Source organism: Candidatus Poriferisodalis sp. (assembly GCF_965198245.1).
Classification (GTDB): Bacteria; Actinomycetota; Acidimicrobiia; order Acidimicrobiales; family Poriferisodalaceae; genus Poriferisodalis.
The window spans coordinates 688635-743651 of the sequence record NZ_OZ240249.1 but is presented as its reverse complement, the minus strand read 5'-3'; the positions used below and the strand labels follow the sequence as shown (position 1 = coordinate 743651).

The window sequence follows — 55017 nt, the reverse complement described above, 5'->3', positions numbered from 1 at the left end:
CCGATGCGACCTTCCTCGCAAGCGGCGGGCGGGCCAGCGCCGGGGTGGAGCGGATGGCCGAGACCGGGGGAACGGGAACGCTCCGCGACGAGGTCCGGGCAGCCGTCGATGCCGCTGTGCCGACCGCGCTCGGTGTGCTGAGGCGCTCGGGCAATATCGGCGCGACGGGCGCGGGCACGCTGAGCGGCGTCATGGCGACCGCCGAGTTTCCGCGGGTCACGCTGACGACGATGATCGCGCCGAGCCCGGACTGGTTCGTCGGCGTCTCCGGGCTGCCGCTGCTCGACGCCGCCGGCCGCTGGTTCCGTGCGCACGAGGTGGACCTTTTTCCCTGGGACGCGGGAACCGAAGACGGTACCGGGTTCTCGCTGTCGAACCCGGCAACCTCCCCGCGGGGAGTCATCACGAGCATCCGCGGCACGGGGAAGTTCACGACCGAGCGAATAGCGAGTCTGACGTTCACGCTCCAGTCGATCACGACGCAGCGCGGCCTGGTCGAGAACGCACCGGGGGGCGTGGACATCGGGCTCCCAGTAGCGCCCACGGCGAGCCGCGGCAGCGTCAGCTACACCCTCGGCGGAACCGACGCCGGGTCGTTCGACCTTGTCGGCTCTACGGGGCAGCTGCGGACCAAGCCGGGCGCGACCTACGACCACGACACGAAGGACAGCTACACGGTGACCGTCACCGCGACGGATTCCGACGGCGCCATCGTCACCACCGTGGACATCGCCGTCGCCGACATCGACGAGGCGCCGCAGATCACCGGACCGACCAGCATCGATTTCGTCGAGAACGGCACCGGAGCGGTCGCCGCCTACGGCGCGAGCGACCCCGAGGGCGAGGCAGTGACCTGGCAGCTCGCGGGACCCCACGGTGGCGCCTTCGAGCTCAGCGCGAGCGGCGTGCTCACGTTCAAGGCACCTCCGAACTACGAAGACCAGAACGAATACGAGGTAACCCTGCGTGCTTCCGCCGATGGCGAGCTGGGACCCCAGACGGCCACGCGGGACGTGACCGTCACCGTGACCGACTTCGACGAGCCGGCGGACATCTCGTTCGCTGCGACCCGCGGCGTCACCGTGACCGACAACGCGCTCAGCGTGGACGAGAACTACCTGGGCGCGCTCGCCACGTTCAGCGCGAGTGACCCCGAGAGCAAGCCCGGTCTCACGCACGAGTGGTCAGTGGGCGGGACGGACCAGGCCGACTTCGCCATCACCTCGGCAGGTGTCCTGTCGTTCGCGAACAGCCCCGACCATGAGCGCCCCGCGGACTCCGGTCGAGACAACGTCTACGACATCACGGTGAACGCCCTCGACAGCGACGCCAAGACGGGCAGCGTCGCCGTCGCCGTCACCGTCGACCCCGTCAATGAGCTGCCCATGATCACCGGCGACCCAGCGCCCAGCATCGAGGAGGGGAGCACGCTCCTCGTCGGGACGTACCGGGCCACGGACCCCGAGGATGCCACCATCGCCCCGCAGCCCCTCGCCGGCAACGACAGCGACAAGTTCGAGTTCAACTTCAACACGTCGAACGGCTTGCTGAGCTTCAAGGTGGCGCCTGACTACGAGGCCGCCGCCGACTCCGGCGGTGACAACGTCTACAGCGTGACGCTGGGCGTCTCGGCTGGCGGCCACAGCGCGACTCTCGATGTCGCGGTGACCGTCACCAACACCGACGAACCCGGAGTGGTGGTGTTCTCGTCGCCGCGGCCGCAAGCCGACGCGGACTACACCGCCACGCTCAGCGACCCCGACGACGTGTTGTCGACAGTGTGGGCCTGGGAGCGCTCGACGAGCCGCAGCGGCCCTTGGACGGCAATATCGGGCGCCACTGGCGGCGCCACGGCGAGCACTTACAGGCCCACCGCGGGCGATGTCGGCTACTACCTGAAGATGACCGCCGACTACACCGACGCGCACGGGCCGAACAAGCGCCACGCCGCGGTGTCAGCTCACTCGGTGAACGCGGCCCCTGACGCCAACGTCGCCCCGTCGTTCGACGAGCGGACGCCGACGCGCAGCATTCCCGAGAATGCGCGGGCGCGTGCAGCCGCAGGGACGCCGGTGAGGGCCGCCGACACCGACAGCGGCGACGTGGTGGCCTACGAGCTGTCAGGGTCGGACCTGTTCACGGTCGACAGCGACAGCGGCCAGATCCGCGTCGCCGCCGGCGAGTCGCTCGATTTCGAGGCGGCGCCCTCGCACAGCGTGGCCCTCAAGGCCAGCGACTCCTCAAATGCGAGCGACACCGTGACCGTGACCATCGCGGTCACCGACGTCAACGAGCGTCCCGACGCCGTCGCCGACACAGCCACGGTCAGCGAGGACGCCGCTGTCACGATCGATGTGCTCGCCAACGACGACGACCCCGAAGACGACCGCAGCGCCTTGACGATCACAGTGGCCCGCAGCCCGCGCAGGGGCCGCGCCGTCGTGAACCAGCCCGCGAACGCCGGCCAGAACCCCACCATCACCTACACGCCCAACGCCGACTATCACGGGGCCGACACCTTCACCTACGAGGTCCGCGACACAGCCAGCCCCTCCCTGTCGAACACCGCGGCTGTCTCGGTCGAGATCAACCCAGTGAACGACCCGCCGTCGTTCACGTCACCGACCACGACTCGCAGCGTTTCTGAGAGCGCCGGCCCCGGCGACAACGTCGGCGCGCCCGTCACCGCGACCGATCCCGACGAGAACGACACGCTCGCCTACAGCCTCTCCGGTGCCGACGCGGGCTTGTTCGACATCGGGCCTCACAGCGGCCAGATCACCGTCGGCGATGGGGTCGTCTTCGACATCGCGACCAACGACACCTACACCGTCACCGTCGACGCCGATGATGCGAACGGCGGCAGGGCGACCGTCGTCATGACCATCGCCGTCACGGCCGACACGACCGCCACGACCGTCACGACCGGCCCCACGGGACCCGGCAGACTGGGCAGCGGCGGTAGCAGTGGCGGCGGCGGCAGCGGGCTGAGTGCGAGTACGGCGGTGGTGATCGTCGCGAACGGATGGAGTCCGCCCGACATCGGCGTCGCCGCGGCGCTGTCGGCACGCACGCCGGATTCTGCGGTGATCTACACTACGGCCGACCGGCTGTCGGTCGCCGCACGCAAGTTGCTGGTTGACTACCAGCCCGCGGGAGTGATCGTCGTGGGCGGCGAGGCCGCTGTGAGCGCCTCGGTGCTGACCTCGATGCGCAGCGCGTCGGAGTCCGATTCGCTCGAGCGGATCATCGGGGCGACGCGCTCTGACACAGCCGCCGCAGTCGCGCGCCGGATACTGGACGCATCCGGGGGGGGGGGGGGGGTCTGATCATCGCGAACGGGTGGAGTCCTGCCGACATCGGCGTGGCCTCAGCGCTGTCCGCGCGCACACCCGGCTCGGCGGTCGCCTACACCGAGTCGGGCGCTCTGCCGGACGCGACACGGCGGCTGTTGCACGACTACCGCCCGGCCCAGGTGCTGGTCGTGGGAGGCGAGGCGGCGATCGAACCCGCAGTGGTGTCTGGGATTCGTGCTGCGGTGCCAGCCGCGACGGTGGAACGCGTCAGCGGCGCCACAAGGACAGCAACAGCGGCACAAGTGGCCCAACGCTTCCTGGGCCCCCACCAAGCAGCAGCCACCGATGAGCTGACCGTCATCGTGGCTAACGGCTGGAGCCCGCCCGACATCGGCGTGGCTGCTGCGGTGTCAGCACGCACCGCGGGTTCCGTGGTGCTCTACACCGAGGCGGGACAGCTTTCCGCCGAAGCTGCCGAAGCGCTGCGCGACTACCAGCCCGCAAGAATCGTGTTCATCGGCGGAACCACCGCGATCACCGCCGAAGTCAAAGATCAGGCCAGCGCGATCGTGCCCGCCGCAACCACTCCCCGTTACAGCGGATCCACCCGAACCCATACCGCTGCCACCGTCGCACGCCGAACCCTCGGACCCCGATAACAGGCCACACGGATAGGCGACCATCCACCAGTCGTCGTTTGGCCCGTCACAGCGCAGGCAACCAGCCCACCTTTACAACCTGACCGATCAACAAGGGGAGGCACCAGGGTGGCAGTACCCCGTCGCCCCTGCTGCTCGTGCCGCTCCTCCCGAGAGTGCGGCTCAGGTTCCCCACAGTCGCAGCAGGTCGGCGGCGGCATACCAGCGGCGGGCACGGCCGACATGACCGGTGTCGGCTTGGATGGGTTGGAGCACGCCGCGTTCGGCGAGCGACTCGAGGGCAGTCCTACCCGTGCGTTCGCTGACCCCGAGCAGCTCTGCGACGTCGGCTGAGTTGATGACCGGGTGTCCCGGCAGGCACTGCAGCAGCGCCCGGGCGGCGCTGTCGTGTCGGAGTGTGCTGGTCGCCTCGGTCCACTGTTCGATGAGCTGCTGCGACTGCTCAACGATGCTGTCTGTGTGCCCCGCGGCGCGCTCGACGATCTGGGCGAACCACTGCACCCACCGGGCTGTCTGGCCCGTCTCGAAGAGTCGCAGCCCTGACAGGTACCCGCCAGGATCGCGGGCGGCGGCCATGCTGATCGGCGCGACCGAGCGCTGCGTCGCATCTGCTCGTCTGAGTATGCGGCTGACCAGTACCCTGCCCAGGCGGCCGTTGCCGTCGCCGTAGGGATGGATCGCCTCGAACTGGGCGTGAGCGATCGCGGCGCGCGAGACCGCGTCGAGATCGTCCGAAGCGTCCGCGAATCGCAGCAGATCGTCCATGAGTCGATTGATCTCATCGGGAGGCGGCGGAACATACGCGGCATCCAACGGCGAGGTGCCGCCCACCCACCCCAGCGAGGGTCGGAATGCGCCCACCATTTCTGCGGCCAGTCCGCTGTAGCGCATCAGCCTTGCGTGCCAGGAGTGCAGCACTTCGACGTTCAGCGGCTGCTTTGCGCTGAGCAGCGCCATGTCGATGACCGCGAGGTTGTCCGCGATCCATCCAGCAGCACCACCGGAGCCAGTGCGTTCGGCAACCAGCACAGACGAGGCGGGTTCGCGCAGCCCCTCGATACCGGACGAGGCAATGCCTTCATGGCGCAGCAGCAGCCGTGCGAGTGCTTCCCACGACGCAGGCAAACGCTGGTCCGCGAGGCGCAACGCTGCGACGGCCCGTTCTGCGCTGCGAACCACCGTGGCTGGCAGCGCGAGGTCTCGGCGACGAAGCTCCTGCGGAACCCACGCCTTCGTGGTGCGTCCGCGCCACTCGACTTCAGTTGTCCGGCCAGCGGTTCCTTCCGCAACATCCTCCATTACGGAAGGATAGTATCCAAATATTCCGAAATCGCTGCGGTTGCGGAGGCGTCCGAGGGGCGAAGCCGACAGCGATACGTGGCGACGGAGATGTCGGGGAGGCCGGCACCAGCACCCCGGATTCCTGATCGACACCATGCACCTCGTCGAGGTGTCCGGTGAGGGTCTTGCGATGGTTGGTGGGGAACCTCCAGCCAGTCGACCCGGCTGGGTTTCGGACACCCTGTTCCCGTTCGAGAGCAGGTTTCACCTCACCTCGTCGGGTCACCAAGTGCATTACGTCGACGAGGGTTCGGGCGAGCCGATCGGTTTGGACTTCGCCCGCAAGCATCCCGAACGCGTCAAGAACCTGGTCATCGCGAATACCTGGTGCTGGCCTGTGGGCAGTGATCGCCACTTCCGTTTCTTCAGCTCGATGATGTCGAGCCGTCTTGGGCAGTACCTGATCACCCGGCGCAACTATTTCGTCAAGGGTGTGATGCCCCGGGCGGTCGCGAACCGCAAGACGCTGACCCCCGAAGTCATGGCGCACTATCTCAATGCGGCCACTTCGTCGCCGAGGAGGTCCCGCACAAGGCACTGCCGCTGGTCCGGGACCTGCTGAGGAAGTAGACCCTCTGGCGGGTCAGGCTTGCTGTGTGCTCAACGTGACGCCGAGCGCCGCTGCGATTCGTTGAAGATCGCGCTCGTCGCTGGTGATCACGAGATCGCCTCGAGCTGAGGCCCCGACCACCACTGCGGCATCGACCACATCACTGGTGCCAGCCAAGGCACAGGCAGTGCCCGCAGAGCGAGCCCGTGCCTCATTGGGCGATTCGATCCGGCAACCAGACAGCAGCCTCGACATCTGCGGCTGCGGACCGCCACGCCAGCCTTGGGCCAGCACGGCAGCGGGAACCGTTGGCGCTAGGCCTTGCCCCAGCACGTCCTGATGCAGGGCCCAGAGCAGCCGGTCGCTGCGTTCGGCAGCAATCAGCGCACCTGTGTCATAGATAAATCCGGGCACGTTGGTAGCTCATGAACTCTTGACCGAATCAACCACCTTGTCAGCCCACATCAATTCCTCAGGACTCAGCTCGCCGTGCTCTTTCTCCCATTCGCGCACGGCAGCAAGCCCGTCCTCGACGCGGATTGCCCGCTCCGCAGCTGCGTTCAGCCACGCCGACAGGCTGACTCCATGCGACGCAGCGGCATTGGCGGCGCGTTCAGCGACTGATTGCTCGAGGGTGATTGAAAGCCTCTTCATCGCCACAAACTAACGGTAGCCCTGCATTGCTACCAAGCCGATTTCTGGCAGGCCCGGACCTGGCGATGTCGGGAAACGCCGAGCGACGGTCACATGGTCGCTCCGCGGTTCTGACGGCTGGAGAGCAGTCGGGCGGCGTGGTGGGACCCGCTCCACTAAATCCGCTCGACAGGACCAACCGACACACGAGTGCCGACGAGCTTCGGACCTACCCTTGGAGGAATGCCGATCCTGAAGTGGTCCGATCCACTGCCCGGGCGGCCGAAGCGAGTCTTGGTGGCGGGTGCCACCGGCGCCGGCAAGTCGACGCTTGCACGCCAGGTAGCGGCTCGTGTCGCGCTGCCATATGTGGAACTCGACGCCCTCCACCACGGTCCGCAGTGGCAACCGAGACCGACGTTTCGCGACGACATAGTTGCGCTGGCTGGGTGGTCACCCGAATCGGCCGGACGATTCGCCGAGCGGGGGTTCGTTGCGTTCGCGCTCGACTACCACGGGCCGCATGCGCCATTCGCGACCCAGGACGCGATGGTCGAATGCCGCAACGCACTGCTCGCCGATCCCGTGGCCGTGCGATCGCTGGTTCACGCCGGCCACGACATCCTCCGCGGCCATGACCGAGTCGATGTCGGCCGCGGGCGTGCGGTGGGAGATGCATGTGTACGGGGGCGTTCGGCACAGCTACACGAACGAGTCGATTGCGGATCGGCCCAGCGCAGCTCTCGCCTACGACGAACGCGCTGCTCGCCACACCTGGAACGCCATGCTCGCGTTCCTCGACCGCGTGACGGACCGCTCGGCGTCATGTCACGGTGACCGCTCCGTCGATCGATGAGGCGGCGCTCCAAGGACGGGGTCGAAACAAGGTGGCCGACCGGCCGAGCCGGATCGCCGACGGGCGGCTTGATCCTCGTCACTGCAGGAAGCTCCTCTCCGAAAACGACGGCATCGGGATGTCGAGGCGCCGTCAGGGTTCACGCTGCCTTGGACGCAGGCGCGCACCCTTCAACAACGTCCGGAGCGTTACGTCTCGTCGTCTGAATCTGTTCGTCGCAGCCAGAGATCGAGCGTTGCTGTGGTCCACGTCGGCACGCCGGTGCCCAGGAAGTCGTTGTCGTTGGTCCACACCCCGGCGCCGAGCGACAACGCGCACGCCACGACTGGCCAATCATCTGGGTCGCGCACCGAACGAGCCCGCGCCTCGTCTTCTCGTGCCATGTAGATCGGCTCGGAGACGACCTCGACGTTTCCCATGACCGCTTCCAAGCAGGCCGTTACGAGGTCATGCTGGGTCGCCGGCGAGAGGCCGTGCTGCTGGGAGAATTGCTCTATCCGGACAGGAAGCATCCACTGGGTTTCCTGCCACATTTGCTCGGGCAGGAACAGGTTCAGGCGGGTGTCGCGCAGGCGCTCCCGTCCGGCCTTCCGCAAGAGTTCGCCGACGAGAACGCTGGTGTCAACGACGAGCCTCATCGGGCTCGCGTGCCCACGGCGTGGCGGTATAGACGAGACCCTCGGACGGGTTGCGGCTCACTCGAGCCGACTGCAGCTGGATTCTCCAGTTGCGATCGCCGTCGGTGTCCGCGATCTCAGACACCAATTCGTCCTCGGTCCGACCGGTCTCTTCGAGCACTTCGGTGACGAGAACGTTCAGCCGCTCAAGCGCTTGTGCCCCAGCACGCCGGTCCTTGGCAACAATCGGCACGAAAAAACCGACCGGCCGGCCGTGCTTCTCGATGACGAGCGTCTCGCCGGAGCCGATCAGCTTCGTCGCATGGTCACGGAACTCCCGCACCCCTACTGACCTCATCTGATCTGCCTCCCGCACTGGTGCGCCGTTTTGTGACCACAAGCGTAGCCACAACGGCACGTGCGTGGCAATGCGCCAGCGTGAACGTCGACGCGATGAGAAGAAGCCAACAGCGCTGTCATGGCAGTTGCTTAGCCCGTGAGGTCGCCTGCCCGGGTCTGAATTTCTGGCTAGCCCGCAAGCACCGCCGTTCGCGACGGCAAACTGCGGCGGTGCGCGTGCTGTGGCGCGGATTGACGTTGGCCTGCCCGTCCTGTGGCGGTCACGGCACCTGTCGGCGTAGGGGTGCCGGTGCTCTTCGACCCGGTGTCGCGCACGCTGTGGACAGCGATCGACGCGCTGATGAGGCCTCCGAGTCCGAGCGACTTCGACTGACCGACACCGCCATCGGGGAGGCTGCACGCGTCCTGCGTCCTGGTGGACGGTACGTCGTTGTTGACAGCATGTCGCCCGACGATCCCGAGCTTGATGCCTTCCTCGACATGGTCGAGCGACGCCGTGACCCGACTCACGTCCGTAGCTACCGTCGAGACGAGTGGATGTGCATCATCGAGCGGGCTGGTCTACAGGTGGAGCGGGTTACGTCCGTTCGAAAGGGTCGGTCGTTCGAATTCTGGCTTGAGCGCGGTGGCGTTGAAGGTGAAGATGCCAACCAGCTGCGTGACATGTTCAGCGACGCATCCAATGCAGCCAAAGAGTTCTTCGAGATCCAAATTGATGGAGACGTCGTGTCGTTCACGACGAGGCTCCCGTCGACGCCGCAGAAAGCAAGAGCTCTCGATCGAGGACCAGAGCCGCGACACCGAGAAGCGCATCGTTGCCCAAGAAGGAAGTGGCCGACTTGCCGACACTGTGTCGCGTCTTCGGCCCGAGCTCTTCAGCGAGGCCTGCAGCCAAGACCACCGAAGATGTCGTCGCAGGGGCGCAAGACCCATGCACGGTGATGATCGAACAGGACACTTCGAGTCAATTTATTTGTGTTACAAAAAATGTGGCACAGAACCGCGCGATTGACTCAACGCGGTTGGCGTCCCGCCGGCTAGATGTCGATTCGCCAATCCCAATGCCGCGACTGCACGCACTTGTTCCCGGCCGCCAATTCGTGGGCGATGCACTCTGCTTCCGCGCCTCTCGGCGAGAAGTCCGGCGGCACTGTCCCGTTGTCGAGCGCCGCGGCGTCCCCCTAGACCGTCAACGATGACCCGAGCAGCGTGCACGTGTAGGAATGCTGAGGAGCTTCGAAGAGTGCACGAGTCGCCTGTTTCTCCACTATCTCTCCGAAGCGCATGACTGCGATTCGGTCCGCAAGGTGGCGAGCGACGCCGAGGTCGTGCGTGATGAACAGATACGTGAGGCTGCGATCTGCTTTGAGCTGCTGCAGGAGGTTCAGCACGCCTGCCTGCACAGAGACGTCGAGCGAAGATGTCGGTTCGTCGAAGATCATCATCGAGGGCTCGAGGACCAGTGCCCGAGCGAGCACAACCCGTTGGGCCTGACCGCCGCTGAGTTCGTGCGGGAGCCGGTCACGCATGGCAGGACTCAGATCGAGTGCGGCCATCATCTCGTCCGCACGCAGTCGGCGCTGGACCCGTTTGAGCCGCGTGTGAACGAGCAGCGGCTCTTCGACCTGGTTTCCGATGGGTCGGCGTGGATTGAGTGCGAGCAGCGGGTTCTGCGCCACCATTTGCATTCGGCTCCGAATCCGGCGCCGGTTCCGCCCCCGCAATCCGACGAGCTCTGTGCCATCGAAGCGGATGCTGCCGTCAGTGGGTTGGATCAGACCGATTATGGCTTCGGCGAGAGTGGACTTTCCCGCTCCTGACTCACCGACAACCGCAAGCGTCTCGCCCTCGAACACCTCGAGGTCCATATCGTCGATCACCAAGTTCGACCGCGTATGTCTCGATGCTCGGTTCGCGTAACCCACACGCAAGCCCTGAATGGAGAGCAGTGGACTCACTTCGAGGCCTCCACCAAGACACACGCAGCGTCGTGGCCCGTCTGAACTCGGTGCAGCGGCGGCTGTCTGACACGGCAGGGCTCGCTGGCGTGGCGGCAGCGAGGCGCAAAGGCACAGCCCGTGATCTCGTCACGACCATCGGGCACGCTCCCAGGAATCGAAAGCAGGTCTCCGCCCACCGCCTCAGGTCGAGGAACCGATTCGAGCAAAGCTCGCGTGTAGGGGTGAGTCGGCCTGTCGAGGACTTGATCGGTAGAGCCGGTCTCAGCGACACGACCGGCGTAGAGCACTACGACTCGGTCGCACACGCGCCGGATCGCAGCCAGGTCGTGACTGATGAGCACGACAGCGAGCTGACTCGATTGGCGCAGGTCGGCGATGAGATCCAAGACCTGTGTCTGGGTTGTGACATCGAGCGCAGTGGTCGGCTCGTCAGCAATGAGGAGACGAGGGTTCTGAGCGAGTGCAAGAGCGATCACTGCCCGTTGTCTCATCCCGCCCGAGAACTCATGCGGATAGGAATCCAGCAGGCGCTCCGGTTCCGCAAGACCTGCCTGGGCCAGCAAGCTGCACAGAACTTCGGAATCTCGAGTACCGGCGACGATTTGCAGTTGCCGACCGATGGTGAACACTGGGTTCAGGGCAGCGCCCGGATTCTGATAGACGAGCGCCGCTGCGCCCTGAAGGGCGCCGTCGATAGGCATCATCTCACCGCGAAAGCGCATCGCGCCGCTCACGGTCGCGGTGGCGGGCAACAATCCGAGCAGGGCTCGAAACAGCACTGTCTTGCCGCAGCCCGACTCGCCGACCACCCCCAATATCTCTCCCTGGCCGACTCGTAGCGACACGCCGCGTACAGCGCGCACGGACCCCGTGGGGGGATTGAATGACACATGCAGGTCCTGGACTTCAAGAAGAGGTGTCATTGCTGGTCACCTCGGGTGCGGGGATCGGTGACATCTCGGATGACGTCGCCGGCGAGGTTGAAGGCCATTGCCACAATCACGATGGCAGCTCCGGCGAAGCCGGCGATCCACCACTGTCCCGAGAGGACGTATTGGCGGCCTTGGGCGATCATGGTTCCCCAATCCGCGGTTGGCGGTCGCGGTCCGAGCCCTACAAAGCTCAGTCCCGCAGCCGTGAGCACTGCCGCGCCGAGATCGGCGGTTGCCTGAACCCAAACTGGCGCCATCGCATTGGGCACGATGTGCACAGTGATGACGCGTCGGTCGGGGACGCCGATGGCCCTGACCGCCTTGACGAAGGAGCGTTCTCGCAGACTCAGCACTTGGGAACGCACCAGACGCGCGTACCAAGGCCACCACGAGATCGCGATGGCGATGACCGTGTTCCGCAAGCTCGCACCCAGAGCGGCAGCAACCAGCACTGCCAGCAACAGCGGAGGAAACGCGAGGAACGTGTCGGTGATGCGCATCAGGATTTCGTCCACCCAACGACCGAAGTACCCGGCAATGGCACCTACCGCGACACCGATCACGACGGACAGCACCACGACCCCGACAGCGACATACATCGCGGTGCGAGCACCGAACAGGATCCGAGCAAGCACATCGCGCCCTAGGTCGTCGGTGCCCAACCAATGTGACCAGCTGGGTGCTTGGAGCCGGATAGGCAAGTCAGGCACGCCGCGGCCGGCATCGGCATACGGCGTCAGCCACGGAGCCAACACCGCTGCCAGCGTGAACAGCACCACAATCACCGTCGCAGCGACTCCCAGCCGGCTTCGGACGAAATGCCACAGCGCTCCGCCCGGCGCCACGAACCTGCGACGGTCCCGTCCCGCAGCGCCGAGGCCGAACCGGCGCGCACGCGGCTGCGGGTCTGTGTGCATCAGCCCAGCACCACTCGGGGATCCAACCGCGCCTGAATTAGATCCAACGCGAGGTTGACCAGCACATACACGATCGTGACGGCCATCGCTGCCGCCGCAATCACCGGGTAGTCGACACGCACCACCGCGTCGGTCAGATACTTGCCGATGCCTGGCCATGCGAACACGGTCTCCACCAAGAACGCGCTCGACACCGAATAGGCGAACGTCAGCCCCAGCACCGTCAGTGCAGGTAGGACAGCATTCTTCAGCGCGAGTCGGCTGAGCACGGTGCGCCGGGGAACCTGTGCTACCTGTGCGGCTTCGATGTAGTCGCTGCCCAGCACTTCGAGCATCGAGCCCCGTATCAGTCGGATCGTGAGCCCGAGGGGGTACGCGGCCATCACCGCCACCGGCATCGCGAGGTGAACGATCACGTCTGCGAAGTTCGACGGGCTTCCTGACAGCAACGAGTCGATGGCGAAGAAACCGGTGATCTCATCGAAGGTCACCCGGGAGTCGGTTCGACCAGCGAGCGGCAGCCATCCCAAGCGGGATGCGAACAGCAATTGCAGCAGCAGGGCACCCCAGAACACTGGCATCGACACTCCCGTCACCGCGAACAAGCGAATGAAGGTGTCGCTCAGACGGCTTCGGCGAGCCGCTGCCAAGACACCGGCTGGTATGCCGATGATCATTGACAGCAGCGTTGCCGCGAGCGCCAGCTCCAGGGTTGCCGGCAGGAATCGACGCAGGTCCTGTGCGATTGGACGTCGCGTAGCGAACGACACTCCGAGATCGCCCCGCGCCAAGTCCCCGAGGTAGGACACATATTGGGAAAGCACCGGTGCATCGAGGTTGAGATCCTGCCGAACCTGCTCCACCTGCTCAGGACGGGCTCGCGCCCCTGCATACAGCTGAGCTGGGTCCGACGGAACGAGGCGCGAGACCACAAACGTGATCGTGACGACGCCCAGGATCACGAGGAGACTCGTTGCCGCCCGCCGCGTCAGGTACTTGAACCCGATACCTCTGCCGCTCTTGGATCTTGTCTCGCGAGTGTGATCCCCGATGGGTGAGATCGACGGAACCGGGATCGGGGCCATCGTCACGCGCTCTTGTCGATCAAGTCCCACACAGCGTCGATATGAGCCTCGGTAGTCCAGGTCGAACCAACAACGATTCGAGCGTAACGACGGCCGTCGACCTCGGAGGCGGTGATGTAGAAGCGCCCGTCCCGGTTGATCCTCTCCACGAGGTCATCGGTAGCCGTATTGCCGTCCCGATGAGCGAATGCGACCAACGCGAACGAAACCTCTGCGATGCGCTCGAGTCTGGGATGACGGTCGATGTGCTTTGCGATCCGGCGCGTCCACGCCACATGGTTCCGAATCATCTTGCGCAGCCCGTCCGCCCCGAAACTGCGCAACACGAACCAGAGCTTCAGCGCCCTAAAGGGTCGGTCCAGTGGCAGATGCCAATCCCGGTAGTCGATGACGTGACCTGACGCTGTGGCTGCGTTTTGCAGGTAGGGCGGCAGGATGCTCAGGGTTTCGATGAGCGGCCGCCGGTCTGCGACCCACATGACGGAGCAGTCGAGATTGGTGGCGAGCCACTTGTGAGGGTTGAAGGTGTAGCTGTCGACGAGTTCCAGGCCGTCCTGATAGGGCCGGAACTCGTCGCAGATCATGGCTGATCCTGAGTATGCGGCGTCAACGTGATGCCAGAGGTGCTCGGAGCGGGCGATTGCTGCAATCTCACGAACCGGATCGACTGCTGTGGTTCCGGTCGTCCCGACCGTCGAGCACACGAACGCGGGCATCAAGCCGCCTGCCCGATCCGATTCGACCGCGGCAGCAAGCGCATCGGGTTGCATGGCGAATTCGGCGTCGGTTCCGACGAAACGGATGTGTCGGTACCCGGCGACGCGGGCGCCCTTCTCGACCGAGGAATGGGCTTCGCGCGACGTGTAGACCACCATGTCATCGATGGCTGCCCCCGTTCGCTTGCGGCAGACCTCGCGGGCGACGACAAGCATCGTGTGGGTGGACGCCGACGCGCCCGATTGGAGGACGCCTCCGCCGATGTCGGTCGTCTTCCAATGCTGCGGCACACCCAACAGGTCGACGAGCCAGTCCAAGACATGCGATTCGATCTCGGTCGCCGCTGGCGAGGAGGACCACAGCATGCCCACGACGCCGAAGCCGGCGCAGGCCAATTCGCCGAGCACCGATGCCGGCGAGGAACCGGCCGGGAAGTAGCCCAGCCATCCCGGATGCTGCCAGTGCGCAAGTCCGGGCACCACAACACGGTCAAGGTCGCTCAGCAGAGCCTCGAAGGGTTCGGGCTGCTCCGGAGCTCGCTGGGGGAGCTTCGCACGGACATCACCTGGGTTGACAGTCGAGCACACGGAGAGGTTGTCGAGCCCGGCGAGATAATCGGCCACCCAGTCGACGAGCGAATGGGCGTGACGTCGAAAGGCCTCAAGGTCGAGCGGATCAAGCGGTGCGGTGTGCGCCGAAGTCATGCAAGCAGATCTCGATGCCCAACGGCCGGGTCAGACTCGACGAACAGCGAACCCGTCGGAGTCAACGTGAACGACGCGAACGGCACTGCCTCCTGCTTGAGGAACCCCTTCGCAGGAAGTTCGCCGCGCCTCACGAGTTCGATGACCCCCACGGCAGACGCTGCTGTTGTCCAGGCAATGGCCGTTCTTGAGCGTCCGCAGAGTCGTATCGGCAAGAACGACCGGACGTACTCCAACCGGAGTGGGTTGCCTCCCTCTTCTCCTTCTGCTGCGATGTGGACATAGACAATGTCGTCTTTGACGGGCGGTTTGGCGCGTCGCAGGATCTCGCTCGACAGCGTTCGCCGCTCTCTCATCAGCAGCTCGTGGAACAGGAAGTTCATGAGGTCGACATGACCCGGGTACCGCAGGGTCTTGTAGTCCACGTTGTCGACGTAACCGAGGTAGCTGGAACACATCGTTCCGATGCCGCCGGAGGTCGTGAAGGCTTCGAGCTTCGTGCCGCCCACGTAGACGGTCTCGTGCCATTCCATGGGCGATACGAACTTGTGCACCCCGTCTTCGATGACTTCGCAGTCGTTCAAGTACTCGTTGACGACTCCCATGGGCGACCAATTGAACGCATAGCCGAGACGGCCCGAGGGATGCTGCGGAAGTGCTCCGGCTCGCAGCTTCAGCGAGCGGCACGTGTCGAGTCGTGCCGCGAGGTCTGCGGTCACTATCCCCACGAATCCGGGCGCAAGTCCGCATTGGGGGGCCATGACGGCCGTCGAGGTCTCTGCCAGCCCCAGGATTCGCTGAGTAGTCGAGACATCCTCGGTGAGGTCGAAGTAGTGAATCCCCAGTTGATGAGCGACGGTTGCCACCGCGGCGTTGAGGTCGTACGGAAGGCATGACAACACTGCTTCCCTGCCGGACAATGCATAAGAAAGTTGCGCTTCGTCGCTCGCATCTATGGGAGCACAGGGGAAGCTGAGGCTCTCGGGCACCCGTTCATCGAGACCAGTGACATCGAATCCGGTTTCCTGAAGCAGCTCGGCCGCCAGTCGGCCGACGCTTCCCAAGCCGAGCACGGCTATCTCGCGGAACGTCACCGATCCGCCTTCGAGCCGAACGAGATGCCCTGTGCCAGCAGAAGGCTTTGCGAGTAGTTGACGGTGCTCGTCTGTCGCCGCATATAGCCCTTCCAGGCGTCACTGCCGGATTCCCTGCCTCCGCCTGTGTGCTTTTCCCCTCCGAACGCACCGCCTATCTCCGCCCCCGACGGACCGACGTTGATGTTGGCCAAGCCGCAGTCTGAGCCAGTCGCCGATACGAAGAGTTCGGCTTCGTTGACGTCTGTGGTCATCAGCGACGATGACAGCCCGTGATCGACGGCGTTGTTGAGCGTCAGCGCATCTGCGAAGTCGCCGTACTTGAGGACATAGAGAATGGGAGCGAAAGTCTCCTGGCGGACGATCTCGGTCTGTGCTCCCATCTCGACCAAGGCGGGCTGCACATAGAAGCCGCCAGAAAGGCCTTCGACGTGCACACGCTGCCCTCCGAGGACTCTGCCCGAGTCACCACCGCTTGCGATCTCCAGCGCGCGCTGCATGTTGACGAAGGCGTCAACGTCGATGAGAGGGCCTACCAGAGTGCCGGCGTCAAGCGGATTGCCGACCGGCAGTCGAGAGTATGTGTCATGCAGACGGTCGAGAACCTCGTCGTACACGGCCTGATGCACAATGAGGCGACGCAACGATGTGCACCGTTGCCCAGCAGTGCCGACTGCCGCGAACACGGCGGCTTCGATCGACAAGTCGATGTCGGCACTTCGGGCGATGACCATCGCGTTGTTGCCACCCAACTCGAGAATCACACGTGCGAATCGAGCGGATGCGGCGCTGCCGACGGACCTTCCCATCACGGTGGATCCAGTGGCCGAGACCAATGCGACGTCCTGATGTGCTGCCAACCCGGCACCGATGTCAGCACTCCCGACCGCCAGTTGGCTGAGGTGGCTCGGCGCGTCGCTTCCGAATTGATCGAGGACTGCCGACAGGATGCGATGAACGGCGACCGCAGTGAGGGGAGCCTTGTCGGACGGTTTCCAGATGATGGAGTTTCCGCAGACGAGAGCCAGTGCCGCGTTCCAGCTCCACACAGCGACCGGAAAATTGAACGCGGTGATGATCGCCGAGGGGCCATAGGGATGCCAGATCTCCCGCAGGGCATGCTGCGAGCGCTCGGATGCGATCGTGGAGCCGTGGAGCTGGCGGGACAGCCCGACCGCCAGGTCACAGATGTCGATCATTTCTTGGACTTCGCCGAGTCCTTCTTGCAGGATCTTGCCCGTCTCGAGGGTCACCAGCCGGCCCAGCGGTTCCTTCAGTCGTCGTAGCTCATTGCCCAGCAGGCGAATCAGCTCGCCACGTCTCGGAGCTGGCACGCAACGCCACTGCAGGAAAGCTGAGCGCGATCGGGCAATCAGTTCGTCTATCTCGTCTTTCTGGACGCTCGCGACTCGCCCTATGGCATTGCCATCGATGGGACTCGTGGCGACTAAGTCCGTGGATCCAGCGAGAGTCGGTTCTATGCCCAGAGCGGCAAGAGTCTCAGCCGCATCGATCATGCTGAGTCGTGTCGCCCCAGCCGGGGGGCATATTGCATGAGCCGCTCGATCGGTACATAGGGCACGTCGAAGCCGTAATAGGCCGGACCGGTGCCATTCCTGAGAGTGTCCGGCTGACGGAGCAGCTCAAGGCCAGCCATGCCGACCGCGCTCACCTCGTCGCCCTCCCCGATGTCGGTGTTGGTGAAGCCGCGTGCACTGCGGGGATCGACGAGCGTGACCAGATCGGGGCTGCAGACCCACGGCTGGCCGTCGAGCCAGGTGACGTGTGTCTCGTTCTTGAACCACGTGCGCAGGACGTGTCCCTCCCACGCGCCCGTTCCCCGAATCTTGAGCGTTCCGATCATGAAGCCGCCCGAGTCCTCCCATTCCTTGCTGACCACAACACCGTCGAACAGCCGCCAGCCGGCAACCACCTCGAGGGCGACTGCGACCGGATCGTGTCCGGCCTCAGTCGCAACACGGCAAGCCCGGCCGATCTCGAGGCACAGAGACAGCGTCCCCGGGACAAGAACGCCCTTCATGTCACGGCCAGCCAGCGGCGTCGACGCGATGGCCGCCTCGTCGAAGCTCGCGATCGCGATGTGACGGGCGATTCGCTCAAGCATGTACGGATTGACCGTCTTCTTGACGATGACGGTGTTGCCCCATCGATCCACGGCAGCTAACGGGTCGCTCGATATGCCGTGTGCAAACGGAGTGCTTTGCATTTCCTCGGGGATCGCTCGGCCCGAGTAGTCACCGTCAACGATCGGGATGCCCAACTGGGCGGCCGCAACGATGGGACCGGGCGCGTTGGCGGCGCCAAGCTCCGCTGCCACCAGGCACCCGATCTGTCGCCCGAGATGATCGGACAATTCCCGTACGGCCAGACAGATGGCGTCGTCACCCACAACGTCGCCCACACCAAGACGCACCTCGCGCAGCGAATCGGCATGGTCATCGGATCGAGGGGCGATGGACCCGATCCCGTACACCATCGCCGTGAGAGCGTTGTCGTCAATGCGATCCGCGTGGTGCCATCGGAGGGTCAGCCCGTCGTCGAGCGCAGCTGTCAAGGTCTCGAGGCCCTCGACAGGGTCGCCTCCGCCGCCTGTGCCCATGAACAGGCAGCCGACGATGAAGTCCTCACAGTCCGTGACGGACTCCAGTGAATGCATCACCCTTCTGGATTCTGAATCGCTCTGAGTGCTGACTCAGCGAACTGCCCGCAGCTCGTAGAAGCGCACGACAGTGTTGTATGCCGGATTCGGGATGTGTCCGGTGAACTCGGCACGCAAGACTTCCACTGAGGGCACGTCGAGCATGAAGACGGCCGCATGGTCGTCGATCAGGATCTCCTGTGCCTGGCGGAAGAGCTCGCTTGCCGCTTCTCGATCGGTGCCGCTGATCGCGTCGGCTTCGTCGATCAAGGCGTCGAACGTCTCATTGGAGTAGTAGCCGAGATTGAAGAACGGCGCCTCTTCTGAATGGAACGTTGAGAACAGGAAGTCATAGGGCGTCACATAGGTCGGGAACCAGAACATCGTGAACACGTCCTGCGCTGCATCGGGGTCGGACTTGGCCTTCTCCCAGCGTGCGTCCCAGGTGAGCGGCTCCAGCTCGAGGTTGACGCCGATGGTGCTCAGGTTCGCCTTCCAGACTTCGCCGATCTGCTGCTGCTCCGTGGTGCCGGCGTCAAAGCTGTAGGTGACAGTGAGGCCATCTGCCCCGGCGGCCTCGATCAACTGCCGCGCCCTGTCGAGATCGGTCGCGGGAATGTCCAGATCGGGGCTGGAGCCCCAAACCGTCAGCGGCACCATGCCGCGAGCTCGAACCGCTTCTCCGCCGTACAGCGATGCGGTGACGTCGTCATAGGGGAACGACAGCACGAGGGCTTCCCGGATCTCGGGGGAAAGCCGCCGCACGTTCAACATGCCGAAGAGGTTGGTCATGGAGAGGCTTCTAAGAACGTCGATGTCGCTGTCCTGTTCGAGCGAGGTGTAGACGTCGAATGGCAGGTTGTAGGTGAAGTGGGCATCCCCATTGCGGATGAGCTGTTCTGCCAGCACGGGGTCTTCGATCAGCCGCATCTCGACGGTCTCGACCTGGTCTTCGGACCAGCCGCCCCAGTAGTCATCGAATCGGGCAAGCCATGTGCTGCCCGCCGGATCATGGGAGTCGATGGTGTACGGACCGGTGCCGCAAGCGTTCCCTTCGTTGAACCAGGCAGCGTCATTTCCGACAGCAGAGGGGCACACGACATAGACCGAGTACTGCGACGACATGACGAGGTCAAGCGGCGTCGGCCACGCGAGCTTGAACGTCAGGGTGTGGTCGTCGGGAACTTCCATCGACTCGACGGACGACAGGATGAATGCCGCTCCGAGGCCCAGGTCGATGGTGCGCTGCAACGAGTCGCGCACTGCCCCGGCGGTCAGCGGAGTGCCGTCGTGGAAGGTCACACTCTCGCGAATCTTGAAGCTCCACTCAGTGGCATCTGCGTTCGAACTCCACGATTCGGCGAGCACACCGCTCACCTCGTCGGAAGCTTCGGGGTCGGCCAGCTGCGTCAGCGTCTCGTAGAGATTCTGCAAGATCGTGTTCTCATTCGAGAACGCACTCGAAGGATCTAAGTCGCCGAATCCGTACGGGTTTGCGTAGACGAATTCGACCCCAGAGGCGTCGGAGGGGGCAGCGCTAGCCTCGGTTGCAGCCGCCTCATCCGTGGGAGTCGCCGTGTCGGTCGTGCCGGCAGTGTCCGCAACGTCGGCGTCATCTGTGCCGCTTGTGCAACCCGCAGCGAGCAGGACTGCCGCGACTGCAACGCAGAGATAGGTCCTGATCTTCATTCCTATGTCCTCTCAGTTCCTCACCCCCGCTTGGCCACGCCCCCGCGGGTCACGACCTGCACACATGGATAGTATATACATGTCTGAATTACAGAAATTCTAGCATAAGCGGCGAATCTATGCAAATCTTGTATTTTCAGAAGCGATATCTGATAATTATGTCACTGCGCTGGCCGCCCAGGCTGGACCAGGCTCGACTTGGTACTAACAACGAGGGAGGCGCATCGTCGTGCAACTTGACGACCTAGACCTCGAAATCGTCGGGATGCTCAGCGTTGACGGAAGAGCCACCTACAGCGAGATCTCCAAAGAGGTCGGCGTCAGCGTCGGGACCGTGCGGAACCGGATCACGCTGATGCGTGAAGCCGGCGTGCTCCACCTCAATGTCTGGCTGGACCCGTACCGATCCGGCCTCGCCCTCTACGCCACGCTGCTGCTGCGAGTCAGTGCAGGGAAGCTCGAGGCCGTGACCTCGAGGCTGGCCGAACTGGACGAAGTCGGCTACGTCGCCACGCTCACAGGCGGACACGACGTGCTCGCAGACGTCTTCTGTCGAGATGTGCCTCACCTCAGCGATCTGATCCATAGCCAAGTTCAAGCGATTGACGGTGTGGAATCGGTGACCTCCTACCTCGTCACTGACGTGAAGTACGAGTCGAATCTCAACATCCGCAGAGTCATCGACAGGTTGGGCTCCGCCGACGATGAGCACGGCGGCTGAAGCCATGACGGCAGAGCTTCGTCATGCGGCTCGTGTCCTGTTCACGGAGATCCGGCCGGTCGCACCAGGCGACCAAGTTCTGATCACCGCCGACAGCGAGGCGGATCAACATGTCGCCCGCGCTGCCGAGGCGGCCGCGCGGGCAGTCGGCGCCGAGCCCACCGTCCTGACCTATCCGATGTGCACGCCTGTCGGTCCCGTGCCCGAGCCCGTGGCCGCTGCTGCATTGAAGGCCCGGCACTGGATCAACTTCTCGGTCGGCTACCACCTCTACAGCGACGCGTTTCACGCTGCGATCAGCAGCGGCTGCGTCTACCTGGAACTCACCGGCATGGACGCGGACATGATGATTCGCACCATCGGCAGGGTGAACAACGCCCTCCTCGACGAGGTCAAGGCCTTGCTGTATCGCAAGTCGCAGGCGGTCAGCACGCTGCGGCTGACCAGTCCGGCCGGCTGCGACGTGACGATGACCGTCGATCCCGCAGGCGATCCCTACTGGGAAGATCCGCCTGAGAACGGAGGCTGGCCCCAGATGCTCGGTGGTCAGTCCGGCTGCATGGTCATTCGTGAATCCGCGAATGGCACCCTCGTGTTCGACGGAGCGGCGTGGCCTCCGGACAGCCTCGGACTGCTCCGCCAGCCGATCGTCATGACCCTGGTGGACGGGTACGCAACTGAATTTTCAGGAGGACCCGAGGCTGAGCTGTACGAGCAGTGGCTTCGGTCGTTCGACAACACCGAGGCCCTGATGTTCGACCACTTCTGCTACGGCTTCAATCCAGGCGTGCGCAAGCCATCAGGACGAATCCTGGAGGACGAGCGAGTCTTCGGGTGTGTGCAGATCGGCATCGGCGCTACTGAGTTCGGTTCGCCGGCGCACTCCGATGGCGTGGTGCTCGCTCCGTCTGTGTGGCTCGACGACCAGCAGATCCAGGCTGACGGCGCCTACGTCGATCCGGAGATCGCGGCGTTGACCGATCGTCTGAGCGCTTGAGAAGGCATGGTTCAGCTTCCAGACCGTCTGGCCTCAGCGTCGAGAATGTCGGCGATGCAACCGGTGAGCTTCTCGGCGTAGGCGACGTGAAGGAACTCATTGGGGCCGTGAGCGTTCGACTCCGGGCCGAGAACCCCGGTCACCACGAACTGCGCCTCGGGGAACATACCGCCGAGCATGGCAATGAACGGGATGCTGCCCCCTTCGCCGAAGAGCTGCATCGGCTGCCCGAAGCGACGCAAGGCGCTCTCGTTGAGCGCCGCCGCCAGCCACGGTGCCAAGTCGGGGGCATCCCATCCGTCTGCGCAGTCGACCTCGTCCACGCTCACCGACGCCTGCAGCGGCGCATCGGAACGCAGCAGGTCCGCGAGCTCCGACGCGACCGCTTGGGAGTCGGCAGTCGGCGGCAGGCGCAGACTGAGCTTCAGGGCTGTGTACGGTCGCAACACGTTGCCCGCCGACGCGGTGGGCGGCATGCCATCGGCACCAACGACGCTGAGTGCGGGGCGCCAAGTACGCGCGAGCAGACCGTCAGCCGGGTCGTCCTCCATCAGTTGCAGATCGCCGATCAAGCCGAAGTCCTCGCCCGTGCCGCCCAGGAAATCTGCCATCGCCCGAGCTTCGGCAACCCGGTGGGAGGGAATGTCGGCGTTTGCTGCTTCAACCTTCACCTGGCCGGTCGCGGCATCCTCGATGCGATCCAGCAGGATGCGCAGCAGCCGGAACGACGAGGGCACCAATCCGCTGGCCATGCCGCTGTGCCAGCCCTCGGCGATGACATCGACCCGCAGGGTCGCCTCCACCAGGCCGCGCAGCGACGTCGTCAGCCACACCGTGTCGTAGGTGGCGCAGCCCGAGTCCAGGCACACCAGCAGGCCCACGTCGCCGAGTCGCTCGCCCAGCGCGTCGAGATGGTGCAGCAGGTCCGGGCTGCCGGATTCCTCACACGCCTCGATCAGCATCAGGCAACGGCTGTGGCTGCCGCCGCTCGCCTGCACCGCCTCGATCGCGGCCATGCTTGCGAACGCGGCATAACCATCGTCGGCTCCGCCGCGGCCGTACAGACGGTCGCCATCGCGCACCGGCGTCCACGGCCCCAGACCGTCCCTCCACCCGGTCATCTCGGGCTGTTTGTCCACGTGTCCGTAGAGCACCACCGTGGACTCGTCGCCGTCGTCAGTCGCGGCGGCGCCGAAGGGCTCCACCTCCACAACGATCAAGGGGGTTCGCCCCGGCAGCCGTTGGATCTCCACCGTGGCGCCGGTCACTGGCCGAGACTCCAACCACGCCGCTACCTGCTGAACCGCTGCCTCGATATGACCCGAGGCCTCCCAGTCGGCGTCGAAGCTCGGCGACAACGCCGGAATCGCGATGTAGCGCTCGAGCTCGGGAATGATCTCGCTGCCCCAGCACTCCGCAATCACGTTCTGGGCGTTTTCTGTATCCATGCTCGGATTTCTCCTGGCAGTTCACGGAGGGGTGGGCTTCGAACAGTAGAGCCTGTGGCTGGCTGGACAGATCGGTGGCTCGCTGGGTGTTCCCATTCGGCCAAGATCGAGATGCAGCGGGATCGGCATTGTGAAGGCAGATGGGGTGTGATGCTGGGACTCCGAACGAGCGGGTGAGCCGTGGTCGAACGCACCACTGACGCGGAGCTGCTGGCTGAGGGAGCCATCGAGCGGGTCGAGCGCTGGCTGGGGACGCCTGCCGCTCCCGATACCAAGTCGGGTCGGGCTGCCAGCAGGCGTCTGGCAGGAGTAGTGAGCGACCGGTGGGGCACAGCGTTTGCGATGAGGTTCGTGGACCGGGTGATCCGTCCTGAGGATCCCGCAGTGTCGACCCGCCAGCTGGCATCGCTGGTCGGCGAGGCGGAGCTGCCGTCATTCCTGTCGCCGGTTGACAAGCTGCTGGTCCGTCTCGGTGCTCGTATTGGGCCGAGATTCCCACGACTCGTTATGCCCCTTGCGAGGAAACGGATGAGGTCGTTGGTCGGTCATCTCGTCGTGGACTCCGAACCCGACCGGCTGAGCGCTCATCTGCGGACGCGCGTCGCTGCTGGTTTCTCGCTCAACGTCAACGTGCTCGGCGAAGCAGTCCTCGGTGACCTTGAAGCCCGCCGTCGTCAACAGGAAGTGCTCGAGACCCTTCGCTTGCCCGACGTGGACTACGTCTCCGTGAAGCTCTCGTCGGTGGTGTCCCAGCTCAACCCTTGGGACTTCAACGGCTCGCTGCACCGGGTCGTCGAGGCGCTCCGCCCACTGGTTCGAGCAGCCGCGGCCACGACACCCGCGACGTTCATCAACCTCGACATGGAGGAGTACCACGACCTTGAGCTCACCGTCGAGGCGTTCCGGACAGTGCTCGACGAGCCCCCCTTCGCTGACGTCGACGCCGGAATCGTGCTGCAGGCCTACTTGCCTGACTCATTCGACGCGCTCCGCTCGCTGGTCGACTGGCACAACTCCCGCGTCGAGACGGGTCGCCGCTGCGGCTTCATCAAGATTCGGCTGGTGAAGGGCGCGAACCTGGCGATGGAACGGGTCGATGCGGCTACGCACGGATGGCCTCAGGCGCCCTATGCCAACAAGGCCGACACCGACGCCAACTACAAGCGCTGCCTCGACTGGGTGCTTACCGGGGCCCGCACGGCGTCGGTGCGCATCGGCGTCGCGAGTCACAACCTGTTCGACGTGGCATGGGCAGATCTGCTCGCCACCGAGCGCGGCGTTCAGCATCGCATGGAGTTCGAGATGCTCGAGGGCATGGCACCGGCGCAAGCCGCTCGCCTGCGTGACGACGAGCGGGATGTGCTGCTGTACACGCCGGCAGTGGCGGAACGGGACTTCGACGTGGCCATCAGCTACCTGTTCCGCCGCTTGGAAGAGAACGCGTCTGAAGAGAATTTCATCCACCACCTATTCGGATTGCAGCCCGGCAGTCAAGGCTTCGTCGCCGAGGCAGAGAAATTCCGCGCAGCGGTCGCCGACCGCTGGACGGTGAGCGATGCACCACGCCGCACCCAAGACCGGCGCCGCGCCGAAGAGTCCGCCGACCCGAACCAGGCGTTCTTCAACGAGCCCGACACCGACCCTGCGTTGGCAGCCAACCGTGCCTGGGTCCGCGAGATCGTCTCGCGTGGCTGGAGCGGTCCCACCACTGGCATCACCCGAGACATCGACACGGTGGATCGCATGGTGCAGGCCTGCGCCATGGCGCAACGCGAGTGGGTTGCCCGATCGCCTGCGGATCGGCGCAAGATGTTGTGGAGCGTGGCTGACGAGCTAAGTCGCAGGCGCAGCGACTTGGTGTCGGCCATGGTTCATGAAGGGCACAAGACCGTCGCCGAAGCAGACCCGGAGGTCTCCGAGGCCATCGACTTCGCCCGCTGGTACGGCGATCGGACGCTGGATCTGGACGGTCTGGGTCTTGCCCGGTTTGAGCCATTCGGAACCGTGCTGGTGGCGTCTCCGTGGAACTTCCCCGTAGCCATACCGTCGGGTGGGGTGTTCGCTGCCCTGGCTGCGGGCAACGCCGTCATCCTCAAGCCCGCGCCCGAGACGCCTGGCTGTGCAGAGAGCGTGGCCGAGTGCTGCTGGGAGGCGGGTCTGCCTCGGGATCTGGTTGGCTTCGTCCGCACTCGGGACGACGATGTTGGCCGTCACTTGGTGACCCACCGAGGCGTGGGAGCGGTGATTCTCACCGGGGCCTACGACACCGCCCAGATGTTCCGCACATGGAATCCGGCGATGCGCCTGTTCGCCGAGACGTCCGGCAAGAACGCCATGGTGATCACACCGAGCGCCGACATCGATCTGGCGGTCGCAGACCTGGTGAAATCGGCATTCGGGCACTCGGGTCAAAAGTGTTCGGCGGCCAGCCTGGCCATCTGCGTCGGCGACACGTACACGTCGCCTCGGCTGCGGCGCCAGCTTGCCGACGCAGTGTCGAGCCTGCAGGTCGGACCCACTACTGATCTGGCCACGAACATGGGCCCCACGATCATCCCGCCCGAAGGCAAGCTGCTGCGGGCACTCACCGAACTCGACGACGGCGAAGAATGGCTGGTCGAGCCGCGTCGGCTCGACTCCCAAACCTGGACACCGGGCATACGCCTCGGAGTGCTGCCCGGCTCATGGTTCCACCAGACCGAGTGCTTCGGTCCAGTCCTCGGCGTCATGCAGGCGGAGACCCTCCGCGACGCGATCAGCATGCAGAACTCGACCGCTTACGGGCTCACCGGCGGCATTCACACCCTCGACCCGGGCGAGATCCGGGAGTGGACCGATGCCGTAGGAGTGGGCAATGCGTACATCAACCGCCCGACGACCGGCGCGATTGTCCGACGCCAGCCCTTCGGCGGCTGGAAACGATCCTCGATCGGACCAGGCGCCAAAGCAGGCGGTCCCAACTACGTGGCTCAGCTCGGCACATGGCACCGCGTCGATACACGTCTCAGCGACAAGGAATGGCTGGACGCGGCCCGGGCCAGCGACGACGAGGCTTGGCGGACGGAGTTCGCTGAGTCGCATGATCCGACCGGGCTGTACTGCGAGTCCAATGTCCTCCGGTATCGGCCCTTGCCACGCGTTGGGATGCGGGCTGAGGCTGACGCGGCGCCCCGAGACATCGCTCGAGTCCGAGCCGCCGCGCAGCGATGCGGTGCTGAATTAGTCACGTCGCACGCGCTGCTCGAAAGCAGCACCGAATTCGCTACCCGGCTGGCGACGCTGGATGTTGAGCGAGTGCGGGTCGTGGGAAGGTGCCCCAGGAACCTGCGAGCGGCGGCCAGTGAGGCGGGCGTTCACATCGCGGACGAGCCGGTCACCGCCGAGGGCCGCATCGAACTGCTGCACTACCTGCGCGAGCAAGCCGTCAGCCATACGACGCACCGTTACGGCAACGTCCTCTAGCGCGGTGGGGGTCTCTGAGTTCAGTGGAGGCGTGATGTTCTCTCTCGCGGTGGTGGTCATCGACCACTCACGCACCAACCAGTAACCGTCGCCGAGGCAACCCGTTACCGCGCACTTGGCCTGCGCCCTTGACTGCGACGTCCGGAAATCGGCAGAACTGCCGATGGGCAGCCTTTGAGCCATTTGGTTAGCTCGGCGGATGGCTGGCGACGACTTCGCTCCCGACTTGGTTCTGCGAAATGGCCAGATCGTGACCGCATGCAATGGGCTCGTCGCCGAGGCGCTGGCGGTGCGGGCCAACCGGGTCTGTGCGGTGGGCACTGACTTCGAAATCGGCTCGCTCGCCGGTCCTCGAACCCGTGTCGTCGACCTCGACGGTCGAAGCGTCGTGCCCGGGATCAATGACTCACACGTGCATCTCGGCTACTTCGGGGCGGTCCGCCCGCCGCTGGCTGTCGACGTGAGCTTTCCGACAGTGCAGTCGATCGACGACATCGCTCAAGCCATCCGGCATGCACGGCCAGCGGGCGGCTGGATTCGGGGCATCGGCTGGGACATCGGCTATCTCGACGACCTGAACGCACAGCGTCTGCCACACCGGCGAGACCTGGACGAAGTGACGGATCAGATTCCCGTCGCGCTTCGAGACTTCTCCGGGCACCAGCTGTGGGTCAACAGCCGCGCACTCCAGATAGCCGGCATCGGACGGAACACTCCAGATCCGAGCGACGGGGTGATCGTCAGAGACAGTGATGGCGAACCGACAGGGATACTGCAAGAGTCCGCGACCTCACTCGTCGCCGAGCACATGCCGTCGCTCAGCGATCACGAATTGAATCAAGCGCTGGACACAGCACGCGATCTGATGCATGCCGAAGGCATCACCTCTGTGACCGACGCGGCGCTTGGTCCGGGCGGCAATACGTTCGAAGGGGGCGCCGCCGGCGAGCGCCTTCTTCAGATATTGGCGGAACGCGCAGGCCGTGACGACTTCTCGCTGCGCACAACAGTGCTGATGGCATTCAGCCCGCTCACAACCTCCTGTGTAAGTGATGTGGAAGAGCACCTGCACACTTTTGTGCCACCTCCGAACAAGCCGGGGTGGTTCCAAGTCGCCGGCATCAAGCTTTTCGCCGACGGAGTGCCGCCCAACAAGACTGCTTGGGTCAGTCAGGAGTACTGCGGAGGTGGCTTCGGCTGTCTCACAATCGCCGGCGAGTGCGACGAGCAACGACTCGCCGACTTGGACGCGATGGTCGGCTTAGCTCATGATGCTGGCCACCAGATCGGCGTCCACGTCACGGGCGACCTTGCCATTGAGGCCACTGTCAAGTGTCTAGTTGAGGCACAGCTACGCAATCCGCGCCCGGATCCTCGTCACTACCTCATACATGCTGACCTTGCGAGCCCGGAGATGCTGAGGCTTCTTGCGCTGCACGGCTATGGCGCGAGCATGCAACCCGCCATCAAGTGGACCATCGCCACTCTGATGCGCGATCTCCTGGGCAAGGAACGCGCCGACTACCAGTGGCCGATGCGCACTGGGCTCAATGCAGGCGTGCGAGTCACGTCCAGTTCCGATGCACCCATCACCTATCCGAGTTGGCGCCAAGGAGTTGCCGCGGCAGTCCTGCGCGAGTCGAAGGCCACCGGAGAGACGTACGGGCCTGAAGAGCGAATTTCGCTTCTCGACGCTCTCGAGACGTACACGGTAAACGGTGCCTGGCAGGACCGGGCAGAGGCGTGGAAGGGCGACTTGGCGCCCGGGAAGGTCGCCGATTTCTGCGTTCTCGACGACCGAGTACTCGACATCGATCCGCACAAGATTCCGAGCGCTCAGATCGCGACGACCGTCGTGGACGGCCGAGCTGTCTTTGGCGATTTCGCCGACCTCTGAGGCAGCCGAGTCATGACGCGTTCGCCTACAAGCCACAAGAGAGGAAAATCATGGTCAACTCAACCAAGCCGATAGCGCGAATAGCGCTAGCCATAGCGGCCGCCGTATTGATTTCGGCCGCCTGCAGCAGCGAGAGCTCAACTGCCGATGGCGAGGATCAAGGCGGACCAGCGCCGACGGCCGCCGCTTCGACCACAGCTTCAGATGGCTCGGACGATTCAAGCGCAGCTGAGGAGGCTGCGCCCATCACCACCACCCAGGAAACAAGCGCAACGACGGCCGCAGACGCCGACGACGCAACGGAGGACGGTGACGCTGTGAGCACCGAGCCCATCAAACTCGGCGCAATCTCGACGTTGACGGGGCCCGCTTCCTTTCCCGAATCGCATTCAGCGGCACAAGCGGTATTTGACCGGGTCAATGCCGCCGGTGGCATCAACGGCCGAATGATCGAGTACATCGTGGAGGATGACGGATTCGACCCGGCGCTTGCCGCACAGGGAGCCCGCCGGCTCGGCGACGAGATCGGCGTGGTTGCAATGGTGGGCTCGGCCAGCGTCCTCGAGTGTGCCGTCAACGCTCAGTACTACGCAGAAGTCGGGCTCTTCGCCATCCAGGGAACGGGAATCGATCCCGTGTGCTTCGCTAGCTCCAACATATCTCCGGTGAATACGGGACCGTTCTTCTCGGATGCCGTTGCGTTGTTCTATGCAAGCCAGGAACTCGGCGCTGAGAATGTGTGTTTTGGGGCGTTCGACGTCCCCGGTTTCGGGCCTGCCTACGACGCCGCGGTAGCGGAGTGGACTGCTGCCACCGGCAAGGAACTCACCTACAGCGATACAGCCCTCATCTTCGATGGGGATCTGACCCCGTTCATGCTGGACCTCGAGAGCCACGGTTGTGACGCGGCCGTAGTTCAAGCGAATGACTTCCACTACGTGGCCATGATGCAGATCCGCGAGGCTCAGGGCCTCGATGTGCAAATCATTGGACTCACTTCCGGCTATACCACGGCCGTCGCGGAACAGCTTGGATCAGTCGGGAATGGGCTGATCCTGGCTTCGGAATTCGAGCCGTTCACTGACACCGACAGCGCGGTGCTGAGCGACTGGCGACAGCTCATGGATGAAGCCGGAGTGCCTCAGACATCGTTCGCTGAGGGCGGCTACTTGGCGGCCACGATCATGGTCGGCGTCCTCGAAGGCATCGACGGCGAGATCACCCGCGAGTCGGTGGCACAGGCCCTGCTGAACTTCGAGCCCATTGAGACCGGCATGACGGGCACCCCGTACGCCTTCGGCGAAGGCGCAGCTCATGGTTCGAACCGGGCGGCGAAATTCGTCGAACTCGTGAACGGCCAATGGGTCGTCAGAACTCCTCAGTGGATCGTCGTTCCCTGAGAAAGCCTCCCTGCTGTGAGTGGCCTCCCGGGTTGCCCTCCTTCTGTGACCGTGTCGTTTGACGCGGTCACAGAAGGGGGTGCTTGTCCCCGTCGACGATGATCCGAGCGTTCGTCGCTTCGCTCACAGCAGGCGCGTCGTACGCCATCTTTGGCATCTGCATCGTGCTGATCTACCGAATGGCGGGCACGCTCAATTTCGCCACGACGGCTGTCGGAGCAATGGGCGCGTTCTCCATGCTTGCGCTCCTCGACAACGGTGTCCCCATTTTCCAAGCCGCAACCGCTGCCTTGATTGTGGGCGTCTTGCTCGGCGCAGCGTTGGGCACCACATTCGCAGTCCTATTTCGCGACCACCAGCCGCTGACGCGCAGCACGGTCACCATTGCGGTCCTGCTCGGCATGCTCGCGGCTGGCTTCCGCATCTTCGGCGACAGCCCGCGCGCCTCTCAGCCTTTCCTGCCGGGAAGATTTGTCGAGGTCGCCGGAGTGCGCATCACCTTCGACACGATGATCGCAGTGACCGTTGCCTTGGTCGTCACGACGGTGGCGAGTGTCGTGCTGGTGCGCACGCGGGTAGGAATCCGCCTTCGAGCCATGTCCCAAGATGCCATCACCGCGGAACTCGACGGTGTGCCGGTCGCCGCCCTGACAGCTGCCGTATGGGGTGTGGCCGGGCTTCTCGCGGCACTCGGCGCGATCTTGGTCGGACCCAGCAGGCCGCCTGCTTTTGCTCCCATGGTCTTCTTGCTGCTGCCCGGCTTGGCGGCCGCCCTCGCCGGACGCTTCGAGCGTGTATGGCCGACTCTCGGGGCCGGATTCGCGATCGCCTTCTTGGAGGCGTACTCGGCGCGGCTCCCCGGCATCAGCCGCTACCGCGCTGCGGTCCCATTTTTTCTGATCCTGGCGCTCCTCCTTTGGCAGCGTCGCGACGAGGTGTGGGATGACGCGCGCTGACATTCGGCTCGGCGCCGCCGCCATCGCTGTGGGCGTGATCATGTCCGTTCAGAGCGAATTCCGGCTCTTTCTCACGACCAGTGCGGTCATTACGGCAATCTTGGCCCGCTCTGTCGGTTTCCTGTACTCGGATGCCCGCATGGTGTCGTTGTGCCAAGTCAGCCTCGCCGGGATCGGCGGCTGGACCGTCGGATGGTTCGCACTGCACACTCGGGTGCCGGTGGAGGTCGCCTTGGTTCTCGGCGGGATAGCCGCCGTTCCGATCGGCGTTCTCGTCGGTCTTCCGGCTCTCCGCCTGCGCGGAGTGGATCTCGCAGTCGTAACTCTCGGACTCGCGGCGGCGATCCAGATCACAGTCTTCAACCGGGGCTTTCCAGGCGAGCGCGACAACTTCCTTGCTCCGAGGCCATCCATCGCCGCTTCTGAACTGCGCTTCCTTTGGTTCACGCTCTTGGTGGCGCTCGTGTTGGAGCTTGGCCTGCGGGCGCTTCGCCGTCAGGCAGTCGGAACATCGTGGGCGATGGTGGGCCAATCCGAACGGACTACCGCCGCAGCCGGGCGATCCATCATCTTGACCAAACTCACGGCGTTCGCCGTCAGCGCTCTTGTCGCCGGCATCGCTGGAGGACTCCTCGCGTTGCAAGTGGGGCGGGTATCTGCGCGGCAGCTGGAGCCGATCGACTCATTGGTGATCTTTGCGCTCATCGTGATGGCCGGAGCTGCGGGAGCTCTCGGAGCCGCAATTGCCGGCACCTTCTCGGCATGGATTCCCGAGCTGTTGCGGATGCTGGGATGGTCCCAGGACATCGGACCTTTGGTATTCGCAGTTGGCGCAGCACATGTGCTCAGCCAAGACAGCGACGGCATCGCAGGCCAGTGGATTGCGCTGGCTTCAAAGTTCCGGAGACGACGGCACGCGCCGTCTTCAAACCGGCGAGAGACGCACAAGTGCCAACGGCCAAGTTCGAGGAACAGCTCACTTGTCGTTCGAGATCTCACTGTGGACTACGGATCAGTACGCGCTGTCGGCGGCGTGTCGATCGACATTGCACCAGGTCAAGTCGTCGGACTCATCGGAGCCAACGGCGCCGGAAAATCAAGTCTCGTGGACGCCGTGACCGGATACCTGTCGGCGACCGAAGGCACCGTCCATTTGGGGTCCCGACCGCTGCATTCGCTCACCGCCCATCAACGCGCCCGAGCGGGTCTCGCACGCACCTTTCAGCGAGAGCGAACACCGACTCGCCTCTCGGTGGACAGTTACCTTGCCGTCGCTGCAAGGCGACGCACCACCATGGAACAGAGAGACTGGCTGCTTGCACAATTCGACCTGCCAGATTCCCGTACGCGCATTGCGCAACTCGACTCGGCCGCGCGTCGGAAGCTCGAACTCGTCGCCGCGCTCTGCTCGGTGCCTGCAGTTGCTCTCTTGGACGAGCCCGCGGCCGGCCTGACCGACACCGAGTCAAAACGGCTCGGATCAGCTCTGACCTGCGTAGCTGGCGAATGGGGCATCGGCCTGTTGATCATCGAGCACGATCTGCGGCTGATTCGCGACGTCTGTGAGACGGTTGTCGTCTTGGATCAAGGACAGTCGATCGCCGCAGGCCCGACCGCTCCGACATTGGCGAGCGAGCAAGTGGTTGCGAGTTACCTCGGCATAGAGCCGAAAGTCACATGAACTCAGCGCGACGCCCTGCGCTCACAGTCCTCGATCTCGACGTGCGGCGCAATGGTGTGCCTGTCGTTCGCCACACGAGCTTCAACATCTGGCCATCAGAAGTCGTCGCCCTGGTGGGTGCCAACGGCTCAGGCAAGACGACGTTGCTCGAAGCGGTATCGGGGGTCGTCAAACCGTTCGAAGGCGCAATTCAGCTCCACGGCAACGACGTCACGAACAAATCGCGCCGCCATCGCAACCGGTGTGGCCTCCGCCACGTGCGACAGGGTCGACGGATCTTCGCTGATCTCTCAGTCGAGGAGAACCTGCGTGTCGCCTCGAACGATGTCGCACTTGCCTATGAGGTCTTTCCGGAGCTTCGGCCCAAGGCTCGCATGCGCTCAAGCGAGCTGTCGGGTGGGGAACAACAGATGCTCGTCCTTGCCCGCGCCCTCATCGCGGACCCTTCGGTCCTGCTGATCGATGAGATTTCGCTTGGTCTTGCACCCCGCGTGATTCAGAGGCTGATCGGCGTCGTGAAGTCCGCGGCTGAGGCGGGTGTCGCCGTACTGCTCGTCGAGCAGTTCGCCACTATCGCCCTCGAGGTTGCGGAGACTGTCTTGGTGCTCGCACGTGGGCAAGTCGTCCTGGAGGAACGGGCAGATGTCCTGTTGAAAGATCCCAGTCCGCTTCACCGCGCATACTTCGGCCCAACCGCGGTCCCCAGTCGAGAAGAAAGTTTGCGACACGACTGACCTCGTGGCCGATGCGACTCAGGATGCTTGTCGACCTGGTCGAGGGGAATCAATCCCAGCCCGAGTCCAATGACCGCCGCGTGAGCACGATTAGCCGCGCCCAGCTTGGACAGGATGTGCTCTACATGGGTCGCGACGGTGCGCTGGGCGATGTACAGCGTCGCAGCGATTTGCGCGTTCGAATCGCCTCTTGCGACAAGTCCGAGAACTTCTCGCTCTCTCTCGCTGAGCAGGGCGCGCACGCTCGTTCTGGGGACGCAGGCCACGACGTTGTCCAGCGCCGGGGCAATAATGCACAGGCTCAAGTGCGCCAGGTCTGTGATGTCATCTTCCGTCTCGGTAGAGAAGTGCATGCTGCCGAATGCGTCGTCGTGGGTTGACAAAGGAACCGACACGCCGCCGCCGAAGCCCGCAGGTATGACGTAGTCCACCACTGTCTCCGGGAGTGGTTCAAGGCTCAGCGCCTCGTTCAATCGGGTTCCGCGTTGTGGCGGCTGCATTTCTCGCCACTCGTCGAAGAACGACTTGCTGCTCAGGTGCGTGACGAGGTCGTGAGAGTACCCCCGGCTGGACACGATCTCGCTCCGTCCGAGAGAGTCGGGCGGTGCCGTAATGCATGCCCCCACGAACGGCAGGACGTCGCTGACCTCGTCGAGAATGTCTTCGACTCGGTCCTCAGGCGGCGCGGAAGAAGAAGCGACAGCAGCCACAGAACCGACGAATCTCGCGACATCGGATTGCGACTTCACGGATGGACGCTACCACGCTGCTCTCATTCGCCAAGTCAGAGAAATACGTTTGTTCGATCATTTCTCGCACCTGACGCGAGCGGTCAAGAACGCTCGCGCGCAACTACGAAACCATTCAGCAGGGATCCATGCGAGTGTGATCTCGCAGTGACATCGACGGCGGTCAGCGGCTCCTAGGCGGTGATCGCGAGCACCGCCCTGATCGAAGGCGACCTCGCCACCCTCACCACCCGCACTTGACATCTATAGGAACGTCCCAGGGTGAATCAACGGGCAAACTGCGGGAGTGCGCGTGCTGTGGCGCGGATTGACGTTGGCCTGCCCGTCCTGCGGCGGCCGCGGCTTGTTTCGACGTTGGGCCATGTTCGCTATACGAGAGCGGTGTCCAAGTTGCGGCTTGAGATTCGAACGCATGGAGGGTCATTGGCTGGGCGCAGTGGCCGTGAACACGGTCGTGTCCGCAGCCGCCGTGCTGGCGACCGTCGTTGCGGCGATGCTGGTCTGGGGCACTGATATCAGCCGCAGTTTGCTGCTGGCGCTCGCCGCTCCTGTCGGTGTGCTTGTGCCGGTGCTGTTCGACCCGGTGTCGCGCACCCTGTGGACGGCGATCGACGCGCTGATGAGGCCTCCGAGTCCGAGCGACTTCGACTGACCGACCCTCCACAATTCGGGGGGAAGCCCAGCACTAGTTCAAGCCGGCGACCACGGCTCGCGCAATGATCGTGCACCGCTGTGCACGTTCGACTGCCTTGGCGGCGACTCCGTGCGCTATGCCTTCGGGTTCGTATTCGGCCTGGGTCTTGAGCGGAAGAAGTCGGCGCAGGTCCTTGGCGACAGCATTGGCGTCGGCGAACTCTTGAGCTTTGCGGGCGTATGCACGCACTTGAGCAGCTGACACCGGTCTTGTCCGAGGCGACCTAGGCATCGGCTATGTCCCGGAGCTCGTCGAGGGAGGCACCGAAGATGGCTACGCCATCGCGGGCGATTTCTTCCCACACATGCCCGCCGTGCGACAGCTTCTCGACGGCTGTGGTCAGCCCGATCTCGATGACCTCGATGTCGTTCCCCGTGATTGCTCGGGCGTTGTGGCGCCATCGGTCAATCCCTTCGATCCATGCGTCATCGTCGGGGTCCACCTCGTCGGGGCGCACGACGACGACATCGATGTCGCTTGTCCGGTCAGCTTCGCGGCGGGCGAACGACCCGAAGACGATCACGCTCGCAGGCGGCTGGGGCAGATCCCCTGCAGCGGTGCCGATTCGGTTGAGCACGTTGTCTCGCAATCGAGCCAGTTCGACGACGATTCGAGCGGCCTCGTTCTCGCGATTGAGGCGGAACAACGACGACGGCGGCACCTCTCGTCGCTCCACCAAGCCGAGTTCCACGAGGCCGGGAATCACACGCGACGCTTGTGATGCGCTCACGCCAGCCAGCCGAGCCACGGTGCGCAGGTTGAGCTCAGCGGAAGTTTCGGCGAGCACAGCAAGCACTTGTCCTTGCGCTCCTGGGATCACGGCACTGACCGGGTGCACGAAATCCATGCCGGCACCCTAGCTCTATAGCGAGCATAAATACAACAATCGTTGCATATTTGACCTATTCAGGCGTTTCGGCCGGGATCTGGTACTGCGAGTCCAAGCCGGCGGCGCTTCAGCGGTAGGTGGACACAGAGACGCCGCTGAGGCCCTCAAACCGCTTCGGGTCGGCGGTGACGACAGTCCGATTCGTTGCTCGTGCGGTGGCGGCGATGATGAGGTCGTGGGCGCCGCGTGCCCGGCCGGCTCGTTGGGCCTCGGCCAGCAGTTCGGCGTGGACGACGGCGACTTCGGCGTCGATGAGGACAGTCGTGTCGAGCAGCAGCGCTGTCATGCGCGATCGTCGACCTCAAGCAGCCTGCGCAGCTCCGCGAGCTCGTCGGCCCATGCGGGGTCCGGACGTGCGGCGGAAAGCAGTTCCTTGACTTCACGGCCGTCGCCGCGGCCGAGCGGCTCGATGCGGGCGACCGCCTTGCCGCGCCGGACAACAGTGAATTGCTCGCCGCGGTGCTCGACGGCATCGAGGACGGAAGCGAAACCCCGTGCCGCATCGGTTGCGCTGATCTCCGCCATGGAATCAGATTATCCGATATGCACATCCACTTCACCCGAATTTCCGGCCGGCCGGAGCAACGACCTCGCGATCAATGCTGGTGCCTGTGCCGGGCTGGCTCTCCCACTCCGATTCCTCGTGGTACTCCAAACGCGTCTCTGCTCCCACGTCGCCCGCAGGATCGTTGGCGGCACCGACGAAAACTCGTCCGTCGAGGCTGGGTGCTGCACCCATCAGCGCAAGCTAACCATCGGAGATCCCCGGTATGCCGCTGCGCAGAGAGTTCGAGACCGACTATCCGCTTGCGACCGCTCGCCCGTTTCTCAGCGAAGACGGCCGGGATCTGGTGCTGCGCGTCCAAGACGAGACGGTGCTGAGCCCGTCGCTGCGGTTCGTGGTGCGCACCAACCAAAGCGTCATGCTCTCGATGGAAGTGCAGCGCTTCCAGCAGGACGCCGAGTACGAGCAGACCGACGAAGTGCGCCGCTTCCGCCTGTTCGGCACTCCGAACGTGGTGCTGGACCCCGAATTCGGCTTCGGCGAGCCGACGATTCGGGGCCGGCGACTGCGGGTCTCCGCGATTGCCGAGGCGATTGCCGCTGGCGACGCGCGTGACGACATCAAGGCGACATGGGACATCAGCGACGACGTCGTCGACGACGCCCTGAGATGCTCACGGGTTGCATGAGCTTGACAGCCTGTCACCCTGGTTACTGACCCAGCGGGAACGGCTCGAGCCGGTCCGCGAGGGCCGCCACGGTCAAGCGCTGCGCTCAGGGCAACACCTGCTGGATGAGAGCTTGGATCCTTGTCTCCAGGCGGGTGGTTTCGAGGTCGGAGAGATTCCGCGCTTGGCTGATCTCAGCAATCGCATCACCGCCTCGGGCGAACTGCGTCCCGAGGACCTGTCTGACCCGTTCCTTGTCGGGACCAAAATCGATGTCACGCTTGCCGGCGGCGGCGCAAACCTCAAGAGCGCGCCAAACGTCGATGGCGTCGCTGTCTTTGCGACGCACGGTGCGGGCCATGATCTTGAGGTTCAGCGCAGCGGTTTCGTCGGGCATTCGCACCGGGAAACTCTGCTTGGATCCGTCCAGGAATGTGACCTCCAACTGAAGATCGACAGGTTGGCGCTGAAAGGCCAGCGCTAGTCCAGGTACTTCGGTCGTGACGAGGTGTTGCCCGAACTTGCGGTTGCGTCGTGGACGGCTTTGGTACGCCGGGATGAGAACATCGATGATGGCATTTCGGTCGGCGGCCGTGGACGGGAGACCGGTAGCGGGCTTCTCGAAGCGGTTTCCTGCCGTCTTCGAGTACCCCAAGCGTTCAAGCCCATCGGTGAGTTCAGGGGTCTGTACGACCTGAGGCCTCACACCGAGGTCGACGTCTTGGGTAAGGCGCGTCAGATCCAATCCCCACCGGAACACGTGTAAAGCGATCATGTGTCCACCGATGATTCGGCTGTCGCCATTGACCGTCGCTGCAGCGACATCTGCCAGCGCTACGAATCCGAGGTGTTCAGCAGTCGATGCGCATGTCAAGTCGAGATGGTCTAGCGGGTCAGCAGCCATTCGCGAATCTTCTCTGCGGCTTCTGGTCGATCGGTCCCGCCAAGTCGCTGGAGGTCCAAGAACACCTGCGTCGGATGAGCGAGAGTCGGGTCGCCTTCGTGACGCACTCGCAGTACCGAGGCATCTGCGGGCACGATCAACTCCACGTTGGCATCGTCGGGGCCTTGAGCTGGGGTCAGATCAAGATGGGCTGACAGCCGATGATCGCCCGTGTACACGGTTGTGTGGGTAGGCACTCGCCACGGGACGAGGCGGTCAGCGGCTACGTCACCGGAGATGACGGTGTCAGAGTGAAGAGACTCCCCGGTGGCCACGATCCGTTCGCATGTCTGCTGCGGTGGATCAAGCGAGTAGAACCAACTGGTGAACCTGCGTGTGTCCGCATAGTTATTCCAGAGAGAATCGAGCAGCGCTGGTCGGTCCACGGTCCATGTCGATCGACCGTGACGTTCGACGAGCCCAGCGGCCGACAGCGCCGACAACACCTGTGAGACCCGAGGCTGGCTGACACCAGCACGTTCTGCAAGCTCGGTCTCGCCTCCGACGTCGCCGTCTGAGATGAGCGAGCGGATGATCGACCACGATCCGGACCCTGAAGGAAAGCTGCGACGCGGCTTTCTCACCGGACGGCTCGGAACGCGGCGACTGATGCGGATGCCGCGCGTACGGACATCCGCGTTGCCTTGGGTGTCGGCCCACGACCACTGCGCCTCCGTAAGTGCTCGTCCGGTGGACTCGGAAATGAGCGGTGCCACGAGCAGCGGGACACCCACGGTCGCGAGGCGGTTTCGCAATGGCTCCAGGCGCGATATCTCACCGGGATACGGGGCACGACTCTTCACTTGGACAGCAAGTCGAATGTGATTGTCGTCAACCTCGGCGTCGAGCAACGCATCTGCAAAATCGGCGGCAGGCTCGTCTGAACTCACCATCGCCTCGATGGCAACGCTGTCAAAGAGCTGTGTCACGTTCATAAGCATGCACGTATTATAAGCAATGTGCTTATCACTACAAAATCCTTATTCGACAGCACAGCTCGCTCTTCGAGCGCAGCGGTCGGAGCGGGTCGGGGCGGCAACTGTCACCGCCTTGTATTCAGCGATCGATTCGGGACTGCGTCGTAGCGGTTGGGTTGGCGGCGGCTTGGGCGATGAGCGGGATGCGGAGTTGACTGGCACGGTTTTTGGACTTGGCAATCACCCTCGACTTGGAGGGGATTCGGAGCTGGTGGTGCCGGCGGCCTGGGCGACAAGCGGGCGGAGCTGCGTGGCGGCGCGGTGCTGGCTGTCGAGCGTGGCGAGGATCCCTTTGCGTTCCATCAGCACGAACGAGGGGACCTCCGCAGCGATCTTGCGCACGACGGCTCGTGTGCAGCCGGCGATGACCTCCACCACCATGGCGGCGACCTCGCGCAATGCGGCGGTCAGCCCTTCTCGATCATGGCTTTGAGGAGTCTGAGCTATTTGCCGTCGGACACTCCGATGGCGATGCGCAGCAGGGGCGACATCAGCCGCCACAACACGCCCCTACCCTGGCCTTCTGCGGTCTCTCCATCGGCGGTGATCTTGTCGATCCCGGGCATCCATCGGTGAGCGTTCGGCCAGTCGGTGAGGGCGGTCCACACGTGCGGAACCGGGTGACGAATGATCTCTTCGACAGAGAATGCGTGCGACATGACGTGGCTTCTTGACAGTCCGTTGTGCCCCTGAGCACCTGGATGCCCTCAATCTGGTGACCGGTCGGGGTGCGGTGCACCAACTGGGAGTTCCATTATTCGTTTGGCGGGAGTTGTCGCCAGACATAGCGTCGCCGGGGTGTCGGGCAACTGCGCAACCGACGAGTGTGACGAACTCAAGCGCGAGACGGTGGCTGCGGCTCGCCAGGCGGGCGCTACATGGGAAGCCATCGGCAAGGCCCTGGGCATCACTCGACAGTCGGCTTGGGCGCTCTACTCAGCCGACGCTGCTGCTGTCAGCGCTGACCTCGCTGCGAACGCCGCGAATAACCCATACCTTTCCGAAGACGAGGCGCTCGACATTGCCGTCGAGGAAGTACGGCAGGTCCGCAGAGCTCGCCGCACGCGCTGACTCACGCCGATGCGAGTCGTGGTGTCCACAGGTCGGTTTCTCCGTGAGCCATTTGCCTGCACGATTGAGGTCTTGGCGAAGCGGTCAGCGCTAGAAGTGGGCTCTCGTTACGCTTCGGGCATGGAGCAGCTCAAGCTGGTGCTCGACGCCGAACAGGCTCGCTACCTGAACGAACGCGCGGCGGAGCTGCACCGCACCCCTGACGAGCTGGTCTCTTCGCTGCTCACCTACTGGCTGCACCATGCTCACAAGCCACAGCCACTCGGCGAGAACGAGTCGGTCCCGGACAGATTCGCCCTGATTGCCGAGCAGTACGTCGATACGAGCCGAGAACTGCTCAAAGACGACCCTGACCTTCGCCTCGACATCGATGTCCCATCGGGAGACGACGACAGCCCTCCTGCCGCCAAGCGTCGCAGTGACGTCGATGTCGTCCCCACAGAAGGAATGACCGAGGAGGATGTTCAGCGTGCATTCGCCGAAATCGCTGAGCACTACACGGAGATCTGCCGCGAGGTCTCCGGCGAAGACCCGGTGCTTTCGGGCGGCGTCGTCTCAGAACGCCACCTGTACGCCTATGGCCTCCCGATTCGTGAGGAGTCCCGCAGCGCGGGCTGGCTGTCGGCGCTGGCTACCCGCATCGAACAACTGCTGTCGATGCGCCCGAAGTCATAGAGTACGCAGCGGATCCACCATCAAACGTGCTCTTGGTGGCCGACCCACGGCCGTACACGGCACTCATGGTTGACCTGCTGCTACGCCGACATCGAGGGATCAACAAGACCGCCGCAGACTTCTTGGCCGCAGCGATCCACTACGAGACCGCTCTTCACGTCATCGAAGGGAACGTGAGCACGAACTGGGAGGTGCTCTGCGACATGGAGGGCGTGGAATTGCGCATCATTCCCGCCAGCGGATAACTCGCATGCGCGCCCGTCGCCGCGAACAACTCTGACCTTCCCGAAGACGAGGCACTCGACATTGCCGTTGAGGAAGCACGGGCAGTCCGCAGAACTCGCCGTGCACGCTGATCCAGCCCGATGCGGGGACCGGCACGGCAGTACGGTGGCTGCGAACACCCCGGAACCGTCCCTGCTTCGGCAAACGGCCGGGGTTACGTCTTTCCAGGATCCGACACGTCGGGCACCGTCAAGCGGGGCGCAATCGGCACCGTCAGACCGTCGGGGAGTACCCCCTGATGCAACGCCCACACCCGTCGGTCATTGCGTTCAGCAGCAATCAGCGCGCCGGTGTCGTACGTGTAGCCGGGCACGCCGCTGACTCATGCCCTCATGTCGGAAGCGATCACCTTGTCAGCCCAGGCCAGCTCCTCGGCGCTGAGTTCGCCGTGCTCCTCTTCCCACTCACGCACGGCCGCAAGCCCGTCCTCGATGCGGATCGCCCGCTCTGCAGCCGCGTTGAGCCACGCAGACAGGCTCACCCCGTGCGACGCAGCGGCGCTGGCCGCACGTTCGGCGACCGACTCGTCCAAAGAGATCGACAGCTTCTTCACCGCCACGAACGTAACGGTAGCCCTGCACTTCGATCCAACCGATTTCGGCCTGAGGCCAGCGCGGCGACGACGTGGAGGTCGATCTCGTCGACGAGACTCAGGTCTGCGTGCCGGCGCCAGTGGTGGCGTGGGCGACGGGCAGGCGGAGCTGTTCGGCGGTGCGGTGCTGGCTATGCGTCGTCGCTCTGTGTCGAGTCGGCTGGTTCGGGAGTATCTGAGCTGTCGTTCACCGGGCCGTAGACATCCTCGATCGGGATGTCCTCAGGCCAGTCTCGTGTGGGCGCATAACCGCCGCGCTTCCCTATCAGCCCGACGCGTCCGGGGACTGCTCGGTTCGTCATTGCGCTGCCTCCTGTCATCCGCTGTCGGTAGTGGTGAATTCGAGTGTTTCGATATCGTCCCATTTGACGAGCAGGCTCGTGCGTAGCCCGGGGCCGCCGGAATCCTCTGTGCCGCTGTGAGGTGCGACCGGAGCGCCGTTCTCGCCAAAGGGAACGGCCCATGAGATGAGCAGATCGCGCTTGGGGCCTTGGGCGGACGCGTAGGAACCTATGCCGTAGTAGCCGCCAACCCAGCGTCCGCTCTTGAGTTTGCAGCGCACTACGCCCTCAGACTCGCTTCGGAACAGATACGCCCAAGCGTTCGGTGCTCCCCTGCCGCTTCGTGTCCAGCCTACAAGCCACTGTTCGACTCGATTGAGCCACCCAAATCGCGCCAGCCATCGACCCCACGCTGCCAGCAGACGTACGAGGCCACCCAGGGCGAAACCCATCGCGACAGCACCGACGACGTACGCGAATGGTACGAACGCGAGCAACTTCGGAACCGGTTCGAGCTTCGCCAGATCAGCCCAGTAGTTGGAAGCCAGCCAGTAGATCGTGCCTGACGCGACGGCGAGATAGACAGCGGAGATTGCCGCCAAACGAAACGGCCAGTCCCGCGCGCGTCGGGCGTAGACCTCATTCCATCGCTCGTAACCCCAGATGAAAGCGACTCCGGGAATCAACAGTGCGGCGATGGTGAGCGCCGCTGAAGCGAGTGTCACCGCGACTGCCTAGGACAGACGCACGAAGGCTGTCAACTGGATTGTTCAGTACGCGTTGCCTTGCGGCATGAGGCCTACACCGCTCCCACCGTGCGGAGCATCGATCGCGACGTCTCTACGGTGCTCGATGCAAGCTCCGGTCGCACCGGAGAGCCGGACTTCGGGTGGACAGGCACGGCGTTTCGGTGACGTGGCAATCACCCTCCGCCCGGAGGCGACTCGGCACTGGCGGCAGCGGCGGCGTGGGCGACGAGCGGGCGGAGCTGTTCGGCGGCGCGGTGCTGGCTGTCGAGCGTGGCGAAAATTCCTTCACGTTCCATCTGCACGAATGCGGGGATCCCCGCAGCGATCTTGCGCACACGGCCCGTGTGCAGCCGGCGATGACCTCCACCACCATGGCGGCGAGCTCATCGCCCCGGCCGGCGCCTGGCCGGCGCCCGCCTGTCCCCGAACACGGCGCTACGCGGCGCTACGTCCCCGTGCCGCTTCGAAGAGTTGCTCGGACAGCCTGAGTTCGCGGCACCGGTACGGTGACGTCATGGTGTTGGCGCGGCTTACTGTCGGCGGTCGGGTGACGCTGCCGAAGGAACTTCGGCTTGCCGCGGGCCTGCACGACGGTGACGAACTCGAGGCTGAAGTCGTCAGCGACGGGATTCTGCTTCGACCTTGCGCCGAGCGCGACCCCGAGCAAGGGTGGTACTGGACGCCGGAGTGGCAAGAAGGCGAAAAACAAATCGAACTTGACCGAGCGACGTCATGGATACATCCCGAAGGGCATCGCGAGACCGTCCGATTTTCCGCGTGAACGTCTGCCCGAGCCGCCACCCCGCGACAGCAAGCCCAGCGACTGAGCTTCCGACGGCGGATTGGGTCAACTGATCCGTCAGCGCTGACCTCGCCGCGAACAACTCAGACCCTTCCGAAGACGAGGCACTCGACGTTGCCGTAGAGGACATACGGCAGTTCCGCAGAGTTCGCCGCGCACGCTGGCCCACGCCGATGCGCTTTGTGATGGACGCGAACACTCAGACGCGTTCGTGCCCCGCCGAAGCGGGGCACGTTCTGCGAGTCAGCAGAGGAGCAAGCTCACGGCACCGAATACTCGGGTCCTCTCCGCTGGGAACTCGATTCGAGTTCCCGTGGCAGCGTACTTCCCGATCCCGATTGGACGGTCGTCGTTTCTTGAGGCTTGGAGATCATCCTGAGCAGCGAGCCGAACTAGGGCGAGCAGCGGCGGCGGCTCGGGCGACGAGCGGGCGGAGCTGCTCGGCGGCGCGGTGCTGGCTGTCGAGCGTGTCGAGGATGGCTTCGCGTTCCATCTGGGTGAACGCCGGGATCCCCGCAGCGATCTTGCGGACCACGCTGCGCCCGCAGCCGGTGCTAGAGCAGGTTGGCGAGTGCGTGAACTCGCTTGCAGCACTCCTCAAATGTCGACGTTTCGGCGTTGGGCCAAACCAGGAGCCGGAGGGCGTCGTTGTAGGACTGCTCAACTTCGTCCTGGCCGGATGCCCACGCGGGGCCTTGGGCAAAGCCGCCTGCGGGTCGCTCAGCACTCGGCAGGCCAGCCGCCGTGGAGTGCCGGGCGACCTCGCGCGCCAAGATGTCGGCGCCTTGCAGCTTGAGTTGGTTCAGCACTGCCCTGCTGCGCAAGAGCACATCGACGTCGTAGTAGTGCCGCGCGGTATCGCGAGAGGCGTTCGCGACTCCTCGCAGTGCCTCAGTGATCCAGAAGTCCTTCTCGACGTGGTGCTGAGGAATCCCCGCAACTCGTGCCACGGCACTGGCGTAACCCTCCATCTCGCTTGGGTCGTCGAGCATGCGAAAGGTCATGCTTGCAACAGCTCTTCAAGGCGCTGCCAGCGGGCACGAGCGTCGGCATGGTGTTCATCGTGAATCTGCTCAGCAATCGTGGGAAGCCGAATCTCGCCCTTTGCCGCGAGTTGCGCCAGAGCGGCCACGGCGCTCTCCCAGTCCGCCTCGGCGAATCGGAGACCGTCACGCAGCACTTCGATAACGGCGACTTCGAGGAAGCGCAGCTTCCGGATCCGGCGCTCGACTGATCGCGACACGAACTGCACGCCTTGAGGCGGCGTTGGGGGCCGTCCGGCAACCGCGACGACGTCCACAGACGGAACCTGGCTGGTCAATCCCAACGCCGCTGCGGCTGAGAACTCCGCTGGTCCGGCGCCGTCGCCTGCCACTTCCAGCCCCACTTGCATCGGCCGTGGCGCCGGAATTCCGGCTCGTGTACGCGGCCCTTTCCAGTACAGCCCCTTGCGCACTCGCAGCAGTTCGTTCCTGTCGACGAGGCGCGCGAATTCGCAGTCGACCGCATGCGGAGGTGCTTGCAGCTCGCTGCTGAAAACAAACGAACGCTCTGGCATCCGTGCGACATGATCACGGACAAGCCGGGCGGTGCTCATGAGAGATCATTGTAGCGAAAATCTCTCAAACCCGTTGCGGCCGCAGCGGCTTGGGCGACGAGCGGGCGGAGGTGCGGTATCGCACATGGGTGCTCGCGGTGTATCTGATGACCACCGGCATCAAAGGCACCAGCAGCACTAAGCCGCATCGAGACTTGGGCGCGACACAGACGACCGCGAGGTTCTTGGCGCACCGCATCCGCGAGGCAAGAGCTGACCACGACGAAGCCCTGCTCGCGGGCCCGGTCGAAGTCGATGAGACCTACATCGGTGGCCGTGCGCGAGCGATGCACGCAGCCAAGCGTCGAGTCATCGGACGCAGCGGTTCGAACAAGACACCGGTGGTCGGAGCGCTGGGCTGAGCGACCGGCAAGATCAACGCCGAAGTGATCGAAGAGGCTGACGCGCTGCCCGGCACTGTCGCTGAACCAGGCCGCTCAAAGCCCTGGTAAGTTGCCCTCGGCAAGGCACGGCAGTCATGGCAAGTCGCGGCGAGTTCTGGTCTCGCAAGGCGTGGCAAGGCAGGCACGGAACTACACGGGTGGCATTTCGTGTACGTGGCCCGCGCGTGTCGATCACCGGGCTAGTGCCCTGACCAGCACGTTTAGGTGGTCAGTTGGAACCACAGGTACGCATGTGGTCGCGTGTAGATCGGGATAGAGGTCCGCACCCCCGGGGGTTGGGATAGAAGCCGCCCCCGGGGGCACGGTGCGGGACTGGCAGGTTTGCTGCGACGGAGTTTCTAGGCCAGCGCACCGAGTTCAATTCTCGGCAGTTCCACTACACGAATACTCTCATGGGCTACGCGACCTGCCAACTCTCGCGGCAAACACGCTGGTCACGCGCGTGCAACAGGTGACTCGCATCGCGCGAATTTGGTCGCCGGGTTTTGCGGTCTTAGGCTCGGAGCAGATGGCTACAGCGTTCGTCCCTAACCACCTAGGCGACATCTCACCCGACGAAGCGATGCTGGTGGCGATCCGGTGGCTGCGCCAGCAAGGCAAGCCCCACTGCGTCTTGGCAGCGGGGGTGCGGATTATCGAGTATTCCGAGCCGTTGCGGCGACTGGTGCGACGCGACGAGATCACAACGCTTCGGTCAGCTTCGCGTTCCATGCTCAGCCGTGCTGCGGCAGTGCTTGGATGCTGGCCGAGTGCCGACGATTTGGCTGAACTGCACCGAGTGGCGACAGCGGGTACGGCCGTCTGCGTGGTGCGTTGGGTCGATACGGTTGAAGAACGCGTGTGGATCAATTCGACCGGTGCCATGAACCTCTTGACTGGGCAAGTCGGCGATGATCGGTACCCGGTCGCCGTTGACCCGGTGGTTCAAGTGGCGATGCGCAGTCTCTCGGCGTCCGTGAACCTCAGTGGTTGGCACCCTATGGACGAGAACCGGATCAAGTGGGTGCTACTCAACGCGCCGCGGGAAGGGCATCCCTACGACCCGGATCATCTCTTTGAGTGGGTTCTGACGGAGCAGTTGTTCCCTTGGTATCAAGCTGCGAAGCTGCGAAAACTAGCTGCTCAAGTCTGCGAGGGGCGCAGTCTCCGCATTCGGTACGGCACGCACTATGTAGATGACATCTTTGACAAGTGGCGCAGGGAGGCTGACGGCATCTAGTTGCCGGGCAAACCTGTTCTGCCCTCCACACCTGTGCGTAACCGCGCATATAAGTCCCATTGCCGCAGCCGAGGATCGCTCGATGTCATCCCGGGTTCGACGCGCAGTGAGCGACGCTCTGCCCACCCCGTCCCGCTGAGTCCCCTCACACCGTGCAGGCACGGTTTGCTCTGCTCCGTGCCTGCTGCGGCCCGTCCACTCAGCTTCCGAGAGGACCAGCACGGCTTGCTCGAGGGCCCGGCGATCACTCTTCGGCATGGGCGAACCCGGCAACAGCAGCCGGCGATGACTTCGATGATCATGTACGCGAGATCATCGGCCCGGCCTGTGAGCGCTCAGGGGATGTCGCGGTCGATGCTCAGCGAAAGTCGCGGTGGGGCCTGGGGTGCTGGCCGGGTGGTGCGAGGTTAGCGGGTGCTCCTTTGGGTGGGTTGGGTGGTGGCGATTTGGAGGCTGTCGTGTTCGCGTAGGCGCCAGCTGGGGCCTTTGATGTTGAACACGATGGCGTTGTGGGTGAGCCGGTCCAAGATGGCGGCGGCGATGACGGTGTCGCCGAAGATCTCGCCCCAGTCGGGCAGGCCGCGGTTGGTGGTGACGAGGGTGGGGTGGCCTTGTTGGTAGCGGGTGTTGACGACCTCGAAGAACCAGGCGGCCTCGGCTGGGGTCTTGAGCCGGATGAGGCCGACGTCGTCGATGACGGGCACGGTGGGGGCGGTGTAGGCCTTGATCTTGGTGGCGGCGGTGCCGTCGTGATCGGCTCGGGCGAGGGTCTTGGCCATGGCGTCGCCGGTGGTGAAGTAGCCGCGGTAGCCGGCTTGGGCCGCGGCGATGGCCAGTGCGACGGCGAGGTGGGTCTTGCCGCAGCCGGGCTGGCCCAAGAACAGGACCGGTCGTTGCTCGTCGATGAAGCGCAGCGTGGCGAGATCGGCGACGAGTTTGGGGTCGATCGAGGGCTGGAAGTCGAAGTCGAAGTCGGCGACGCGGCGGTGGAACGGGAACCGGGCGTAGCGCATGCGGGCGGCGAGGCGGCGGTCGCGGTCCGCGGTGGCCCCGATGGCGACGAGCCGGGCGAGGAAGTCGATGTGGGTCCAGTCCTCTGTGCGGGCTTGGTCGGCGAGGCCGGCGAACGAGGCGGCGGCGGCGTCGAGTTTGAGGTAGCCGAGATCAGCCTTGATTTGCTCGTAGAGGCTGCTCACGGCGCGGTCTCCTCGTCGGCGTCGATGACCGGCGGGTAGCGCTGGGCGAGGTCGACCGCCTCGACATCGAAGCCCTCGCCGAGGGCGAGCTGGGCAGCGGGTTGGGGACTCGAGGTCACGAGCCGCAGCACGGGCCGCTGGGGCCGATCAGCCATCGCGGCGGTCTGTGCGGCGTGGCGATGCGCGGGGTCCCACACCTCGACGTGACGGCCGGCGACGAGGGTGTGGGCGGCCACGAGCCGTCCGGCCCAGCGGATCTCCACGCGATCGGAGCCCACGGCTCGGCAGATCTCGACTCGCTGGCCCAGGATCTGGGGCGGCACCGAGTAGCGGGCCCCGTCGATGGAGATGAACGGCACGATGTTGTGCACCCGACGCGTTTCGACGTAGGCGGTGTCGAACCGGTCCGCCGGCAGCGGCGACAAGAACGCCAGCTCGACCACGGCCCGATCGGCGGGCCGGGCGCCGGTCACCCTCGACTCGGCTGCGTGCACGTTCGCGTCCAGCCACACCACGGCGCGATGGTCGGGCTCGTCGAGGCCCGCAGGGATGCCTTGGGCTTCGAGCTCGGGCAAAAACGTCGCCTGGAGCTGGCGGAACGGCCGCTCGACCTTGCCCTTGCGCTTCGCGTCACCCGCCTTGCACGAGGTGATCTTGGTGCCGTGATGGGCCGCGAACGCGATCGTGGGCGGGTGCAGCACGAACCGGCGACCCTGAGCCGAGCCCAGCGCACCCATCCGATCGGTCCGACACGCCGCCGGGATCCCGCCGACGTGCTCGAAGAACCGGACCACACCTTCGAAGGTGTGATGCCGGTCCTCAGCGGTGGTGAACCACCAGATCCGGTCCCGCGACCAGCACATGATCATCCCGAAACAGCGCAACGGATGGTCCCAGCCCCAACGCCGGGCCCACATGTCGAGGTTGCAGAAATCGAACTGGGCTTCCTCGCCCGGATCGGTGTGGATCGGAACCGACACCCGATCCGCCGCGACAAAGCGCGGACCCCGGATCCGGCGCAGCTCCCGGGTCACCGTCGAGCAGCCGCCCTCGAACCCCTCGGCCACCAAGCAGCCCAACACGCTGATCCCCAACAGCATCGGGTGCGCCTCGATCAGCGACCGGACCTTCTCACAGCAGCGGGCGTTCATCACCCTCGCCGAATCCGGCGCCTCCCGCCTGCCCGGCGGCGGCCCCTGCTTCAAATACTTCGAGATCGCGGCCGAATGAAACCCCGTCCCGGCCGCGATCTCCTTGATCGTCCAGCCCTGCTCACACAAGTCCTTGATATTCACCTACATCTCCTGGTTCATCACCGACAGCGACTCCTCCAGCGCAGTCGATGCTTGGTCGCTCGACACGCCCGAGGAGTCACCGCTCCCCAAAGCGCATGGTCAATGCCGGGCCAGAAGACCCCCGACACCACCGCGAAACTCAATGAGCGCAGAACGCGACTACCGGCGAGCACTCACAGGCAGCACCGATATCGCAGCGTCGAGCACTTCTGTGTGATCGACGATGTCGTTCGCTGCAGCGTCGCCCGGGCGCAGCTTGGCCCACAGCGGCTCCCCGTCGCCGGTCGAGCAGATCATCGGATGAAACCCATAGCCGCCCTTGTGATGCGGCGCGGCGCCGGCTTTGTTCTCAGAGTGGACCTCCGCCAGCGTCGAGTCGATGTCGACCACCAACGGGCCACCGGCTCGGCGCTTCGACCACGCCTCGCCGCGCGGTCGCCGCGGCGCCCCACAGCGCCCCGAGTCCCGAGCCGTCGATGCCTCGCAGCGCCCGATACAGCGTCGAGCCCGACCCCACCGCCCCGAACAGGTCCCGCTGAGAACGCAGATGCTCGATATCGGTGCATGCCTCACCGCCCCCGGCCAGCACCAACAACAGATGCACCAACAACGCGCCCCGATCATGGGCCGGGGCACGCTCGCCGCGCCGCGGCACCGCCGCCGACAAAGCCTCGGTCAGCCCGACGCGGTCCGCGAAACCGCCCAAAGCGAACAGTCCCGCGCCCCACGCCACCCGATCACCGCCGCCTGCCAGACGCGCGTTTGCCACACTGCTAAGTTTCACCTCGGAGATGCCTCTCTGAATTGCACACTGCGTGTGTCGACAACACGCATCGTCGCAGATCAGAGAGGCTTTTCCGCGGACTCACACACCCAAACCCACCAGACTCATGAATAATCAGGCCCTTCGTCTTTTGTTGGGATGAGGGTGGGTTGAGGGTCCGTTTGTAGGGGTCGAGGCCCTGCTGGGATCGGTGTTTGGAGACGCCGAACCCTGGAGGGCCTGAGGTGTTTCTGACTCTTCGCGACGGGTTGGGGTTGGGTTCAGACTGCGTCGGTGGGTTGCTGGCGGGTTGTGGTTGGTGAGAGTAGTGGTCTGGGTCATCGTTGGCTCCGGTGCCAGGCTCGGCGTTGTTGGTCGGCGGTGTGCATCCCGTGCTGGCGGGCGGCGCGGATGGTGTCGCCGCGGCCGTCGTGTTCGTCGTTGGGGGTGACGTAGCCGATGGCTTCGTGCAGCCGGACGCTGTTGTGGTGGGCTCGGATCCGTTCGAGTTCGGCGGTGAGCACGGTCGGGTCGGTGATCGTGGTCAGGTGGGGGTGCTCGCGTTTGGCGTGGCCCCACAGCGACTCGATCCAGGCCTGGTCGGTCGGTGTGGAGGGGCGGCCGAAGTGTTGAGCGATCGAGCACAGGGCCATGAACCGGCGGGTCTCGTTGGCGCGCATCTCGGTGCCGTTGTCCGAGATCGCCAGCAGCAACGGGATCGTGGTGTCGTCGGGCGGTTCGGCGTCGGGGTCGTCGAGGCGTGCCCGCAGCTCGTTGGTGAGCAGCCCTTCGTTGTCGAGACCGCGGCTGAACAGGACCCGGGCGGCGACCGAGTCGGGGTTGGCTGTGAGGTGGGTGGAGATCCATTTGCGGCTGACGAGGTCGACGATCGCGTACGCGTGCTTGGCGGCAGCGCAGCGTTCGAACTGGGAGCCGTCCCAGCACCACAGCTGGTTCGGGCGCCATTCATGCCAGGCCGGCCACGGCGTCTTCACGCTGCGCGCGGGCCGCGGATCTCCTTGCAGGGCAAGGCCGTGACGGGCCAGGACCCGATCCACTGTCGATGGCGATACCCACACTCGCTGTTCGTAGGAGCCGCGGTGGGCGAGCTTGCGGTGCGAGCGGTCGATGTCGCCCCAGTCATCGAACAGCGCCAAGATCTCGGCCTCTTCGCACTCGAGGAGCCCATGGATCGGGTTCCCGCCCGCAGCGAGATCCTCGAGGCGGCCGGCGGCTCGGCGTTGTCGCCAGCGCCACACCCTGGCCCGGTCGACCTCGAGGGCCGCGCAGGCCCGGGTGAGACTCCAGCCGGCGCGCACAGCGTCGTCGATCAAGCCGAGCAGCGCTGCTTTGGCGGCCCCGTCGACGCGGGCGGGGATCGGGCCGCTCATCCCCAGTGCGATTTTCCCCGCAGCACCGCCAACTCGACCGCCTGCTCGATCACCGTGGACTGGAGCCGTTCGACTTCGGCGCGCAACGCGGCCGCCTCCGACGCCTCGGCGCGGGACTGGCGCGGCCGGCCCGGCCTGGAGGCCTGCAAAGCGGCGATCGCCCCGTCGCGAGCCACAGCGCGCAGCCGAGCGACCACCGAGCGATCCACCCCCGCCTCGGCCGCGGCGTCCGCTTGGGAAATCTGCCCCGACAGCATCCGCACCCACAAGTCGTACTTCTGCTCCGCTGTCAGCATCCGCTTCGGCTCTCGCTGCATCGACGTCATCGTTGACGGCCTCCATGATCAAGGCCAGCCACCATCTCAGATGCAACCTGAAAGAACCAGAATCCCGTCGCGTTAAGTCAGACGCAACACAGGCCTCGATGGCGAGTGATGTTATGTCGGTGCGGCTGTGGCTGCCGCGCATCAAAGTGGAGGGGGTCGTCGTCGACGCGCCGGAGGAGCTGGTGGTGCGGGTGTGCTCGACGGTGCGCCGCCCCGGATGCCCCGATTGCGGGGTCCCGAGCGGGAAGGTTCATGACCGCCGTGACAACAAGATCCGCGACTTGGAGGTGTCGGGGCGGCCGGTGACGCTGGTGTGGGATCGGCGGCGGCTGGTGTGGGTGCCGTGCGGCCGGCGTTTCGTCGAGGACCATCGGGCGTTCGAGGGATCGATTACGGCGCGTCTGGCGCGGCGGCTGGTGGCCGATGCGCGGGCGATGACGGTCAACGCCGCAGCCCGACGTCACGGGCTGAGCTGGAGGCTGGTCAACGCGCTGGTCGTCGCATGGGCGGGCCTGGCCGCCGACCGCCGCCGCCGTCGGCGATGTCGGGTGCTCTTGGTCGATGAGACCTCGATCCGCAAGCGGCACCGCTACGTGACGGTGATCGTCAACGGCGACACCGGCGAGGTGCTCGCCATGGTGCCCCACCGCGATGCCCAGGCGCTGTCGGGGTTTCTGGCCGCGCAAGGGCCCCGATGGTGCAAAGCCGTGAAGGTCGTGGTGTCCGACGGCTCGGCGGCGTACAAGGCCGCGATCGATAAGCGGCTCGGCCGCGCCCGCCATGTGCTGGACCGCTTCCATGTGATCCGCTGGTTCGCGGCGGGGCTCACCGCGGTGCGCCGCGACGTCCAGCGCCGCCCCGAGGGCTCAGTGCCCGCGTTCGACCGCGACGTGTTCAGGTCCAGGTTCTTGCTGATGCGCCGACCCGACAAGCTCGCAGCGGCCGAACAGGCACGCCTCGACGCGTTGTTCGCCGCCCATCCGCGGCTCAACCCAGCCTGGGAAGCGCTCGGCGAGCTGCACAACCTCTATCTCGCCACCGACCCCAAGGGCGCCCTCGAGGCGCTCGACCGGTTCGCTGACATCTACCGCACCGGCAACATCCCCGAGTTCAGCAGCATCGTCGACACGTTCTTGGCGTGGCACAACCAGATACTCGACTGGCACCACGCCGGGCGGCCCAGCAACGGCCGCATCGACCGCACCAAACATAGGAGCATCAACCTGCTCCAAGTCCTTCGTCGCCGAGCCCACGGCTTCACCAACTACGCCAACTTCGAAGCCCGCGGACTCCTCCTAACATGAACCCCGCCGAACCCAGCAGCCCCAATCCCAAAAAAAGACGAAGGCTCAATAATCAGGGCTAGTGGCGTCGGAAACGAGTTGCTGTCGTCCGCGTGCACTTGCATCCTGCGCGCATCGTCACATCCGCTGCGTTGCGTGCTACGAGCGCGCCCATCAACTCATGGATCCGGCGCGAGCGCCACGGCTGTCCTAGTGGGCACAGAGTGAGGCGAGCTTGGGGTGGAGAACAGGTACCCCCCAGAGACTCGACGAGACAAGAGTCTCGCTGCCAGATTCAGTCCTTCGGACGCAATCGCCGCGAGGTCTGCGCCAGAACCTCGAAATGTCGGCACAGAACAGCCAAGCGCTGGCGTAATCGGGGCAGGTTCGTCAGGGTTCCATAGTCCGCGAAAGGCAGCTAACGCTGGATCGTTCTCGACTCTTTCTTGCAGTGCCACATCGATGTCATTGGTCGTTGAGTCTGATGACGGATGACACACAGTGACGATTCCGAGGGAAGCGCTCTCACTGTCAGCTGCTAGCTGCACCACGGGCACTTGGATGTTTCCGTTTCCCTGAGCATCTTCGATAGCCGTTGCTACGCTCGTGCTGACTGTTACATCGATGATTATGTCGCAGTCAAGCTCTTCATTGGCTGCCAGCTGGCATATATGTCGGACCGGGCGCACATTGATACTGCTGTTGATTGCCCGAATGCGATCGGCGACGGCATCAACCTTGTGCCTGCCAACATCCGCATGCGTGTAGTTCTGCCTGACGAGGAGGCCTTGCGTCACATGGCCGTAGTCGCGAATTGTGATCTGCGACGTTCCTGCGCGGGCCAAGAATTCCGCGATCCAGGAGCCAAGTGCGCCGCAGCCCCAGAGTTCTACTTTGAGTCCTCGGTATTGCTGGATCGGCTGGCTTCTGTCCCTCCGAACTGACAGCGCTTCGCGGCTGTCGTCGACATACAACCAGAGGAGTTCCGGCTCCCGACGAGAAGGGGGCTGCGTCGGCCTGCGTGAGGTCGCTGCCGAGAGACTCTGGCTGACGTGTTCGTTACCGATGTGCGCTGCGATGAGGTGGTATCCCCGTTGGCCTTGGTTGGCAGGATTCGGCACCGCTATCACCAACTGAAGCGGGTCGTCGTTGCCGAGATCATCGGCCAGCTCTCGAAGTCGTTTCGTGAGTCGCTTGCGGGCGCCGCTTGATTGTTGCAGTGTGACGATGCACGCCAAGTCCGACAGTCGCGTTCCAGCGCCGATGGGCAGCATTTCGGGGAGAATGACGAGAAGTGCGATTCGGGTGTCTTCTAGCGCGGGCTTGCGCCTCCACGAGACAACCTCGATACAGTGTGGAGTTCGGTCGCGGACTTGAATCCGTTGGAAGCGGAATCCTTCTTGGTCGAGTGGCAAGGGTTCGGTTACGACGATGGTGGGTGCGCCAGGTGTTCTATGTGGCACGCCTCCGACTGGATGGAAGAGTGCCGTTCCTGGGTCGAAGTCTCCCGCGATTGCATCGGTGAACCATTCGGCAAGCCGGCAGAGGTAGTTGTTCACGGGATTGTTGGGGTCCCACTGCGTCGAGGGGTCCAAGTAGAGGCAGAGCTGCCGACCTAGCAGGACATGGGGGAAGCCGGCCCAGTCCCAATGCTTGACGGAGGCTGTCGGAGGAACCCAGGGGAATTCTGGTCCGACCGTGATGTTGATGCGCTCGCGGCTCTTGACCGGAAGTCCATCGGGGCCGCCGGTGAACTCTGATGTGTCCAAGCGGAGGCTGATGAGAACTTTCCCGTTTTGGCATGAGACATCGGTGATCTCGCACCAGTCGAGCGCTGAGACCTCGTGGCGGAATTCTTCAACGGAGTTGTGCAATCTGGGTTCCGATTCTACGTCCACTGTTTATCCTGCCCGCCCGGATCGCTGTGAGCGTGACCGCTGCGGGCTGCTGATCGTCGCCGCCACGACAGCCGCTCCAGCAGTCTTGGCCGCGGCGCTCCCTGGTGGGCTGAACTTCGACCCGAACAGCTTCTGCCAGGTCTTGACCGACTTGCCTTTGTCCGTCTCGTCGTACGCGTCGCGCATCGTCGCGGCGATCGAGTGGATGCGGTCGCGGAAATTTGCGTAAGTCTCCTGCGCCCAACGGTGGTCGAAGTTCGTGCCATCGTTGCTCGGGTTGGGCAAGGAGGGCTTCGTTGGATTGCGTTGCAGCCATGTATCCAAGTCCTCCACGAGATTCAGAAGCGCTGTGGGCAGGTTCCTGCAGTAATCCGGAGACAGAGCCCTGAGTTCTGTGACC

General features: G+C 64.5%; 64 protein-coding genes and 1 pseudogene (2 of these 65 running past the window's edge). 22 read left to right on the top strand and 43 right to left on the bottom strand.

The genetic code is table 11. The annotated features are described in order from the left end of the window. Together ACOCMM_RS03480 and ACOCMM_RS03475 are read left to right on the top strand one after the other, a co-directional pair. Positions 1–3329, top strand: the final stretch of a protein-coding gene (locus ACOCMM_RS03480) for a SwmB domain-containing protein (protein ID WP_419551800.1). The gene continues 3616 nt to the left of window position 1, outside the view; the window shows 3329 of its 6945 coding nt (coding positions 3617–6945); the start codon falls outside the window, past its left edge; the stop codon is at positions 3327–3329. 35 nt (positions 3330–3364) lie between these two features. Further along, positions 3365–3955 (top strand): cell wall-binding repeat-containing protein, encoded by a 591-nt coding sequence (locus tag ACOCMM_RS03475; RefSeq protein ID WP_419551799.1) that lies wholly within the window; start codon positions 3365–3367, stop codon positions 3953–3955. A 162-nt stretch (positions 3956–4117) separates the two neighbouring features. Here the strand turns inward: ACOCMM_RS03475 and ACOCMM_RS03470 are convergent, their stop codons facing one another. Then, entirely contained in the window at positions 4118–5254 is a 1137-nt protein-coding gene (locus ACOCMM_RS03470) for a Fic family protein (RefSeq protein ID WP_419551798.1), read from the bottom strand. A 172-nt stretch (positions 5255–5426) separates the two neighbouring features. On the opposite strand from ACOCMM_RS03470, the gene ACOCMM_RS03465 reads away from it, so the two are divergent. Continuing rightward, the gene (locus ACOCMM_RS03465; RefSeq protein ID WP_419551797.1) at positions 5427–5858 is read left to right on the top strand and encodes a hypothetical protein; all 432 of its coding nucleotides are present in this window, start codon (positions 5427–5429) and stop codon (positions 5856–5858) included. A 21-nt stretch (positions 5859–5879) separates the two neighbouring features. On the opposite strand, the gene ACOCMM_RS03460 is transcribed toward ACOCMM_RS03465, so the two are convergent. Then, positions 5880–6260, bottom strand: coding sequence for a twitching motility protein PilT (locus tag ACOCMM_RS03460; protein ID WP_419551796.1), 381 nt, complete (start codon positions 6258–6260; stop codon positions 5880–5882). A 9-nt stretch (positions 6261–6269) separates the two neighbouring features. Continuing rightward, entirely contained in the window at positions 6270–6500 is a 231-nt protein-coding gene (locus ACOCMM_RS03455) for a hypothetical protein (RefSeq protein ID WP_419551795.1), read from the bottom strand. A 222-nt stretch (positions 6501–6722) separates the two neighbouring features. Here ACOCMM_RS03455 and ACOCMM_RS03450 point away from each other — a divergent pair. Further along, positions 6723–6827: pseudogene (locus ACOCMM_RS03450) on the top strand (zeta toxin family protein); the annotation flags it as partial. 105 nt (positions 6828–6932) lie between these two features. On the opposite strand, the gene ACOCMM_RS03445 reads toward ACOCMM_RS03450, so the two are convergent. Further along, complete coding sequence (locus ACOCMM_RS03445) at positions 6933–7115, bottom strand: hypothetical protein (protein ID WP_419554921.1); 183 nt, start codon at positions 7113–7115, stop codon at positions 6933–6935. On the opposite strand from ACOCMM_RS03445, the gene ACOCMM_RS03440 reads away from it, so the two are divergent. After that, on the top strand, positions 7114–7335 hold the full coding sequence (locus tag ACOCMM_RS03440; protein WP_419551794.1) for a dienelactone hydrolase family protein: 222 nt from the start codon (positions 7114–7116) through the stop codon (positions 7333–7335). The two genes, ACOCMM_RS03445 and ACOCMM_RS03440, sit on opposite strands and share 2 nt — an antisense overlap. A 188-nt stretch (positions 7336–7523) precedes the next feature. Here the strand turns inward: ACOCMM_RS03440 and ACOCMM_RS03435 are convergent, their stop codons facing one another. The 12 genes from ACOCMM_RS03435 to ACOCMM_RS03380 all read right to left on the bottom strand — a co-directional run bounded on the left by ACOCMM_RS03435 (position 7524) and on the right by ACOCMM_RS03380 (position 20070). After that, positions 7524–7973 carry a PIN domain-containing protein gene (locus tag ACOCMM_RS03435; protein WP_419551793.1) on the bottom strand — a complete coding sequence of 150 codons (450 nt, stop codon included), beginning with the start codon at positions 7971–7973 and terminating at the stop codon, positions 7524–7526. Beyond that, positions 7957–8310 carry a type II toxin-antitoxin system Phd/YefM family antitoxin gene (locus ACOCMM_RS03430; RefSeq protein WP_419551792.1) on the bottom strand — a complete coding sequence of 118 codons (354 nt, stop codon included), beginning with the start codon at positions 8308–8310 and terminating at the stop codon, positions 7957–7959. Before ACOCMM_RS03430 ends, ACOCMM_RS03435 begins: the two co-directional genes overlap by 17 nt. A gap of 170 nt (positions 8311–8480) precedes the next feature. Then, on the bottom strand, positions 8481–8822 hold the full coding sequence (locus tag ACOCMM_RS03425; RefSeq protein WP_419551791.1) for a hypothetical protein: 342 nt from the start codon (positions 8820–8822) through the stop codon (positions 8481–8483). A gap of 671 nt (positions 8823–9493) precedes the next feature. Next, positions 9494–10270 carry an ABC transporter ATP-binding protein gene (locus tag ACOCMM_RS03420; RefSeq protein ID WP_419551790.1) on the bottom strand — a complete coding sequence of 259 codons (777 nt, stop codon included), beginning with the start codon at positions 10268–10270 and terminating at the stop codon, positions 9494–9496. After that, entirely contained in the window at positions 10267–11196 is a 930-nt protein-coding gene (locus ACOCMM_RS03415; protein WP_419551789.1) for an ABC transporter ATP-binding protein, read from the bottom strand. Before ACOCMM_RS03415 ends, ACOCMM_RS03420 begins: the two co-directional genes overlap by 4 nt. Further along, positions 11193–12122, bottom strand: coding sequence for an ABC transporter permease (locus ACOCMM_RS03410; RefSeq protein WP_419551788.1), 930 nt, complete (start codon positions 12120–12122; stop codon positions 11193–11195). The genes ACOCMM_RS03415 and ACOCMM_RS03410 overlap by 4 nt, the downstream gene beginning before the upstream one ends. Beyond that, complete coding sequence (locus ACOCMM_RS03405) at positions 12122–13237, bottom strand: ABC transporter permease (RefSeq protein WP_419551787.1); 1116 nt, start codon at positions 13235–13237, stop codon at positions 12122–12124. The genes ACOCMM_RS03410 and ACOCMM_RS03405 overlap by 1 nt, the downstream gene beginning before the upstream one ends. Next, a complete protein-coding gene (locus ACOCMM_RS03400) occupies positions 13210–14628 on the bottom strand; it encodes a pyridoxal phosphate-dependent decarboxylase family protein (protein ID WP_419551786.1) in 1419 nt (472 codons plus the stop codon). The genes ACOCMM_RS03405 and ACOCMM_RS03400 overlap by 28 nt, the downstream gene beginning before the upstream one ends. Beyond that, a complete protein-coding gene (locus tag ACOCMM_RS03395) occupies positions 14625–15722 on the bottom strand; it encodes a saccharopine dehydrogenase C-terminal domain-containing protein (RefSeq protein WP_419551785.1) in 1098 nt (365 codons plus the stop codon). Before ACOCMM_RS03395 ends, ACOCMM_RS03400 begins: the two co-directional genes overlap by 4 nt. After that, a complete protein-coding gene (locus tag ACOCMM_RS03390) occupies positions 15719–17236 on the bottom strand; it encodes an aldehyde dehydrogenase family protein (protein WP_419554817.1) in 1518 nt (505 codons plus the stop codon). The genes ACOCMM_RS03395 and ACOCMM_RS03390 overlap by 4 nt, the downstream gene beginning before the upstream one ends. Then, positions 17236–18399, bottom strand: a complete 1164-nt coding sequence (locus ACOCMM_RS03385) for a DUF917 domain-containing protein (protein WP_419554816.1) — start codon at positions 18397–18399, stop codon at positions 17236–17238. Before ACOCMM_RS03385 ends, ACOCMM_RS03390 begins: the two co-directional genes overlap by 1 nt. A 36-nt stretch (positions 18400–18435) precedes the next feature. Further along, positions 18436–20070: an ABC transporter substrate-binding protein gene (locus tag ACOCMM_RS03380; RefSeq protein ID WP_419551784.1), complete on the bottom strand. Its 1635-nt coding sequence runs from the start codon at positions 20068–20070 to the stop codon at positions 18436–18438. A 229-nt stretch (positions 20071–20299) separates the two neighbouring features. Here ACOCMM_RS03380 and ACOCMM_RS03375 point away from each other — a divergent pair, with 229 nt between their 5' ends. Further along, positions 20300–20791 (top strand): Lrp/AsnC family transcriptional regulator, encoded by a 492-nt coding sequence (locus ACOCMM_RS03375; RefSeq protein WP_419551783.1) that lies wholly within the window; start codon positions 20300–20302, stop codon positions 20789–20791. Further along, a complete protein-coding gene (locus ACOCMM_RS03370; protein WP_419551782.1) occupies positions 20775–21788 on the top strand; it encodes a hypothetical protein in 1014 nt (337 codons plus the stop codon). The genes ACOCMM_RS03375 and ACOCMM_RS03370 overlap by 17 nt, the downstream gene beginning before the upstream one ends. 11 nt (positions 21789–21799) lie before the next feature. Here ACOCMM_RS03370 and ACOCMM_RS03365 read toward each other — a convergent pair whose 3' ends face one another. Further along, positions 21800–23236, bottom strand: coding sequence for a M20/M25/M40 family metallo-hydrolase (locus ACOCMM_RS03365; protein ID WP_419551781.1), 1437 nt, complete (start codon positions 23234–23236; stop codon positions 21800–21802). 180 nt (positions 23237–23416) lie between these two features. Between ACOCMM_RS03365 and ACOCMM_RS03360 the strand changes: the two genes are divergently transcribed. From ACOCMM_RS03360 to ACOCMM_RS03335, 6 genes are all read left to right on the top strand, one after another. Beyond that, complete coding sequence (locus ACOCMM_RS03360) at positions 23417–26698, top strand: bifunctional proline dehydrogenase/L-glutamate gamma-semialdehyde dehydrogenase (RefSeq protein WP_419551780.1); 3282 nt, start codon at positions 23417–23419, stop codon at positions 26696–26698. A 199-nt stretch (positions 26699–26897) separates the two neighbouring features. Beyond that, positions 26898–28595 (top strand): amidohydrolase, encoded by a 1698-nt coding sequence (locus ACOCMM_RS03355; RefSeq protein WP_419551779.1) that lies wholly within the window; start codon positions 26898–26900, stop codon positions 28593–28595. 50 nt (positions 28596–28645) lie between these two features. Continuing rightward, entirely contained in the window at positions 28646–29995 is a 1350-nt protein-coding gene (locus tag ACOCMM_RS03350; RefSeq protein WP_419551778.1) for an ABC transporter substrate-binding protein, read from the top strand. 98 nt (positions 29996–30093) lie between these two features. Continuing rightward, positions 30094–30951: a branched-chain amino acid ABC transporter permease gene (locus ACOCMM_RS03345; RefSeq protein ID WP_419551777.1), complete on the top strand. Its 858-nt coding sequence runs from the start codon at positions 30094–30096 to the stop codon at positions 30949–30951. Next, positions 30938–32632: an ABC transporter permease subunit gene (locus ACOCMM_RS03340; protein ID WP_419551776.1), complete on the top strand. Its 1695-nt coding sequence runs from the start codon at positions 30938–30940 to the stop codon at positions 32630–32632. The genes ACOCMM_RS03345 and ACOCMM_RS03340 overlap by 14 nt, the downstream gene beginning before the upstream one ends. Beyond that, positions 32629–33366: an ABC transporter ATP-binding protein gene (locus tag ACOCMM_RS03335; RefSeq protein ID WP_419551775.1), complete on the top strand. Its 738-nt coding sequence runs from the start codon at positions 32629–32631 to the stop codon at positions 33364–33366. The genes ACOCMM_RS03340 and ACOCMM_RS03335 overlap by 4 nt, the downstream gene beginning before the upstream one ends. On the opposite strand, the gene ACOCMM_RS03330 is transcribed toward ACOCMM_RS03335, so the two are convergent. Then, positions 33303–34115, bottom strand: coding sequence for a response regulator transcription factor (locus ACOCMM_RS03330; protein WP_419551774.1), 813 nt, complete (start codon positions 34113–34115; stop codon positions 33303–33305). The genes ACOCMM_RS03335 and ACOCMM_RS03330 overlap by 64 nt on opposite strands. Before the next feature lie 361 nt (positions 34116–34476). On the opposite strand from ACOCMM_RS03330, the gene ACOCMM_RS03325 reads away from it, so the two are divergent. Beyond that, positions 34477–34767 (top strand): DUF983 domain-containing protein, encoded by a 291-nt coding sequence (locus ACOCMM_RS03325; RefSeq protein ID WP_419551773.1) that lies wholly within the window; start codon positions 34477–34479, stop codon positions 34765–34767. 33 nt (positions 34768–34800) lie between these two features. On the opposite strand, the gene ACOCMM_RS03320 is transcribed toward ACOCMM_RS03325, so the two are convergent. The 5 genes from ACOCMM_RS03320 to ACOCMM_RS03300 all read right to left on the bottom strand — a co-directional run bounded on the left by ACOCMM_RS03320 (position 34801) and on the right by ACOCMM_RS03300 (position 36437). Further along, on the bottom strand, positions 34801–35013 hold the full coding sequence (locus ACOCMM_RS03320; protein WP_419551772.1) for a hypothetical protein: 213 nt from the start codon (positions 35011–35013) through the stop codon (positions 34801–34803). Positions 35014–35032: 19 nt separating this feature from the next. Beyond that, the gene (locus tag ACOCMM_RS03315) at positions 35033–35656 is read right to left on the bottom strand and encodes a nucleotidyltransferase domain-containing protein (protein ID WP_419551771.1); all 624 of its coding nucleotides are present in this window, start codon (positions 35654–35656) and stop codon (positions 35033–35035) included. 109 nt (positions 35657–35765) lie between these two features. Next, positions 35766–35984 (bottom strand): type II toxin-antitoxin system VapC family toxin, encoded by a 219-nt coding sequence (locus ACOCMM_RS03310; protein ID WP_419551770.1) that lies wholly within the window; start codon positions 35982–35984, stop codon positions 35766–35768. After that, positions 35981–36223 carry a type II toxin-antitoxin system Phd/YefM family antitoxin gene (locus ACOCMM_RS03305; protein ID WP_419551769.1) on the bottom strand — a complete coding sequence of 81 codons (243 nt, stop codon included), beginning with the start codon at positions 36221–36223 and terminating at the stop codon, positions 35981–35983. Before ACOCMM_RS03305 ends, ACOCMM_RS03310 begins: the two co-directional genes overlap by 4 nt. A gap of 31 nt (positions 36224–36254) precedes the next feature. Continuing rightward, the gene (locus ACOCMM_RS03300) at positions 36255–36437 is read right to left on the bottom strand and encodes a hypothetical protein (RefSeq protein ID WP_419551768.1); all 183 of its coding nucleotides are present in this window, start codon (positions 36435–36437) and stop codon (positions 36255–36257) included. 31 nt (positions 36438–36468) lie between these two features. On the opposite strand from ACOCMM_RS03300, the gene ACOCMM_RS03295 reads away from it, so the two are divergent. Continuing rightward, positions 36469–36891, top strand: a complete 423-nt coding sequence (locus ACOCMM_RS03295) for a DUF433 domain-containing protein (protein ID WP_419551767.1) — start codon at positions 36469–36471, stop codon at positions 36889–36891. Positions 36892–36976: 85 nt separating this feature from the next. Here the strand turns inward: ACOCMM_RS03295 and ACOCMM_RS03290 are convergent, their stop codons facing one another. From ACOCMM_RS03290 to ACOCMM_RS03275, 4 genes are all read right to left on the bottom strand, one after another. Continuing rightward, the gene (locus ACOCMM_RS03290; protein ID WP_419551766.1) at positions 36977–37774 is read right to left on the bottom strand and encodes a hypothetical protein; all 798 of its coding nucleotides are present in this window, start codon (positions 37772–37774) and stop codon (positions 36977–36979) included. Beyond that, entirely contained in the window at positions 37756–38754 is a 999-nt protein-coding gene (locus tag ACOCMM_RS03285) for a hypothetical protein (protein ID WP_419551765.1), read from the bottom strand. The genes ACOCMM_RS03290 and ACOCMM_RS03285 overlap by 19 nt, the downstream gene beginning before the upstream one ends. Positions 38755–38970: 216 nt before the next feature. Further along, positions 38971–39189, bottom strand: coding sequence for a hypothetical protein (locus ACOCMM_RS03280; protein ID WP_419551764.1), 219 nt, complete (start codon positions 39187–39189; stop codon positions 38971–38973). A 44-nt stretch (positions 39190–39233) separates the two neighbouring features. Further along, the gene (locus tag ACOCMM_RS03275; RefSeq protein WP_419551763.1) at positions 39234–39449 is read right to left on the bottom strand and encodes an SRPBCC family protein; all 216 of its coding nucleotides are present in this window, start codon (positions 39447–39449) and stop codon (positions 39234–39236) included. A gap of 139 nt (positions 39450–39588) precedes the next feature. Here ACOCMM_RS03275 and ACOCMM_RS03270 point away from each other — a divergent pair, with 139 nt between their 5' ends. From ACOCMM_RS03270 to ACOCMM_RS03260, 3 genes are all read left to right on the top strand, one after another. Further along, on the top strand, positions 39589–39861 hold the full coding sequence (locus tag ACOCMM_RS03270) for a hypothetical protein (RefSeq protein WP_419551762.1): 273 nt from the start codon (positions 39589–39591) through the stop codon (positions 39859–39861). A gap of 120 nt (positions 39862–39981) precedes the next feature. After that, positions 39982–40536 (top strand): hypothetical protein, encoded by a 555-nt coding sequence (locus ACOCMM_RS03265; RefSeq protein WP_419551761.1) that lies wholly within the window; start codon positions 39982–39984, stop codon positions 40534–40536. A gap of 35 nt (positions 40537–40571) precedes the next feature. Continuing rightward, positions 40572–40781: a hypothetical protein gene (locus ACOCMM_RS03260; protein ID WP_419551760.1), complete on the top strand. Its 210-nt coding sequence runs from the start codon at positions 40572–40574 to the stop codon at positions 40779–40781. 194 nt (positions 40782–40975) lie between these two features. Here ACOCMM_RS03260 and ACOCMM_RS03255 read toward each other — a convergent pair whose 3' ends face one another. The 5 genes from ACOCMM_RS03255 to ACOCMM_RS03235 form a co-directional block, all read right to left on the bottom strand. Further along, positions 40976–41134: a hypothetical protein gene (locus ACOCMM_RS03255; RefSeq protein WP_419551759.1), complete on the bottom strand. Its 159-nt coding sequence runs from the start codon at positions 41132–41134 to the stop codon at positions 40976–40978. Between the two features lie 9 nt (positions 41135–41143). Next, entirely contained in the window at positions 41144–41380 is a 237-nt protein-coding gene (locus ACOCMM_RS03250; RefSeq protein WP_419551758.1) for a hypothetical protein, read from the bottom strand. 164 nt (positions 41381–41544) lie between these two features. Continuing rightward, positions 41545–41715: a hypothetical protein gene (locus tag ACOCMM_RS03245; RefSeq protein WP_419551757.1), complete on the bottom strand. Its 171-nt coding sequence runs from the start codon at positions 41713–41715 to the stop codon at positions 41545–41547. Positions 41716–41729: 14 nt separating this feature from the next. Next, positions 41730–42419 (bottom strand): DUF6338 family protein, encoded by a 690-nt coding sequence (locus ACOCMM_RS03240; protein WP_419551756.1) that lies wholly within the window; start codon positions 42417–42419, stop codon positions 41730–41732. A 197-nt stretch (positions 42420–42616) separates the two neighbouring features. Continuing rightward, positions 42617–42778 (bottom strand): hypothetical protein, encoded by a 162-nt coding sequence (locus tag ACOCMM_RS03235; RefSeq protein ID WP_419551755.1) that lies wholly within the window; start codon positions 42776–42778, stop codon positions 42617–42619. A 179-nt stretch (positions 42779–42957) separates the two neighbouring features. Here ACOCMM_RS03235 and ACOCMM_RS03230 point away from each other — a divergent pair, with 179 nt between their 5' ends. After that, entirely contained in the window at positions 42958–43224 is a 267-nt protein-coding gene (locus ACOCMM_RS03230) for an AbrB/MazE/SpoVT family DNA-binding domain-containing protein (RefSeq protein WP_419551754.1), read from the top strand. Positions 43225–43615: 391 nt separating this feature from the next. Here the strand turns inward: ACOCMM_RS03230 and ACOCMM_RS03225 are convergent, their stop codons facing one another. From ACOCMM_RS03225 to ACOCMM_RS03215, 3 genes are read right to left on the bottom strand one after another with little or no spacing between them, the layout of a single operon-like run. Further along, positions 43616–43780, bottom strand: a complete 165-nt coding sequence (locus ACOCMM_RS03225; RefSeq protein ID WP_419551753.1) for a hypothetical protein — start codon at positions 43778–43780, stop codon at positions 43616–43618. 19 nt (positions 43781–43799) lie between these two features. Continuing rightward, entirely contained in the window at positions 43800–44249 is a 450-nt protein-coding gene (locus ACOCMM_RS03220) for a hypothetical protein (protein WP_419551752.1), read from the bottom strand. Beyond that, positions 44246–44842 carry a hypothetical protein gene (locus ACOCMM_RS03215; protein WP_419551751.1) on the bottom strand — a complete coding sequence of 199 codons (597 nt, stop codon included), beginning with the start codon at positions 44840–44842 and terminating at the stop codon, positions 44246–44248. Before ACOCMM_RS03215 ends, ACOCMM_RS03220 begins: the two co-directional genes overlap by 4 nt. Positions 44843–44892: 50 nt before the next feature. Here ACOCMM_RS03215 and ACOCMM_RS03210 point away from each other — a divergent pair, with 50 nt between their 5' ends. Further along, positions 44893–45204, top strand: a complete 312-nt coding sequence (locus ACOCMM_RS03210; protein WP_419551750.1) for a transposase — start codon at positions 44893–44895, stop codon at positions 45202–45204. Positions 45205–45754: 550 nt separating this feature from the next. Continuing rightward, positions 45755–46465: a hypothetical protein gene (locus tag ACOCMM_RS03205; protein ID WP_419551749.1), complete on the top strand. Its 711-nt coding sequence runs from the start codon at positions 45755–45757 to the stop codon at positions 46463–46465. A 407-nt stretch (positions 46466–46872) separates the two neighbouring features. Here ACOCMM_RS03205 and istB read toward each other — a convergent pair whose 3' ends face one another. The 6 genes from istB to ACOCMM_RS03175 form a co-directional block, all read right to left on the bottom strand. Then, a complete protein-coding gene (istB, locus tag ACOCMM_RS03200; RefSeq protein WP_419551748.1) occupies positions 46873–47661 on the bottom strand; it encodes an IS21-like element helper ATPase IstB in 789 nt (262 codons plus the stop codon). Further along, the gene (locus ACOCMM_RS03195; protein WP_419551747.1) at positions 47658–48956 is read right to left on the bottom strand and encodes a Mu transposase domain-containing protein; all 1299 of its coding nucleotides are present in this window, start codon (positions 48954–48956) and stop codon (positions 47658–47660) included. Before ACOCMM_RS03195 ends, istB begins: the two co-directional genes overlap by 4 nt. A gap of 159 nt (positions 48957–49115) precedes the next feature. Beyond that, positions 49116–49346 (bottom strand): transposase, encoded by a 231-nt coding sequence (locus tag ACOCMM_RS03190; RefSeq protein WP_419551746.1) that lies wholly within the window; start codon positions 49344–49346, stop codon positions 49116–49118. Continuing rightward, positions 49306–49725, bottom strand: a complete 420-nt coding sequence (locus tag ACOCMM_RS03185) for a hypothetical protein (protein WP_419551745.1) — start codon at positions 49723–49725, stop codon at positions 49306–49308. Before ACOCMM_RS03185 ends, ACOCMM_RS03190 begins: the two co-directional genes overlap by 41 nt. A 332-nt stretch (positions 49726–50057) precedes the next feature. Beyond that, positions 50058–51110 (bottom strand): integrase core domain-containing protein, encoded by a 1053-nt coding sequence (locus ACOCMM_RS03180; protein WP_419551538.1) that lies wholly within the window; start codon positions 51108–51110, stop codon positions 50058–50060. Continuing rightward, a complete protein-coding gene (locus ACOCMM_RS03175) occupies positions 51107–51427 on the bottom strand; it encodes a helix-turn-helix domain-containing protein (RefSeq protein ID WP_419551537.1) in 321 nt (106 codons plus the stop codon). Before ACOCMM_RS03175 ends, ACOCMM_RS03180 begins: the two co-directional genes overlap by 4 nt. A 107-nt stretch (positions 51428–51534) precedes the next feature. Between ACOCMM_RS03175 and ACOCMM_RS03170 the strand changes: the two genes are divergently transcribed. Further along, positions 51535–52740, top strand: coding sequence for an ISL3 family transposase (locus ACOCMM_RS03170; protein WP_419551744.1), 1206 nt, complete (start codon positions 51535–51537; stop codon positions 52738–52740). 158 nt (positions 52741–52898) lie between these two features. Here the strand turns inward: ACOCMM_RS03170 and ACOCMM_RS03165 are convergent, their stop codons facing one another. Both ACOCMM_RS03165 and ACOCMM_RS03160 read right to left on the bottom strand, forming a co-directional pair. Further along, complete coding sequence (locus ACOCMM_RS03165) at positions 52899–54617, bottom strand: ThiF family adenylyltransferase (protein ID WP_419551743.1); 1719 nt, start codon at positions 54615–54617, stop codon at positions 52899–52901. 3 nt (positions 54618–54620) lie between these two features. Continuing rightward, a protein-coding gene (locus ACOCMM_RS03160) for an SMODS domain-containing nucleotidyltransferase (RefSeq protein ID WP_419551742.1) crosses the window boundary here: on the bottom strand, positions 54621–55017 show its 3' end. Its footprint extends 629 nt past the window's final position; only the last 397 of its 1026 coding nucleotides appear in the window; the start codon falls outside the window, past its right edge; the stop codon is at positions 54621–54623.

Coding starts and splice junctions, on each gene's coding strand:
- ACOCMM_RS03230 (WP_419551754.1), top strand. CDS start 42,958: ATGGTGTTGGCGCGGCTTACTGTCGGCGGTCGGGTGACGCTGCCGAAG.
- ACOCMM_RS03470 (WP_419551798.1), bottom strand. CDS start 5,254: ATGGAGGATGTTGCGGAAGGAACCGCTGGCCGGACAACTGAAGTCGAG.
- ACOCMM_RS03355 (WP_419551779.1), top strand. CDS start 26,898: ATGGCTGGCGACGACTTCGCTCCCGACTTGGTTCTGCGAAATGGCCAG.
- ACOCMM_RS03340 (WP_419551776.1), top strand. CDS start 30,938: ATGACGCGCGCTGACATTCGGCTCGGCGCCGCCGCCATCGCTGTGGGC.
- ACOCMM_RS03440 (WP_419551794.1), top strand. CDS start 7,114: ATGACCGAGTCGATGTCGGCCGCGGGCGTGCGGTGGGAGATGCATGTG.
- ACOCMM_RS03310 (WP_419551770.1), bottom strand. CDS start 35,984: ATGACAGCGCTGCTGCTCGACACGACTGTCCTCATCGACGCCGAAGTC.
- ACOCMM_RS03275 (WP_419551763.1), bottom strand. CDS start 39,449: ATGTCGCACGCATTCTCTGTCGAAGAGATCATTCGTCACCCGGTTCCG.
- ACOCMM_RS03410 (WP_419551788.1), bottom strand. CDS start 12,122: ATGCACACAGACCCGCAGCCGCGTGCGCGCCGGTTCGGCCTCGGCGCT.
- ACOCMM_RS03345 (WP_419551777.1), top strand. CDS start 30,094: ATGATCCGAGCGTTCGTCGCTTCGCTCACAGCAGGCGCGTCGTACGCC.
- ACOCMM_RS03295 (WP_419551767.1), top strand. CDS start 36,469: ATGCCGCTGCGCAGAGAGTTCGAGACCGACTATCCGCTTGCGACCGCT.
- ACOCMM_RS03430 (WP_419551792.1), bottom strand. CDS start 8,310: ATGAGGTCAGTAGGGGTGCGGGAGTTCCGTGACCATGCGACGAAGCTG.
- ACOCMM_RS03400 (WP_419551786.1), bottom strand. CDS start 14,628: ATGACTTCGGCGCACACCGCACCGCTTGATCCGCTCGACCTTGAGGCC.
- ACOCMM_RS03335 (WP_419551775.1), top strand. CDS start 32,629: ATGAACTCAGCGCGACGCCCTGCGCTCACAGTCCTCGATCTCGACGTG.
- ACOCMM_RS03370 (WP_419551782.1), top strand. CDS start 20,775: ATGAGCACGGCGGCTGAAGCCATGACGGCAGAGCTTCGTCATGCGGCT.
- ACOCMM_RS03465 (WP_419551797.1), top strand. CDS start 5,427: ATGGTTGGTGGGGAACCTCCAGCCAGTCGACCCGGCTGGGTTTCGGAC.
- ACOCMM_RS03205 (WP_419551749.1), top strand. CDS start 45,755: ATGGCTACAGCGTTCGTCCCTAACCACCTAGGCGACATCTCACCCGAC.
- ACOCMM_RS03300 (WP_419551768.1), bottom strand. CDS start 36,437: ATGGGTGCAGCACCCAGCCTCGACGGACGAGTTTTCGTCGGTGCCGCC.
- ACOCMM_RS03365 (WP_419551781.1), bottom strand. CDS start 23,236: ATGGATACAGAAAACGCCCAGAACGTGATTGCGGAGTGCTGGGGCAGC.
- ACOCMM_RS03315 (WP_419551771.1), bottom strand. CDS start 35,656: ATGGATTTCGTGCACCCGGTCAGTGCCGTGATCCCAGGAGCGCAAGGA.
- ACOCMM_RS03220 (WP_419551752.1), bottom strand. CDS start 44,249: ATGACCTTTCGCATGCTCGACGACCCAAGCGAGATGGAGGGTTACGCC.
- ACOCMM_RS03435 (WP_419551793.1), bottom strand. CDS start 7,973: ATGAGGCTCGTCGTTGACACCAGCGTTCTCGTCGGCGAACTCTTGCGG.
- ACOCMM_RS03170 (WP_419551744.1), top strand. CDS start 51,535: ATGGCGAGTGATGTTATGTCGGTGCGGCTGTGGCTGCCGCGCATCAAA.
- ACOCMM_RS03245 (WP_419551757.1), bottom strand. CDS start 41,715: ATGACGAACCGAGCAGTCCCCGGACGCGTCGGGCTGATAGGGAAGCGC.
- ACOCMM_RS03350 (WP_419551778.1), top strand. CDS start 28,646: ATGGTCAACTCAACCAAGCCGATAGCGCGAATAGCGCTAGCCATAGCG.
- ACOCMM_RS03445 (WP_419554921.1), bottom strand. CDS start 7,115: ATGGCCGCGGAGGATGTCGTGGCCGGCGTGAACCAGCGATCGCACGGC.
- ACOCMM_RS03455 (WP_419551795.1), bottom strand. CDS start 6,500: ATGAAGAGGCTTTCAATCACCCTCGAGCAATCAGTCGCTGAACGCGCC.
- ACOCMM_RS03385 (WP_419554816.1), bottom strand. CDS start 18,399: ATGCATTCACTGGAGTCCGTCACGGACTGTGAGGACTTCATCGTCGGC.
- ACOCMM_RS03290 (WP_419551766.1), bottom strand. CDS start 37,774: ATGGCTGCTGACCCGCTAGACCATCTCGACTTGACATGCGCATCGACT.
- ACOCMM_RS03380 (WP_419551784.1), bottom strand. CDS start 20,070: ATGAAGATCAGGACCTATCTCTGCGTTGCAGTCGCGGCAGTCCTGCTC.
- ACOCMM_RS03215 (WP_419551751.1), bottom strand. CDS start 44,842: ATGAGCACCGCCCGGCTTGTCCGTGATCATGTCGCACGGATGCCAGAG.
- ACOCMM_RS03305 (WP_419551769.1), bottom strand. CDS start 36,223: ATGGCGGAGATCAGCGCAACCGATGCGGCACGGGGTTTCGCTTCCGTC.
- ACOCMM_RS03285 (WP_419551765.1), bottom strand. CDS start 38,754: ATGCTTATGAACGTGACACAGCTCTTTGACAGCGTTGCCATCGAGGCG.
- ACOCMM_RS03175 (WP_419551537.1), bottom strand. CDS start 51,427: ATGCAGCGAGAGCCGAAGCGGATGCTGACAGCGGAGCAGAAGTACGAC.
- ACOCMM_RS03265 (WP_419551761.1), top strand. CDS start 39,982: ATGGAGCAGCTCAAGCTGGTGCTCGACGCCGAACAGGCTCGCTACCTG.
- ACOCMM_RS03415 (WP_419551789.1), bottom strand. CDS start 11,196: ATGACACCTCTTCTTGAAGTCCAGGACCTGCATGTGTCATTCAATCCC.
- ACOCMM_RS03180 (WP_419551538.1), bottom strand. CDS start 51,110: ATGAGCGGCCCGATCCCCGCCCGCGTCGACGGGGCCGCCAAAGCAGCG.
- ACOCMM_RS03325 (WP_419551773.1), top strand. CDS start 34,477: ATGTTCGCTATACGAGAGCGGTGTCCAAGTTGCGGCTTGAGATTCGAA.